The organism is Streptomyces sp. NPDC005303, assembly GCF_040607335.1.
GTDB lineage: Bacteria > Actinomycetota > Actinomycetes > Streptomycetales > Streptomycetaceae > Streptomyces.
In genome coordinates this window covers 228,378-286,048 of the sequence record NZ_JBEXGM010000007.1, presented here as the reverse complement: position 1 = coordinate 286,048, position 57,671 = coordinate 228,378, and the positions used below count along the sequence as shown (strand labels likewise).

Here is a 57,671-nt window from a genome sequence, read left to right as displayed (position 1 = left end):
CTGCCCACCCTGGGCCTGCGTCTCGGCACCTCCGACCAGGGCAACGACCCGAAGACCACGACCACCCGCCAGGCGTACGACCTCCTGGTGGACGGCTTCGGCCCCGGCGTCAACGGGCCCCTGACGCTGGTGACCCCTGTCGACGGCGCCGAGGACAAGCTCCTCCTCGACAACCTCGACGCCACCCTGCGCACCACCGAGGACATCGCGTCCACCACCCCGGTGACCTACGACACCGGCGGCGACCTCGCCTACTTCACGGTCGTCCCCGAGTCGGCACCGCAGTCCCAGCAGACCAGCGACCTCGTGGACCGGCTGCGCACCGAGGTGCTGCCGCGCGCCGAGACCGGAACCTCCCTCGACATCCACGTCGGAGGGATGACCGCCTCGTACGACGACTTCGCGGACGTCATCGTCGGCAAGCTGCCGCTGTTCGTCGGCGTCGTCATCGGCCTGGGCTGTCTGCTGCTCCTGCTCGCCTTCCGCTCCGTCGGCATCCCGCTGAAGGCCGCCGCAATGAACGTCGCCGCCGTCGCCGCCGCCTTCGGAGTGGTCGTGGCGATCTTCCAGTGGGGCTGGGGAAGCGAACTGCTCGGGCTGGGCCGCGCAGGGCCCATCGAACCCTTCCTGCCCGTGATCATGGTCTCGGTCCTCTTCGGGCTCTCCATGGACTACCAGGTCTTCCTCGTCAGCCGGATGTACGAGGAGTGGCTGGAGACCGGCGACAACCGGCGGGCCGTACGCGTCGGCCTCGCCGAGACCAGCCGGGTGATCAACTCCGCGGCGGTCATCATGATCTCCGTCTTCCTCGCCTTCGTCCTCAGCGGCGACCGGGTGATCGCCATGTTCGGCATCGCGCTCGCCGCCGCCGTGGCCCTCGACGCCTTCGTCCTGCGTACGCTCCTCGTCCCGGCCCTCATGCATCTGCTCGGCGGCGCCAACTGGTGGCTGCCGGGCTGGCTGGAGAGGCGGATGCCCCGCATCAGCATCGAGCCGCCCGAGTGCCGCGCCGCGCATGAAAGGCTGGACGAGGTCGTGGAGGAGCTGGAGAGGGAGCGAAACGGGGATGTACGCGATATCGCTGGGTGACGACGGGGCGGAACTGCGACCGCTTGAGCCGTGGCACGCGGAGGAGTTCCTGGCCAACCTGGAGCGTGGCCGTGAGTTCATCGGACAGTTCATCCCCTTCGGCTCCCGGGCCGTCGACGCGGCCTCCGCGCGCGAGACGCTCCAGCGGTACGCCCGGATGCGCGCTGACGACACCGGCGGCTATCACGGCATCTGGCTGGACGGAAAGCTCGTCGGCGGAGTGCTCACCCTGAACTTCGACGCCGAGCAGGGCAACTGCGAGGTCGGCTGCTGGCTGGAGCCCGCCGCCACCGGCCGCGGACTGATCACCCGCGCCATGCGGGTGCTGATCGACTGGGTGGTCGAAGAACGCGGCATCCACCGGATCGAATGGGTCGCCGCGTCCGGAAACACGGCCAGCATCAACGTCGCCCGGCGCCTCGGAATGACCCGCGACGGAGTCCGCCGTCAGGCCCACCCCTATCGTGGCGTACGGCACGACCTCGAGGTGTGGTCGATTCTCGCCCCCGAGTGGCGTGAGGCACGTGCGCGTGCAGCCCGGAACGATCATTAAGAACCCTCTCAGACAGGATCCGTACGGTGCCCGACATGGGAACGAAGACAGCTGACGAGACCGGCGCCGAGACGGGCGCCGAGGCCACGACCGACGAGAAGAAGGAGAGCGTCGCCACGACCGACGAGGTGACGGAGGCCGAGCACACCACGGCCGAGGACACCACGGCGGACGAGAACGCCGCCGACGACACGGACGACGAGTACGACCTGCCCGGAGCCGCCCAGGAGGAGGGCCCCACCGGCGTCGGCCAGGGCGCGGGCGCCGTCGTCTCCGCCGCGCTCGGCCTGGTCTCGCTCACCGGCAGCTGGATCGGCACCGTCGCGTCCGCACGGCAGTCGCTCATCGGGCAGCTGCACGCGCAGACCGCGACCTCCTCCGATGTGGCGAAGCTCCTCGACGAGGGCTACGGCGACGCCTGGAAGGCCACCGCACTCTGGGGCGGCGTCTTCGCGCTGCTCGCCCTGGTCGTCGGGGTGGGCGTGCTGGCCCGGCCCGCCTTCGGCGCCCCCGGAAAGCCGCAGGCCGTGTGGATCAAGTCCGTCGCCTGGGGCGGTGTCGCGCTCGGGGTCGTCGGTCTGCTCCTGGCCGTCCTCAAGTACACCGGCCTCCTGCTGGACCTGCCCTCCGCAGGCTGAACAAGCGCAGCTCACGAGGGGTCTTAGGGCATCCGTAGGTACCTTACGGACACCCTGAGGCCCCTCCCGCGCGTCTAAGGCCCCTCCGGCCCCAGAAGATGCGGAACTCTCCCGATGTGGCGGACCCGCCTCGGAGACGAAGGTGGAGGCATCGCAGAAAGCGAAGCCCGAAACCGACTCCGACAAGGACGACGCCATGTATCCCGCGTACGAGATCTCCCAGTACCGGTCCACCGAACTCATCCGCCAGGCCGACCACGAGCGGCTCGTCCGCGAGATCTTGCGCGGCCGCCGCGCCGCCCGTCGCGAAGCCGCCGAACGCACCGCGGAGACCGATTCGCATACCGGCCGCCCCCGGCGGCACCGGTTCCTCCGCACGGCGTGAGCGCCGGGGGGAGGGAGGACGGCCGTACGGCTCTGCTCGTCCCCGCGGCGACCACCGCGGCCGTCCTCCCGCCGACCGGGGCCGCTCCTGGACCCGGGGCCGCCCCGAAAACGGGTGCCGTCCTGTCGGACCCGCGTGCCATGCTCGGGCCTGTGGAGACCAGGTCCGTCAGTCCCGTGTTCGTCGGCCGTGCCGAAGAGCTGAACAGCCTGAACGAAACGCTCGCCCGCGCCGAAGCGGGCGAGCCGCAGGCGTTGTTGCTCGGTGGCGAGGCCGGTGTCGGAAAGACCCGCCTCGTCGAGGAGTTCGCCACCGCAGCCTGCCGGCAGGGCGCGGTCGTAGCCCTCGGCGGCTGCGTGGAGATCGGCGCCGACGGACTGCCCTTCGCGCCCTTCTCCACCGCCCTGCGTGCCCTGCGCCGCGCCCTGCCCGACGAAGTGGCCGCCGCGGCCGCCGGCCAGGAGGAGGAACTGGCCAGGCTGCTGCCCGAGGTCGGTGAGGCGATCCCCGCCCGGGGCACCGGCCGGCACGACGAGGAGAGCCTGGCCCGCCTCTTCGAGCTCACCGCGCGCCTCCTGGAACGCGTCGCGGCCGAGCACACCGTCGTCGTCGTCCTGGAGGACCTCCACTGGGCCGACGCCTCCACCCGCCACCTCCTGGCCTACCTCTTCCGCACCCTGCGCACCGGCCGCCTGGTCGTCCTCGCCACCTACCGCGCCGACGACATCCACCGCCGCCACCCGCTGCGCCCCCTGCTCGCCGAACTCGACCGGCTGCGCACGGTCCGCCGCATCGAACTCGGCCGCTTCAACCGGGACGAGGTGAGCCGCCAGATAGCCGGGATCCTCGCCACCGAACCGAACCCCGCCCAGGTGGACGAGATCTTCGAACGCTCCGACGGCAACGCCTTCTTCGTCGAGGAACTCGCCGTCTGCGCCACCGAGGGCTGCGGCACCGGGCTCACCGACTCGCTCCGAGACCTGCTCCTGGTCCGCGTCGAGGGGCTGCCCGAGAGCACCCAGCGGGTCGCCCGGGTCGTCGCCGAGGGCGGCTCCACCGTGGAGTACCGCCTGCTCGCCGCCGTCACCCGGCTCGCCGAGGACGACCTCATCGAAGCGCTGCGGGTAGCCGTGAACTCCAACATCCTCATCCCGGCACCCGACGGCGACGGCTACCGCTTCCGCCACTCCCTGGTCCGCGAGGCCGTCGCCGACGACCTGCTGCCCGGCGAACGCTCCCGCCTCAACCGCCGCTACGCCGAAGCCCTGGAGGCCGACCCCACGCTCGTCCCCGCCGACGAACGGGTCATGCGCCTGGCCAGCTACTGGTACCACGCCCACGACGCCGCCAAGGCGCTGCCGGCCGTCCTGGACGCCTCCGTCACCGCCCGCCGCCGGCACGCCTACTCCGAACAACTCCGGCTCCTGGAACGCGCGATGGAGCTGTGGGACACCGCCCCCGAGGACGTCCGCTCCGCCCTGCGCCCCGTCGACTACACCGAGGTCTACCCACCCTGCGGCTGCGACCCGGCCACCACCCCGCTGCGCTACCTCGACCTGATGGCGGAGGCCGCCGTGGCCGGCCGCCTGGGCGGCGAACGCGAACGCGCCCTGAAGATCACCAAACGGGCGCTGCACCTGCTGGAGGACGACGGGGACCCCCTGCGCGCGGCCTGGTTCTGGGTCCAGCGCTCCCATCTCGTCCAGGGACTGACCCGCGGCGACGGCTGGGCCGAGCTGGCCACCGCCGAAGACCTGGTCCGCGGCCAGCCGCCGTCCGAGGTGCACGCCGAGGTGCTGTCCACCGTCGCCCACTGGTCCATGGTCCACATCCCCGGCCCCGAGGCCCTCTCGGCCGCCGAGCGAGCCGTGGAGTACGCCCGCATGGTGGGCGCCCGCGAGATCGAGATGAACGCCCGCCTCACCCACGCGGGCCTCCTCGTCGAGTCCGGCGGAGTCGAGACCGGGCTGTCCGAGATGTTCGAGATCCTGCGGCAGACGCTCCAGGACGGCATCTCCGCAGTCGCCAGCCGTGTCTACGTGAATCTGCCGAGCGCCCTGGAAGCCATCGGGCGTTCCCGGGAAGCCGTGCCCGTCCTGGAAGAAGGGATCGGCTACGCCCGGAAGTTCGGCCTGTCCGACAAAGAGGCCTGGATCTGGGGCAACCTCGCCGAATCCCTCTACGCCCTGGGCCGCTGGGACCGGGCCGCCGAAGCCGCCACCAAGGCCGAACTCGTCGGCCAGAGCGCCAAACCCCGCGGCTTCCACGCCGCCAACCGCTCCCAACTCGCCCTCGCCCGCGGCGAGCTGCCGGAGGCGGCCCGCCAACTGGCGGCCGCACGCGCCTACTTCGGCACCCACGACAAGGCTCCGCAACACGAGATACCCCTCTCCGACCTCGCCATCGGAATCGCCGCCGGCGAAGGGCGCCTCCTGGACGCCCGCGCCGAACTCGAACGGGTCCTGGACGCCGGCTTCCCGCCCGGCACCCAGCGCTACGCCTGGCCCCTGCTGCTCACCGCCGCCACCATGGAGGCCGACAACCTCGGTCTGCCCGTCGCCGAACAGGGCCGCACGAAGGTCCTCGACCGCATCCGGGAGGCGGCCAGGCCCCTCGCCACCAACGCGCCCGTCTGGCTGGCCCACGAACGCTGGCTGCGCGCCGAACTGCTGCGCGCCGAGAGCGCCGACACCCCGGACCAATGGTGCGAGGCCCTCATCGCCTTCGAGCCCCTGGAACGCCCCTACGCCCTCGCCCGCGTCCGCCACCGGCTCGCCGAGGCCCTGCTGTCCGCACCCGGCGGCGCCGAGCAGCCCGAACGTGACCGGGCCACCGAACTCCTGCGCCTCGCTCACGCCGCCGCCGACCACCTCGGCGCCCGGCCCCTCGCCGACGCGGTCACGCTGCTGGCCCAGCGAGCCCGCCTCGCCCTGACCGCGGCCCCGGCGCCCGACCGGGCCGACCCGGTCCGCTCCCTCGGCCTCACCGGTCGCGAACGCGACGTCCTGCGCCTGGTCGCCCTCGGCCGCACCAACCGCCAGATCGCCGAGGAACTCTTCATCTCCCCGAAGACGGCCAGCGTCCACGTGTCCAACATCCTCGGCAAGCTCGGCGTCTCCGGACGGGGAGAGGCGGCGGCGGTCGCGCACCGGCTGGGGCTGTTCCCGGCCGCGGCTCTCCACGCGCCGATCACGGAGTGAGGCGTACGGTGTAGGAGACCGGCAGGGGAGGCCGCATGTTCAACATGTTCGAGGAACTGTTCGCACCCGGCCGTAAGCACACCCACGACGAGCAGAAGCGGCTGGAGCTGACCCGCGAGGACGTCGGCGACGGCGACCCCGGCCGCGGACCGATAGATCTCACGTCCGGGAAGGTCGTCGTCCGCCGCCCCCAGCGGGACGAGGGCGACGGCGAGGACAAGGACCTGGACGAGCGTCCGGCTAGCTGACCTGTATCTCCAGGATCCTGTCGTCCCCGGCCTTGGGGCTGCCGCGGCCGTCGGTGTTGCTGGTGACCAGCCACAGCTTGTCCCCGCCCGCGGAGACCACCGTGCGCAGCCGGCCGTACTCACCCTTCAGGAACGCCTGCGGGTCGGCGGAGGCCGCGGTGCCCTTCAACGGGATGCGCCACAGGCGCTGACCCTTCAGACCGGCCATCCAGATGGAGCCCTCGGCGTAGGCGATGCCGCTGGGAGAGGCGTCGTCGGTGTGCCACTGGGTGATCGGGTCGTGGAACTTCTTGTCGTCGGACTTGCCCTCGGCCGTGGGCCAGCCGTAGTTGTCGCCCGGCTTGATCGCGTTCAGCTCGTCCCAGGTGTCCTGGCCGAACTCCGAGGCGAACAGCCGCTGTTTGGAGTCCCAGGCAAGACCCTGCACATTGCGGTGGCCGTACGAATACACAGGAGAGTTCGGGAACGGGTTGCCCGGGGCGGGATCGCCCTCCGGGGTCAGGCGCAGGATCTTGCCGCCCAGGGACTTGAGGTCCTGGGACAGGCCGGTGTTGCCGCTCTCACCCGTGCCCGCGTACAGCATGCCGTCCGGTCCGAAGGCGATCCGGCCGCCGTTGTGGATGAAGCCCTTCGGGATGCCCTTGAAGACGGTGTCGGGGGCGCCGAGCTGCTCGCCGGACGGCTTCTGTTCGTCGTAGACCATCCGGACGATGCGGTTGTCCGAGTCGGAGGTGAAGTAGGCGTAGACCATGTGGTCCGAGGCGTAGTCCGGGGACAGGGCGATGCCCAGGAGGCCGCCCTCGCCGGCCGCGGAGGCCCCGGATACCTGGCCCAGCTCCGTCTTCTTTCCCGACTGTCCGTCGACCCGGGTGATCGTGCCCTCGTCCCGTGACGAGACGAGCAGGTCGCCGTCCGGGAGGGGGGCGAGGCCCCATGGGGTCTTGAGGCCCTCGGCGACCGTGCGCACGACTTTCACCGTGCCCTTCGCCGGTGGGGTCGCCTCCGCGGCCTGCTGGGTGGGCGAGGACCCCGATGCCGTACTGCTCGACGAGGCGGTGTCCCCGCTGCCCGGGGAGCCTCCGCCCCCTCCTCCGCCGTCGGAGGAGCAGCCGGCCGTCAGCAGGAGCGTGGTCGCGGCCAGCACGGCCGTCACAGCTCGACGATGCACGATCGTGGTCCCTTCGAAGCGGCGGGTTCTACCTGTCATACACCGCTCGCGCCCCACAGGTTCCCGATCTCCCGGACCCGATGCGCACCCCCGCCCCCGCGAGGATCGTCAGTCCCACGATCCCTGTGCCGGTGGCAGTGTCGCCACCTCCGTGAGGTCCTGCGCGGTCAGGCGCAGTGCGGCCGCCGTCGCGTTCTCCGTCACCCAGCGTTCCTGCTTGGTGCCCGGCACCGGGACCACGTGGCCACCCTGTGCCAGTACCCACGCCAGTGCCACCTGGGCCGGGGTCACCTGTTCCCCGTGCCGGGCCGCGACGCGGCGCAGGCCGGAGACGATCGGCTGGTTCGCGGCCATCATCTCGGCGGTGAAGCGGGGATGGCGGGCACGGACGTCGTCCGGTTCGAAGCCCTCGCCCGGGGTCAGGGTGCCGGTCAGGAAGCCGTTGCCGAGGGGCATCGCCGCGAGGAAGCCGATGCCGCGCGCCGCACACCACGGCACCAGCGTCTCCAGGGCCTCCGGCGACCACACCGACAGCTCCGCCTCCACCGCGCTCACCGGGAAGACCTGCTGGACCCTCCGCAACTGCCGGATCGTCGCGTCGTACAACCGTGTTCCCGAGCGGCGCCCACCCCGCGCCCCCATCGCGCACAGCCCCAACGACCGTACTTTCCCGGCCTGTACGAGCTCCGCCATCGCGCCCCAGGTCTCCTCGACCGGAACCTCGGGATCCTCGCGGTGCAGCTGGTAGAGGTCGATCACATCGGTCTGGAGCCGCCGCAGCGACGCGTCGCAGGCTCTTCTCACATAGCCGGGGCGGCCGTTGGCCACGATGTGCTGCTCACCCACCAGCAGACCCACCTTGGTGGACACGAAGGCGTCCTCGCGCCGCTCCTTCAACACCCGTCCCAACAGAAGCTCGTTGGTGAACGGGCCGTACATGTCGGCCGTGTCCAGCAGTGTCGAGCCCAGATCGAGCGCTCGGTGCACGGCCCTGACCGACTCGTCGCCGCGCTGCCGAGACCCGCTGTAGGCCCAACTCATCGGCATGCACCCGAGTCCGACGGCTCCCACCGCGAGCGCCGCCGCGCCGATCGTCCTGCGCTCCACCTGCTCGTGACCCTCCCTGTTCCGGCCCCCAACCTAACCTCTGGGCTCCCGGGCGCCTGACATAGCCTCCAGGGCATGAGTGCTGACGTGTGGCTTCCCATCCCGCCCGACGAGATCGAGGGGCTCCCCGAGGGCCCCGACTACCGCTTCTGGGACGGCCAGGAGGACTTCCCCGCGGACCCGGCCGACTGCGCGTACTACGTCGTCCCCTACATGAAGCCCCTGGACGTGGTCCTGCGGCCGATGCCCCGGCTGAGTTCCGTCGAGGTCGTGCAGACGCTGTCGGCGGGCGTCGACAATGTGACGCCGGGCCTGAAGCACCTGCGTCCCGGTGTGCGGTTGTGCAACGCACGCGGTGTGCACGAGGCGAGCACCGCCGAACTCACGCTCGCCCTGGTCCTCGCCTCGCTGCGCGGGATCCCCGACTTCGTGCGGGCCCAGGACAAGGGAGAGTGGCGCGGCGGGTTCCACCCCGCCCTCGCCGACAAGACCGTCCTCATCGTCGGCTACGGCTCGATCGGCTCCGCCATCGAGGACCGGCTCCTACCGTTCGAGGTCGCGCGGGTGGCGCGCGTCGCGCGCTCCGCGCGCACCACGGAGCGCGGCCCCGTGCGCCCGCTCGCCGAACTGCCCGCCCTGCTCCCCGAGGCGGACGTCGTCATCCTGTCCACGCCCCTCGACGAGACCACACGTCACCTGGCCGACGCCGAATTCCTTGCCCGTATGAAGGACGGCGCGCTCCTCGTGAACGTCGCCCGCGGCCCCGTCGTCGACACCAAGGCGCTGCTCGCCGAGCTGGAGACCGGCCGCATCACCGCCGCCCTCGACGTCACCGACCCCGAGCCGCTGCCCCAGGGGCACCCCTTGTGGCAGGCGCCGGGCGTACTCATCAGTCCGCATGTCGGAGGACCTACGTCCGCTTTCCTGCCGCGCGCCAAGCGCCTGTTGGTGGATCAGTTGAACCGGTATGTGAACCAGGAGCCGTTGCGCAACGTGATCCTTACGACGGGGCCAGGCAGCGCGTGACGCGTACGCAACGCGCTGTCGGGCGCGGGCGCGCAACAGGCACGTAATCCGTTTCCGGTACCCTCCGCAATCTTTCGGACGCGGTCCGTGCTCTCATCGCCCCTGGTCGTCACGGAGCGTAGAGGAACTATGTCCCTGAGTGACGAGACTGGTGTATCGTCCCGACAGGGGCTGCGCCGTGCACCATTCGGCGCCGGGGATGGACTTTGCAGACTGTGAGGGGGGCGACGGGCGATGCACGGCCTATGGACCAACGATCCGACGCGGCGGGGCTGCCGGCTCCGACCCTGGCACACGGCCGCGCGCAGACGCGGCCATCACGGCGGTCACCACAGCCATCACCACCGAAGGCACACCAGCCGCAGGAGGCATGCGCACCCGGCGCACCCGGACCCCCGGGACCCCGGAGCGGCGCGGACCGGGAGGACCCGGTGAGCTCGCCCCCGTCTCCCACGACCATTCTCGACGGAACGCTGCGGGCCCGGCCCGCCAGGGGGGCGCTGCCCTCCCGGCCACCGGCCTCCCGCGGCGGGTCGACGCTGGTCCACCAACTCCTTCTCGCCGTGGTCTGCGCGGGATACGCCATCGGTGCCGCATTCGACTGGGGCTCGCACGAAGTGGCCCTGGTCATGGGCGACTTCGGGCTGAGCGCCGCCGCGGGCACCGCCGCCGTGTCCTGCTTCGTCTACGCCCGCAACCGTCGTGTCCGCTTTCGACCCGCCTGGCTGCTCTTCGGGCTCTCCTCGACGATGGCGTCCCTCGGCAACCTGATCTGGGGGTGGTACGAGGTCGTCCTCGACCGGGACGTGCCGAACCCCAGCTACGCCGACCTGTTCTTCCTCTGCTTCGCGCCACCCGCCATCGTGGGTCTGCTGGTCCTCGCCAAGCGCCCGGTGACAAAGGCGGGCTGGGTCTGCCTCGGCCTCGACGCCTGGCTGATCGGCGGCTCGCTGCTCACGCTCTCGTGGAGCCTCGCCCTCGCCCAGGCGGCGAAGTCCGAGGGGCCGAGCGTGGCGCACACCGCGCTGTCCCTGGCGTACCCGCTGCTGGACATCGCCCTGGTCAGCATGGTTCTCGCACTGCACTTCCGGCGCTCGGCGGTCAACCGCACCGCGGTGAACACCGCGATCGGCGCGCTCGCCCTGACCGTGATGTGCGACGCCCTGTTCACCTCGCCGCTGCTGCACAACAACTACCGCTCCGGCCAGTTGCTGGACGCGGGCTGGTTCGCCGGCTCCCTGCTCCTGGCCTACGCCCCCTGGGCCGCGCCAAGGCATTCGAACGGCAACCGGCAGCGGCGGACCGGGCACACACGCGTGGTGCGCGAACACCTGCCCAGGCAGCGGTTCGGGATCCAACACCATCCGTCCGCACCGGGAGCACAGGGAGCACAGGGAGCACACGGAGCACACGGAGCACAGGGCGGTGACCAAGGCCGGTATCCGGTCACCCGGCCCATCACCGGGTCGCTGGCCGCCCTCACCCCGTATCTGGCCGCCGCGGTCTGCACGCTGGGGATTCTCTACAACGTCCTCAACGGCCGCAGCGTGGACCGGGTGGTGCTGCTCACCGGTGGCACCGTCGTGCTCGCCCTCGTGGTGCGCCAGGGCATCATGCTGCTCGACAACATCACCCTCACCCAGGAGCTCGCGCAGAAGGAGAACCACTTCCGCTCCCTGGTGCAGGGCTCCAGCGACGTCATCATGATCGCCGCGCCCAACGGCATCCTCCGGTACGTCTCCCCGGCCGCCGCCGGTGTCTACGGACGCCCCGCCGAGGACCTCGTGGGCACGGAGCTGGCCGGTCTCATCCACCCGGAGGACCTGGGCTGCGTCGTGCACGAGGTGCGGCGCTTCCTCGCCGCCAACCCCCTCGAAGAACCCACCACCCGCATCGAGTGCCGCTTCCGGTCGGGCGACGGCGGCTGGCTCAACGTCGAGTCCACCGTCAACCGCCACCACGGCGGCCTCATCTTCAACAGCCGGGACGTGACCGAAAGAGTGCGCCTGCAGGCGCAGCTCCAGCACAACGCCGAGCACGACCCGCTGACCGACCTGCCCAACCGCGCCCTGTTCACCCGGCGCGTCCAGCAGGCCCTGTCCGGCCGCCGTTCCTCCGACCGCGGCACGGCCGTCCTCTTCATCGACCTGGACGGCTTCAAGGCCGTCAACGACACGATCGGGCACCAGGCCGGGGACGAACTGCTCGTCCAGGCCGCCCGCAGACTGCAGGACGCGGTCCGGTACGGGGACACCGCCTCCCGGCTCGGCGGGGACGAGTTCGCCGCGCTGATCGTCGGGGACGGCACCCGCGACCGCACCGCCCGCGAGGCCAACATCCTGGAGCTCGCCGACCGCCTCAGGGTCACGCTCTCCCAGCCGTACCTCATCGACGGCAACGATGTCCGGGTCGCCGCCTCCATCGGTGTCGCCTTCGCCGAGCCCGGCCTCGGAGCGGGCGAGATCCTGCGCAACGCGGACCTCGCGATGTACCGCGCCAAGGCGGGCGGAAAGGGCCGCGTCGAGCTGTACGCGCCCCAGATGCAGCAGGACGTCGTACGCAAGGCGGAGCTGGCCACGCGCCTGCGTGCCGCGCTGCACGACGGCGAGTTCGCCCTGCTGCACCAGCCTGTCGTCTGTCTGGAGGACGGCCGGATCACATCGGTCTCCGCCCAGGCACGCTGGCGCTCCTCCCAGGGAGTGCTGTTCACACCCGCCGAGTTCCTGCGGGTGGCCGAGGACAGCGACAAGACGCAGGAGCTGGGCCGCTGGATCCTGGAGGAGGCCGTGGAAAAGGCAGCCGAGCGGGCCGCGTCCGGGCTCACCATGCCCGTGGCGGTCCGTATGAGCGCCCAGCGGCTGCTGGACCGCTCCCTGCCTCTGGGGTCCGTCGAGGCGCTGCTGACCCGGCACGGACTGCCGTCCGGTTCCCTGGTCATCGAGCTCTCCGACACCGACCCGCGCGTCTCGCTGGACGAGCTGGAGCGCCGGCTGACCGCGATCCGGCGCCTCGGCGTCCGCATCGCCCTGGACGGCTTCGGCAGCGGCTACGCGGCGATCACCGCGCTGCGCAGACTCCCCGTGGACGTGCTGAAGCTCGACCGCAGCATGGTCGAGGGCGTCGTGGAGTCCGCCAGACTGCACAAGATCACCAGCGGGCTGCTCCGGATCGCCGGAGATCTCGGGCTGCAGTCCGTTGCCGAGGGGGTGGACCTTCCCGAACAGGTCGTCGCCCTGCGCGCGATGGGCTGCACACACGGGCAGGGCATGGCGTTCTCGGGGCCGCTGGACGAGTACCGGCTGCGCAGGGCGCTCGCCTCGGGGCACTACCCGGTGCCGCACGGCCCGGCGGAGCCCGCGTTCGCCGGAGGCGGGGCGGGGGTGTACACCGGAAGCATGTCTGCCGTACTCGGTGGTGGGACGACCCTCCGCTCACATAATGAGACCCCTGTCCCACCCACTTGACAGTGGGTGCGTGCCGGGGGGAGGGTCAGTCTCATGCGCACCCGAATTCTCGTACTTGGAAAGCGCGTCGGCTGACGCTGAGCCACAGACCGCTCAGCGATCCCCACCCGGCGCGCTCCCCTCGCTTGCCTTATGGCACGAGGGGTTTTTTGTTGCCCAGCCTCCCCACCTCAGCTTCACACCCTCAGCATCGAGAAGAGAATGACGATGACCGAGCAGGCCACCGGGGCCCATCCGCAGCCGCGGCCCCGATCCGGAGGACAGCAGTCCGCCCCCGAGCACGTCACGGGCGCGCAGTCCCTCATCCGCTCTCTCGAGGAGGTCGGCGCCGAGACGGTATTCGGTATCCCCGGCGGTGCCATCCTTCCGGCGTACGACCCGCTGATGGACTCCACCCGGGTGCGGCACGTCCTGGTCCGTCATGAGCAGGGCGCCGGCCACGCGGCCACTGGTTACGCGCAGGCCACCGGCAAGGTCGGCGTCTGCATGGCGACCTCGGGCCCCGGCGCCACCAACCTGGTCACCCCGATCGCGGACGCCCACATGGACTCGGTGCCGCTCGTGGCGATCACCGGCCAGGTGGCCTCCAAGGCGATCGGCACGGACGCCTTCCAGGAGGCGGACATCGTCGGCATCACCATGCCGATCACCAAGCACAACTTCCTGGTCACCAAGGCCGAGGACATCCCGCGGGTCATCGCGCAGGCCTTCCACATCGCCTCCACCGGCCGCCCCGGCCCGGTCCTGGTCGACATCGCCAAGGACGCGCTCCAGGCGAAGACGACGTTCTCCTGGCCGCCCGTCATGGACCTGCCCGGCTACCGCCCGGTGACCAAGCCGCACGCCAAGCAGATCCGCGAAGGCGCCAAGCTGATCACCCAGGCCAAGCGGCCCGTCCTCTACGTCGGAGGCGGGGTCATCAAGGCCGGCGCCACCGCCGAGCTGAAGGTCCTCGCAGAACTCACCGGAGCCCCCGTCACCACCACCCTGATGGGGCTCGGCGCATTCCCCGACAGCCACCCGCTGCACGTGGGAATGCCGGGCATGCACGGTTCGGTCACCGCCGTCACCGCGCTGCAGAAGGCCGACCTGATCGTCGCCCTCGGTACCCGTTTCGACGACCGCGTCACCGGCAAGCTGGACAGCTTCGCCCCGCACGCCAAGATCGTCCACGCCGACATCGACCCGGCCGAGATCGGCAAGAACCGCGCCGCCGACGTGCCGATCGTCGGTGACGCCCGCGAGGTCATCGCCGACCTGGTCCAGGCCGTCCAGAAGGAGCACAGCGAGGGCCACAAGGGCGACTACAGCGCCTGGTGGAAGGACCTGTCCCGCTGGCGCGAGACCTACCCGCTCGGTTACGACCTGCCCGCCGACGGCTCGCTCTCCCCGCAGCAGGTCATCGAGCGGATCGGACAGCTCGCCCCCGAGGGCACGATCTTCGCGGCGGGCGTCGGCCAGCACCAGATGTGGTCCGCCCACTTCATCCAGTACGAGAAGCCGGCGACCTGGCTGAACTCCGGCGGCGCCGGAACCATGGGCTACGCGGTCCCGGCCGCGATGGGTGCCAAGGCCGGCATGCCGGGCAACACGGTCTGGGCGGTCGACGGCGACGGCTGCTTCCAGATGACCAACCAGGAACTGACCACCTGCGCCCTGAACAACATCCCGATCAAGGTCGCCATCATCAACAACGGCGCCCTCGGGATGGTCCGCCAGTGGCAGACCCTCTTCTACAACCAGCGCTACTCCAACACCGTGCTGCACAGCGGCCCGGAGGACATCAACCCGGACGCCAAGGGCACGCGCGTGCCGGACTTCGTGAAGCTGTCCGAGGCGATGGGCTGCGTGGGTCTGCGCTGCGAGCGCCCGGAGGACCTGGACAAGGTCATCGCGGAGGCGAACTCCATCAACGACCGTCCCGTCGTCGTGGACTTCATCGTCCACGAGGACGCGATGGTGTGGCCGATGGTCGCCGCCGGCACCTCCAACGACGAGATCATGGCCGCCCGGGACGTCCGCCCCGACTTCGGCGACAACGAAGACGACTGAGCGAGAGAGACGTAAAAGATCATGTCCAAGCACACGCTCTCCGTCCTGGTGGAGAACACCCCGGGCATCCTCGCCCGGATCGCCGCCCTGTTCTCCCGCCGCGGGTTCAACATCGACTCGCTCGCGGTCGGTGTCACCGAGCACCCCGAGATCTCCCGGATCACCATCGTGGTGACGGTGGTCGAGGAACTGCCGCTGGAGCAGGTGACCAAGCAGCTCAACAAGCTCGTCAACGTGCTGAAGATCGTCGAGCTGGAACCCGGCTCGGCCGTTCAGCGCGAACTCGTTCTGGTGAAGGTGCGCGCCGACAACGAGACGCGCTCCCAGATCGTCGAGATCGTCCAGCTGTTCCGCGCCAAGACCGTCGACGTCTCCCCGGAGGCCGTCACCATCGAGGCCACCGGCAGTGGCGAGAAGCTGTCCGCGATGCTGAAGATGCTGGAGCCCTTCGGTATCAAGGAGCTCGTCCAGTCCGGCACCATCGCGATCGGCCGCGGCGCCCGCTCGATCACGGACCGCTCGCTGCGCGCACTCGACCGCAGCGCGTGACGTCGGTTACGGGCGGCCCCGGCCGCCCGTATACCGAGACCCCGAAACTTCATCCCAGTCCGCCGTCATACGGTGGGGCGCAACACCTGCACACCAAGGAGAGAACCCAAAGTGGCCGAGCTGTTCTACGACGCCGACGCCGACCTGTCCATCATCCAGGGCCGCAAGGTCGCGGTCATCGGTTACGGCAGCCAGGGCCACGCCCACGCGCTGTCGCTCCGTGACTCGGGTGTCGACGTGCGTGTCGGTCTGCACGAGGGCTCCAAGTCCAAGGCCAAGGCCGAGGAGCAGGGCCTGCGCGTGGTGACGCCCTCCGAGGCCGCTGCCGAGGCCGACGTCATCATGATCCTGGTCCCGGACCCGATCCAGGCCCAGGTCTACGAGGAGTCCATCAAGGACAACCTGAACGACGGTGACGCGCTGTTCTTCGGCCACGGCCTGAACATCCGCTTCGACTTCATCAAGCCGCCGGCCGGCGTCGACGTCTGCATGGTCGCCCCGAAGGGCCCGGGCCACCTGGTCCGCCGCCAGTACGAGGAGGGCCGCGGCGTTCCGTGTATCGCGGCCGTCGAGCAGGACGCGTCGGGCAACGCCTTCGCGCTCGCGCTGTCGTACGCCAAGGGCATCGGCGGCACCCGCGCCGGCGTCATCAAGACGACCTTCACCGAGGAGACCGAGACCGACCTGTTCGGTGAGCAGGCCGTTCTCTGCGGTGGTACGGCCGCGCTGGTCAAGGCCGGTTTCGAGACGCTGACCGAGGCCGGCTACCAGCCGGAGATCGCGTACTTCGAGTGCCTGCACGAGCTGAAGCTCATCGTCGACCTCATGTACGAGGGCGGCCTGGAGAAGATGCGCTGGTCGATCTCCGAGACCGCCGAGTGGGGCGACTACGTCACCGGCCCGCGGATCATCACGGACGCCACCAAGGCCGAGATGAAGAAGATCCTCGCCGAGATCCAGGACGGCACCTTCGCCCGTGAGTGGATGGCCGAGTACCACGGCGGTCTGAAGAAGTACAACGAGTACAAGCAGCAGGACTCCGAGCACCTGCTGGAGACCACCGGCAAGCAGCTGCGCAAGCTGATGAGCTGGGTCGACGAGGAGGCGTAAGCCTCAGGCCACGGGGCCGGAGCAGACCGCTCCGGCCCCGTTGTCCAACCCGTCGCATCACGGACGGGTGATCCTTCCGTGGAGGCGCAAGACGACCTCCGCCGCGCCACTACACTGGCGCACAACATACGCGTCAGGCCCACAACGTCGTGCGTCTTCCACGCGGCTAGCCCCTCCACCGCCTGCGGCCGTCGGGACGGCCGTCCGCAATGGACTTGTGAGGACTCACGTGAGCTCGAAACCTGTCGTACTCATCGCTGAAGAGCTGTCGCCCGCGACTGTGGACGCGCTTGGCCCCGACTTCGAGATCCGGCACTGCAACGGAGCGGACCGAGCCGAACTGCTCCCGGCCATCGCCGAGGTCGACGCGATCCTGATCCGCTCCGCCACCAAGGTGGACGCCGAGGCCATCGCGGCCGCGCACAAGCTGAAGGTCGTCGCACGAGCCGGCGTCGGCCTGGACAACGTCGACGTCTCCGCCGCCACCAAGGCCGGCGTGATGGTCGTCAACGCCCCCACCTCGAACATCGTGACCGCCGCCGAGCTGGCCTGCGGTCTCCTCGTCGCCACCGCCCGCCACATCCCGCAGGCCAACGCCGCGCTGAAGAACGGCGAGTGGAAGCGCAGCAAGTACACGGGCGTGGAGCTGGCCGAGAAGACCCTCGGTGTCGTGGGTCTGGGCCGGATCGGCGCGCTGGTCGCCCAGCGCATGTCCGGGTTCGGCATGAAGGTCGTCGCCTACGACCCCTACATCCAGCCCGCCCGCGCCGCCCAGATGGGCGTCAAGGTGCTGTCGCTGGACGAGCTGCTCGAGGTCTCCGACTTCATCACCGTCCACCTGCCCAAGACCCCCGAGACCGTCGGCCTCATCGGCGACGAGGCGCTGCGCAAGGTCAAGCCGAGCGTGCGGATCGTCAACGCCGCGCGCGGCGGGATCGTCGACGAGGAGGCGCTGTACTCCGCCCTCAAGGAGGGCCGGGTCGCCGGTGCCGGTCTCGACGTGTACGCGAAGGAGCCCTGCACGGACTCCCCGCTGTTCGAGTTCGACCAGGTCGTCGCCACCCCGCACCTCGGCGCCTCCACCGACGAGGCCCAGGAGAAGGCCGGTATCGCCGTCGCCCGCTCGGTGCGCCTCGCCCTCGCCGGTGAGCTCGTGCCCGACGCGGTGAACGTCCAGGGCGGTGTCATCGCCGAGGACGTCAAGCCGGGTCTGCCGCTCGCCGAGCGCCTCGGCCGCATCTTCACCGCGCTCGCCGGTGAGGTCGCGGTCCGCCTCGACGTCGAGGTGTACGGCGAGATCACCCAGCACGACGTGAAGGTGCTGGAGCTCAGCGCCCTCAAGGGTGTCTTCGAGGACGTCGTCGCCGAGACCGTGTCGTACGTCAACGCCCCGCTGTTCGCGCAGGAGCGCGGTGTCGAGGTACGGCTGACGACCAGCTCCGAGTCGGCCGACCACCGCAACGTCGTCACCGTTCGGGGCACGCTCGGCAGCGGCGAGGAGGTGTCGGTCTCCGGCACGCTGGCCGGGCCGAAGCACCTCCAGAAGATCGTCGCCGTCGGCGAGTACGACGTCGACCTGGCCCTCGCCGACCACATGGTCGTCCTCAAGTACGAGGACCGTCCCGGTGTCGTCGGCACGGTCGGCCGTATCTTCGGCGAGGCCGGTATCAACATCGCCGGTATGCAGGTCTCGCGGGCGGTCGCCGGCGGAGAGGCGCTGGCGGTCCTGACCGTGGACGACACGGTTCCGGCCGGGGTGCTGACCGAGGTCGCCGAGGAGATCGGCGCGACGTCCGCGCGTGCGGTGAACCTGGTCTGACCTTTCACGACAGGAGGCTGGGCGGACCGAGAACCCTCGGTCCGCCCAGCCTTTTCTCATGCCTCAGGCGAGTGACTTCTCCGGGGCCGGTTCCGGAGCTTCCGTCCGAACCTCGACTCCCCGCAGCGTCACCGCCGCCAGCACCGCCGCTCCCACCAGCAGCACCGCCCCCGCGATCGCCGCCCCCTGCATCCCGTGGGTGAAGGCCTCCCGGGCCGCCGTGGCCAGGCCCGGTACCCGGTCCGCGATCACCAGCGCCCCGCCCAGCGTCTCGCGAGCCGCCACCGGCGCCGACCCCGGCATGTCGTGGCGGTAGACCGCCGTACCGATCGAGCCGAGGACCGCCATGCCGAGCGCGCCGCCGAACTCCGCGCCGGTCTCCATCAGCGAGGACGCCGAGCCGGCCCGCTCCACCGGAGCACTGCCCATCGCGAGGTCCGTGATCTGGGAGATGACGGTGACGATGCCGACGGCGAGGACCCCGCACGCGGTCAGGACCAGCCACATCGAGTCCGTGCCGGTGAAGACCAACAGTGCGTAGCCGACCGCGCCGATCGCGAAGCCCGCGGTGACGACGTGGGCGCGGTCGACGCCCTTCTGGACCAGGGAGGTCGCGAGCGGGGCCGCGGCGCCGATCGGCACCGAGGGCAGGAGCGCCCACAGGGCCGCCTCCAGCGCGCTCTTGTCGAGCACCGACTGCAGGTACTGGGTCGTGAAGTAGGCCGAGCCCATCAAGGCGAACGAGGAGATGAGGTTCAGGGCGACGGAGGGCCCGAAACCGCGGCCGCGGAACAGTGCCGGGGAGATCATCGGGTGCGCGGTCGTGCGCTGGCGGTGCACGAAGAGGACCGCGAAGAGCAGACCCACGGTGATCGAGACGCCGTACCGGACGTTCCAGCCCTCGGACGGGATCTCCTTGAGGCCGTAGACGACCGGCAGTACCGCGGCCATCGACAGGGGGACGCTCAGCCAGTCGAAGCGGCCGGGTGCGGAGGCCTTCGACTCGGGCAGCAGGATCGGGCCGAGGACCAGCAGGAGCACCATCGCGGGCAGGTTGACCAGGAAGACCGAGCCCCACCAGAAGTACTCGACCAGGACGCCGCTCATCACCGAGCCGAGGGCGATGCCGGCGGTCATCACGCCGGACCAGATGCCGATCGCCTTCGCGCGCTGGCCGGAATCGGTGAACATCGTGCGGATCAGGGCCATCGTCGACGGCATCAGGGTCGCGCCGCCGATGCCGAGCACCGCGCGGGCGGCGATGAGCATCTCGGCGCTGTTCGCGTACGCCGCCACCAGGGAGGCCGCGCTGAACGCGGCCGCGCCGACCAGCAGCAGCCTGCGGCGGCCGATGCGGTCGCCCAGCGAGCCCATCGTCATCAGCAGGCCGGCCAGGACGAAGGCGTAGATGTCGAAGATCCACAGCTGCTGGGTGCCGCTGGGCTTCAGGTCGGCGCTGATCGCGGGGATCGCGAAGTAGAGGACGGAGACGTCCATCGAGACCAGGAGCAGCGGAAGCATCAGGACGCCGAGTGCGGTCCATTCGCGGCGGCCGGCCAAGGCGTTGGCGGGAGTCGGGTTCGTCATGCCGGTGACTATACGAGCGTCTTAAACGCTTGTCTATGACGCTTGTATAAATCGCTTGTCTAGATAGGCTGAGGGCATGGGACATCGCGAGGATCTGCTCGAAGGCGCCAAGCGCTGCCTGCTGGAGAAGGGGTTCCTGCGCACGACCGCGCGGGACATCGTCAAGGAGTCCGGGACGAACCTGGCCTCCATCGGCTACCACTACGGGTCGAAGGACGCGCTCCTGGTGCAGGCCTACGTCTCGCTCATCGAGGCGATGGGGGACCGCTTCGACCCCGGCGCGGCGGGGGAGAAGGACCTCGCGACCGCCCCCGGGTCACTGGAGCGCTTCCAGGAGGTGTGGACGCGCATCGTCAGCGCGGCCGGGGAGTCACGTGCGATCTGGATGCTCAGCTTCGAAGTGATCGTCCAGGGGGACCGGATGCCCGAGGTGCGCCGGATGCTCGTCGAGGCGGAGGAGCAGGGCCGCTCGGGACTGCTGCCCCTGTTCAACGGCGTCCCGGAGGAGGAGCAGGGCAAGGAGGTCATCGACTCCGAAGGCCGCTTCTACCAGACCCTGCTCCAGGGGCTCATGGTCCAAATGCTGTTCAACCCTGAGACGGCGACGGATGCCACCCAGCTCACGGAAGGGCTGCGCCGGGTGATCGAGGGCGCCACGAAGGGCTGACTTTGACGGGCTGACGTTCCGACGGCCCCGCTGCTCGCTCGCCGGGGCGAACGACTCGTACGCCCGGGCGGTCAGGCGCTGATCACCCGGCGATCACCCGGCGCACGGCGGTCGCGGTGTCCAGGGTGGTGAGCGTGGGCCGGTAGTCCCGCTCCGTCCACGGGCGGCCGCCCGAGACCCACACGCTCCGCGCGCCGACCCCCCGCGCGCCACGGATGTCGGCGGGGGCCGAGTCGCCGATCATCCAGGAGCCGTCGAGCGGGGTGCCGGCGACGGCGGCCGCCGCGTGGAAGATCTCCGGTTCGGGCTTCCGGTGGCCGAGCGCCTCGGGGATCACTCAGCCGCTCACGAGCCGGTCGAGACCGGTGTGGCGGATCTTCCTCTCCTGCTGGACGGTCCGTCCGTTGGTCACGATCACACAGGACCAGCTGTCGGCCGCCGCCACGAGCGCCTCGCGGACCGGGTCGGACAGGGGGACCCGGTCGGCCGCGCGTCGGTCGAGGAAGTCCTGGCCGTCGATGCCGCCGTACCGTACGGACAGCGCGGTCGCGACCTCCCGCCGCGGTGTGGGACCACTCGCGTCGACGGTCAACAGCCAGTCCAAGTCCCCTGCGGGCAGCCGGTGTTCGGCGAAAAAGGCGCCCGCGGCCACGCGGAAGGCGGCGTCCCGGTCGCCAGGGGTGTTGTCGAGGTCGATCATCAGCAGGGGCATGGGGGCAGTCTCCCCGCACCGGCCGCACCGGCCGCACGCCGAACGCCGCACGCGGCGATCACGCCGGCGCGACCCGGAACCGGTCGACGGGAGCTCCGCTCGACGGGAGCCTGCCACCGGGACCATCCGCGACGAGTGCCGCGAGGACGCTGCGGACGGAGAGAGGGCAAGGGCCCGAAGCCCGGCGGCGAAGACCGCGAGCCCCGGTCGGCCGGGTTCCCGCCGGTGACCACGCTCGCCCCGCAGGCGTCGGCTGCGACCGGGTGCTACCTGCCGGGTAGGACATGCCCCGGCCCGCCGTCCCCTACAGCCGCGCCCCCTTGAGCGCCATGTGCAGCAACAGCCGGTCCTCGCCGTCGTCCAGGTCCAGGCCGGTGAGCTGTTCGACGCGGGAGAGGCGGTAGTAGAGGGTCTGTCGGTGGATGCCCAGTTCCCCGGCGGTGCGGCCGGCCTGGCCCGCGCAGTCCAGGTAGACCTCGGCGGTGCGGGCGAGTTCGCGGTGGGCGGGGGAGAGGAGGGGGCGTACGGCGGGATCGTGGGCCGTCTCCGGGGGCAGTGCCGTCAGCAGGCGGTACGGGCCGATGCGGGACCACTCCGCGACCGGCCCGAACCCGGGTTCCGCGAGCGCGGCCCGCGCCGCGGCCGACGCCTCCTGCCAGGCGGGGGCCAGCTCGGCGAGGCCCACGCGGGCGGCGGCGACACCGGCGGCCACGGCGACTCGGGCCGCCGTGTCCCGCGCTCTGCCCGAGCCCGCCGCCCCGCGTGCCGCGCTCGGGGTGCCCTGCGCCGACCCGGTGCCGCTTCCGCCCCCCGGCCGGTCACCGCTGCTCCGAGCGCCGTCCGGCCCGCTGTCCCCGCGCCAGTTCGCCCTGCCGTCGTCCGGTCCGCCGCCCGAGCTCCCGACCGACCGGCCACCGTCACTCCCGCCCGACGCGCCCGACCTGCCCGCACTCGACTCACCGCCGCTGCGACCGCCCGTGCCCCCCGTCTCGCCGTACGCCCCCTCGCTGCGACCGCCTCCGCTCCCCGCCCCTCCATACGCACCCCCGCCGCCCCCCTCCACACCCCGCGCCCGCTCCAGCAGCCGCCCCGCCGCCGTGCTCGCCGGGGTCAGGGTGTCCGTCGCGCGCAGGCGCACCAGTACTGCCAGTGACTGGGCCGAGGTGCCCCACGGCACCGTGCACAAGGCCGTCGCGTGCGGAACCGTACGGGCCGACGGGGCGTCGTCGGGGTCGGCGGATGGCCACGGGGCGACGCACACCACGGTGTACGGGCCGTCGCCGCGGGAGCCCAGCGCCGTGCGCAGGGCCGCCACCGCCATGTCGGCCTGCCAGCCGCGCTCGGCGGTCAGCACCGCCCGCAGCTCCCGGCTCAGGTCGGCCCCGTGCTGTGCCTCGTCCGCGAGCAGCGCGCCGATACGGGCCGTCACCCGCATCGCCGCGTCCAGCTGCCGGTCGGTCGGGCCGGGATCGGAGTCCAGGAGCCAGACGTAACCGAGGACGACCCCCCGATGACGTACGGGCAGGCAGATCCGCCCGCGATACACCCCCGCCTCCGGAGTGGGCGGAATCCGCACCGGACCGGAAGCCCGTGTGATGCCGAAGCCCTCGAACCATGTCCGGACCGCGGCCGTGGAGCGCCGGGTCAGGATCGAGCGGGTGCGCACGGGGTCCAGCGCCGACGGATCGAGGTCGCCCTCACTGTCGTACACACCGAAGGCGATCAGCTCGAAGTCGCGGTTCTCCAGGGTCGCCGGTACGCCCAGGAGTTCCGAGATCTCGTCGACCAGCTCCTGGTAGTCACCCGCGCGGTTGAAGGGTGTGGATTCGGACGTCACCCGGGCATTCTCGCGCAATTCCGCGCCCCTTCATACATCTGTCTGAGATCTGCGGCACGGATGCGTGACAGCTGTCGATGGTCGACCATCGGAGGGATCCTTAGGTTTCACGGTGGTCCTGTCTGCTGGTTTGTGGAGGTGCCCCGTGCTGGGTCCCGTGATTCTCGCCGCGTCGCGCAGCGACCGGATGCGACGCCTGATCTCGGCGGCCCCGGTCACCAAGCAGGTCGTCGACCGATTCATCCCGGGCGAGACGGTCGACGACATCGTGCCGATCATCCAGGAGCTCACCTCCAGGGGCCTGGAGCTGACCATGGACGTGGTCGGCGAGGACATCACCACGCCCGAGCAGGCGGAGGCCGCCCGGGACGCCTACCTCGCGCTCGTCGACCGGCTCAGCGCACTCGAACTGGGTACCAGGGCCGAGATGTCCGTGAAGCTGTCGATGTTCGGCCAGGCGCTCCCCGGGGGCCACGAGCTCGCGCTCGCCAACGTCCGGCCCGTCGTCGAGGCCGCCGCCGCCATCGGCACGACCGTCACGCTCGACGCCGAGGACCACACCACCCTCGACTCGATGTTCGCCATCCACGAGGAGTTGCGGAAGGACTTCCCGCAGACCGGCTGCGTCATCCAGGCCTACCTCTTCCGCACCGAGGCCGACGCCCGCAGGCTCGCCGCGGCGGGCAGCCGGGTGCGGCTCGTGAAGGGCGCGTACAAGGAGCCCGCAGACGTCGCCTACCAGCAGAAACACGAGATCGACAAGGCGTACGTCCGGGTCCTGCGCATCCTCATGGAGGGCGAGGGATACCCGATGGTCGGCTCCCACGACCCGCGTCTGATCTCCATCGCCCAGGAACTCGCCCGGCAGGCGGGCCGCAAGCCCGACGAGTACGAGTTCCAGATGCTGTACGGCATCAGGGGCGACGAGCACCTGCGACTCGCGGCCGAAGGCCACCGCATGCGCGTCTACACGGCCTACGGCACCGACTGGTACGGCTACTTCATGAGGCGGCTGGCCGAGAAGCCGGCGAACCTGCGTTTCTTCGTCCGCAGCATGATCAGCAAGGGCTGAGCCCAACACCCGCTCAAGCACAAGGAGTTACGGAACCCATGGACGCTGTGACCCAGGTCCCCACCCCCGTCAACGAGCCGGTGCACGGCTATGCCCCCGGTTCGCCCGAGCGGGCCCGGCTCGAGGTGAAGCTCAAGGAGCTGGCCGAGAACCCGGTCGACCTGCCGATGACCATCGGCGGTGAGAAGCGGCTGGGCGGCGGAGAGCCCTTCCAGGTCGTACAGCCGCACAACCACAAGGCCGTCCTCGGCACCCTCCGCAACGCCACCCAGCAGGACGCCCGGGACGCCATCGACGCGGCCCTCGCCGCCGCCCCCGCCTGGCGCGCGATGTCCTTCGACGACCGTGCCGCGATCATCCTGCGCGCCGCCGAACTGCTCGCAGGACCCTGGCGCGAGACGCTGGCCGCCTCCACGATGCTCGGCCAGTCCAAGACCGCCCAGCAGGCCGAGATCGACACGCCCTGCGAGCTCGTCGACTTCTGGCGCTTCAACGTCAAGTACGCCCGTGACCTGCTCGCCGAGCAGCCCCCGGCCAACGCCCCCGGCGTCTGGAACCGCCTCGACCACCGCCCGCTCGAAGGCTTCGTCTACGCGATCACGCCGTTCAACTTCACGGCGATCGCGGGCAACCTGCCCACCGCGCCCGCGCTCATGGGCAACGTGGTGGTCTGGAAGCCGTCCCCGACGCAGACCCACGCCGCCGTGCTGCTGATGCAGCTCCTGGAGGAGGCGGGACTGCCCAAGGGCGTCATCAACCTCGTCACCGGCGACGGCATCGCGGTCTCCGAGGTCGCCCTGGAGCACCGGGACCTCGCGGGCATCCACTTCACCGGGTCCACCAAGACCTTCCAGCACCTGTGGAAGACGGTCGGCGCCAACATCGAGAAGTACCGCACCTACCCGCGCCTGGTCGGCGAGACCGGCGGCAAGGACTTCGTCGTCGCCCACCCGAGTGCCGACCGCGCCATCCTCAAGACGGCCTTGACGCGTGGTGCTTTTGAGTACCAGGGCCAGAAGTGCAGCGCCACCTCCCGGGCCTACATCCCGGCGTCGATCTGGAACAGCGGTTTCCGCGAGGAGTTCGCCGCCGAGGTCGACGGTATCCGCATGGGTGACGTCACAGACCTGTCCAACTTCATCGGCGCGGTCATCGACGAGCGGGCCTTCGCCAAGAACAAGGCGGCCATCGACCGCGCGAAGTCGGACCCCACCTGCACGATCGTCGCGGGCGGTTCCTACGACGACTCGGTCGGCTATTTCGTCCGCCCGACCGTCGTCGAGTGCACGGACCCGGAGAACGAGGTCTTCACGACCGAGTACTTCGGCCCCTTCCTCGCGGTGTACGTCTACGAGGACGACACGTACGAGGAGATGCTGACCCAGATGGAGTCGGCGTCCGACTACGCGCTCACGGGCTCGGTGATCTCGTCCGACCGCGCGGCGGCGGCGTACACGATGGAGAAGCTGCGCTACGCGGCCGGCAACTTCTACATCAACGACAAGTCGACCGGTGCCGTCGTCGGCCAGCAGCCCTTCGGCGGCGGCCGGGCCTCCGGCACCAACGACAAGGCCGGCGCCCCGCAGAACCTCCAGCGCTGGACCCTGACCCGCGCCATCAAGGAGACGCTGGTCCCGCCGACCGACTACGGCTACCCGCACATGGGCTGACACCCAGTCAGTCGTCAGAAGGGGCCGGGCTGTTGCCCGGCCCCTTCGCGCGTGCACAATGCGGACATGACCGTGATCACCGAGGACGGCGTACGACTGTGGGCCGCGCGGTCGGGGGCGGGGGCCCCGTTGGTCCTGTGCCACGGCGGGCCGGGACTGTGGGACATGTTCGGGGACCTGGCCGCGTTGCTCGACGACCGGGCCACGGTGATCCGCTGGGACCAGCGCGGCTGCGGCCGCTCGGACCGGTGCGACGGGCCGTGGACGACGGACCGGTTCGTGGCCGACACGGACGCCGTACGACGCCACTTCGGCCTGGACCGGATGACGCTGCTCGGCCACTCCTGGGGCGCGCAAATGGCGTTGAGCTACACCCTCGCCCACCCGGAGCGGGTGAGCACGCTGGTCTACGTCAGCGGGACGGGCATCGGGCCGGTGTCGGACTGGCATGCCTCCTACCTGGAGAACCTCCACGCACGCCTCGGTGAGGACCCCGAACGGCTCGCCCGCTGGCGGGAGTTGCCCCGCCAGGACCCGGAGCGGGCCGTCCTCCAGTGGACGGCCGACTTCGCGGACCGCGAGCACGCCCTGGAGCGCGCCCGCCGGATGGCCGACCCCTGGTTCGAGATCAACCACGAGTGCAACACGGCCCTGAACGCCGAGACCGGGCGTAGCTGGGGCACCCCGGACCTGCGGAGCGCCTGCGCCGCCCTGGAGGTGCCCGTCCTGATCATCGACGGATCCGAGGACATCCGCCCGAGGTCGGCCGTGGACTCACTGGAGGAGGCGTTGCCCCGGGTACGGCGGGTGGTGCTGCCCGGGACCGGTCATCTGCCGTGGATGGAGGACCCGGGGGGCTTCCGCAGGGCTCTGGGAGACGTGTCGGGGCCCACCCGCCCGGGACCACCCCCCGCTCGATGAAGAAACCGCAGGTCAGCGCAGTGTGATCCACTCCACCGTCTCAGATAGTAGGAAGTCCGAGTAATTGTGGAGACAGACAGGGCGTCCTCCCTTAGCTTTGTAGGAGCCGAACGTCTCGCTCGATCAAGCGAATGGCGGTCGTGAGCCGGGCCCCGTGCAGGCAACCCCTGCGGCCCGACGCTCCCCGCCCCTTCCGGCGTCTCGTAGTCCCCTTTCCTGGATTTCCCTGGAATGCGAAGGAGTCGATTTCTCATGGCCGAGACGACCGCCCGCCGTCGAGTCCGTCACACCTCCCGTACGAGCGAGTCCGACCGCAAGAACGCCGCCGCAGCCCTGCAGCGCGCCCTCGACCGCCGTGACAACGGCGGCTCGACCGGTCACTGACCGGTCCCCACAGCCGGGAGCCGCACCCGTACGAGGTGTGGCGCGGGCCCGTCAGTCCCCGCGCCGCACCTCGAAATGGTCGATGCGCTCCCCGCTCTGCGCGAGCGCCGACACCGTCAGCCGCGGCCGCACCCCGCTCTCCACCGCCACCGAGAGCAGCGAGAACCCGCGGTAGCGCACCCGTGACCACTCCACGGTCTCCCGGTCGGGCTGCTTCGACTTCGTCCACCGGAAGGTCTCGACGGACTCGTGGTCGTGCACCCGCCCTTCGTAGCTCTCCTTCACGCCCGCGGGGAAGCCGTACAGGTCGCGGCCGCCCCCGCCTGCCGTGACGTACACGATCCCGTCCCGCGTCGGATCGGTGGCGCCGCCGACCGGCACCGACCGGCCGACCTCGCCGCCGCGGATCGCGTCCGTGCGCTCGTACACGTGGTTGTGCCCGTTGATCACCAGGTCCACCTGGTGCTTCTCGAACAGCGGCAGCCACTCGGCGCGCACCCCGCCGTCGGAGGCGTGCGAGGACGTCGAGTACGCGCAGTGGTGGAAGTAGACGACGACGAAGTCGACGCCTACGGCGGCCCGCAGCTCACCCAGCCGCTTGTCCAGCCAGGTCGTCTGCTTCCCGTCCGTGTAGCCGAAGTTGGCGGGGATCTCGTACGACACGTCGTTCGCGTCCAGGGCCACGACGCCGACGTTGCCGTACGTGAACGAGTACACACCCGGCGCCGAGCGAGGGTCGAAGCCGCTCTCCGGGAGGGACCAGCGGGCGAACTGGCCGCCGTAGCCGTCGGGGGAGTACCAGGCCTCCATGTCGTGGTTGCCGGTGGTGACCATCCAGGGCACGCTCCGCGCGACCTCCTCGTTCTGCTTGAGGAACAGGTCCCAGAAGCCCGGGTCGTAGCCGTCCGACTTCAGGCCCTGGCCGTTTCCGTCGGCGTAGCAGATGTCACCGGCGTGCAGGTGGAAGGCGGGCTTCTGGCGCAGCAGGAGGTTGTCGTTGGCGGCCGCGGCGGTGCCGACGCCCTGGTCGCCGAAGGCGGTGAAGACGAACTTCTCCGGGCTCGCCGGGGCCGTACGGAAGCTGCTGATGGTCGAGCGGCGACTCGGGTCCGCCGGGTCGAAGCCGTCGTGGCCGACGCCGTAGTAGTACGTCGTGCCGGGGCGCAGTCCGTCCAGGGCCGTGTGCAGGTAGTACTGGTCGAGGGCGAGGCGTACGCCGGTCTGCCCCGGGGTGTGCAGGTCGCGGAGCTCGGCCCCGATCCTGCGGCTCAGGTCGTGGGGCTCGAGGCCGACGCGGACGTAGGGCCTCTTCACCGCGAGCGGGACCTGCCAGGAGATCCGCATCTGGGTCTTCGGATCGGCGCCGAAGGCGAGGTGGCGGCCGAAGGGGGAGACGGCGGAACCGTGCACCACGGCCGTGGGGGAGACCGAGGAGGCCGGTCCGGCGGTGGACGTCCCCTCGGCGGAGCAGCCCGTCAGCAGTCCGCCGGCGACCGCGCCCGCCGTCACCAGCGTGCGGCGCCGGGACAGCTTGGTCCGCAGGTACTCGTGCTGCTCGGCCATGCTCAACCGGCGCGCGAGCCCGGGCGGAATGCCGAAGTCGGGGAGGTCCATGCCGGTGAAGTTCCCAGCGGATCCCAACGGCCGCCATACCTGTGGGTGAACGGCAGTCGAAGGGCTGACGCCCACCTGGCCGACATGTCCGTATCCCGGACAGTCGGTGTCATCCCATGGGACGAGGAGTAGGGTTCCCGCATGTCTCGCAGCATCAATCTCGCAGTGATTCCCGGTGACGGCATCGGCCAGGAGGTCGTGGCCGAAGGTCTGAAGGTCCTCTCCGCCGTCCTTCCGCAGGATGTGAAGCTGGAGACCAAGGACTTCGACTTCGGCGCCCGGCGCTACCACGCCACCGGTGAGACCCTCACCGACGCCGACCTCGACGCGCTGAAGCAGCACGACGCGATCCTGCTCGGCGCCATCGGCGACCCGTCGGTCCCCTCCGGCGTGCTGGAACGCGGCTTCCTGCTCAAGCTCCGCTTCGCCTTCGACCACCACGTGAACCTGCGTCCGTCGAAGCTGCTCCCGGGCGTCGACACGCCCCTCAAGGGCGAGCCGGCCATCGACTTCGTGGTCGTCCGCGAGGGCACCGAGGGCCCGTACACCGGCAACGGCGGCACCATCCGCAAGGGCACCGAGCACGAGGTCGCCACCGAGGTCTCCGTGAACACGGCCTTCGGTGTCGAGCGCGTGGTCCGCGACGCCTTCGCACGCGCTCAGGCCCGTCCGCGCAAGAAGCTCACGCTGGTCCACAAGAACAACGTGCTGACCTTCGCCGGGCACCTGTGGACGAACATCTTCAACAAGGTGGCCGCGGAGTTCCCCGAGGTCACCACCGACTACATCCACGTGGACGCGGCGACCATCTTCCTGGTCACCGACCCGGCCCGGTTCGACGTGATCGTCACCGACAACCTCTTCGGCGACATCATCACCGACCTCGCCGCTGCTGTCTCCGGCGGCATCGGCGTGGCCGCGAGCGGCAACATCAACCCGGCCGGCGAGTTCCCGTCGATGTTCGAGCCGGTCCACGGCTCAGCGCCCGACATCGCGGGTCAGGGCAAGGCCGACCCCACCGCCACGGTCCTGTCCGTCGCCCTGCTCCTGCGCCACCTCGGCTACGAGACCGAGGCCGCCCGCATCGAGGAGGCGGTCTCCGTCGACCTCGCCGAGCGCACCGGCAAGCCCGCCCGCAGCACGTCGGAGATCGGCGACGCGCTGGCCGTACGAGTAGCCGGCTGACCGGGCGGGCCACTCGAAAAAGCATTCGAAGCCGCCGGGTCACTCACACCCGGCGGCTTTCGCATGTCCCCCGCCGGGTGACACCATCATCCCCTGGGTCGCATTTCACGCCGTTTCTTCCCCGGCTCCCCGCTTGCGATAATCGAACGCGGAGCCGCGGAATGAGGGAATGCTCGGACGTCCTAGCACTGGTCACTGACAGTAAAGGGCGTGAGCGCGGCCCGTCACTACACAACCGGTGAAGGACAACCACTGATGACGACGCCCACGATCGAGCTCAAGCCCTCCGCCAGCCCGCTCTCCGCCGGCGAGCGGACGGCGATCCTGGCCAACCCCGGGTTCGGCCGCCACTTCACCGACCACATGGTGACGATCAAGTGGACCGAGGGGCGCGGCTGGCACGACGCGCAGCTCGTCCCGTACGGCCCGATCTCCCTCGACCCCTCCACCCATGTCCTGCACTACGGGCAGGAGATCTTCGAGGGTCTCAAGGCCTACCGCCAGTCCGACGGCTCGGTCGCCGTGTTCCGTCCGGAGGCCAACGCGCGCCGCTTCCGCAACTCCGCGCGCCGGATGGCGATGGCCGAGCTGCCCGAGGAGCTGTTCATCGAGGCCCTCGACGCGCTGATCGGCCAGGACGCCGACTGGGTTCCGCCGCACGGTGGTGAGGAGTCCCTCTACCTCCGTCCGTTCATGTTCGCCACGGAGGCCGCGCTCGGCGTCCACCCGGCCAACGAGTACCTCTTCATGCTGATCGCCTCCCCGTCCGGCGCCTACTTCGCCGGGGGCGTCAAGCCGGTCACCATCTGGGTCTCCGAGGACCATGTCCGCGCGGTCCCCGGCGGCACGGGTGACGCCAAGACCGGCGGCAACTACGCGGCCTCCCTCCTCCCGCAGGCCGAGGCCGCCGCGAACGGCTGCGACCAGGTCGTCTACCTCGACGCGGTGACCCGCACCAAGGTCGAGGAGTCCGGCTCCATGAACATCGCCTTCGTCTACGGCGACCGGATCGTCACGCCGGCGCTGACCGGCTCCATCCTCGAGGGCATCACCCGCGACTCCCTCCTCCAGGTCGCCCGCGACCTCGGCTACACCGCCGAGGAGGGCGTGATCACCCTCGACCAGTGGCGCGCCGACGCGGCCTCCGGCGCCCTCACCGAGGTCTTCGCCTGCGGCACCGCTGCGGTCGTCACGCCGATCGGCCACGTCAAGACCAAGGCGGACGCCTGGACCCACGGCGACGGCACGCCCGGCGAGGTCACCCTGAAGCTGCGGGAGGCGCTGCTCGGCATCCAGCGCGGTGTCAGCGAGGACAAGCACGGCTGGATGCACAAGCTGGGCTGAGTCCCGCATCCGCTCCACCGGCCCGCTCGGACACGTTCCGGGCGGGCCCGTCTTTTGTTTGAGCGCTGCTCGATGTGATCGGGTCGACCAACTCCGACCTTTTGCTGACTCGGCTCCCTCGTTTAGAGTGCTGCTCTAAAGAAGGGAACGACATGCGGCTGACCCCCACCGAACGCGACCGGCTGCTGCTCTTCGGGGCCGCCGAGCTGGCCCGGGCGCGCAGAGCCCGTGGACTGAGGCTGAACGTCCCGGAGGCGACCGCAATCGTCGCTGACACCGTGTGCGAGGCCGCCCGGGACGGGGCGCGGCTGGCCGAAGCCGTCGAACGGGCCCGGTCGGTGCTCGGGCCCGACGACGTCCTGCCCGGTGTCGCGGACGTCGTCACCGAGGTGCACGTCGAGGCGGTCTTCGACGACGGCTCGCGGCTCGCGGTCGTCAGCGATCCGATCGGCGGGGGGCTCGGCGAGCGGGCGCCGGGCGCGCTGCTGCCGGGGCCCGAACACGCCGAGCCGGAGGCGGTCGTACGGCTGACGGTCACCAACACCGCGACCGTACCGGTCTCCGTCACCTCCCATTTCCACTTCTTCGAGGCCAACCCGCGCCTGGACTTCCCGAGGGCCGAGTCGTACGGCATGCGGCTCGCGGTGGCCGCCGGCTCGTCGGTGCGGTTCGGGCCGGGGGAGTCGGCCGAGGTCGGCCTGGTGCCGATCGGCGGCGCCCGCGTGGCCATCGGCTTCGCCGGCCTGGTCGACGGACCGCTGGACGCGCCCGGCGCCCACGAGGAGGCACTGCGCCGAGCCGCGGCCTGCGGGTACCTGGGTGTGCCCGGCGAGGGGGCCGCCCGATGAGCCGCCCTGCGGGCCACCGGGTCGAGGGTCGCCGGCTCAGCCCCCATGGGTTCGGTGCCTGTGCGGAGGCGCCTTGCCGGGTGTGCGGCGGCCTGCGGATACGTGGGTGTGCTCGTCAAGGGGGCCGTCCGATGAGTCGCCCTGCGGGCCACCGGGTCGAGGGTCGCCGGCTCGGCCTCGGCGAGGTCTGTGCCCGTGAGGAGGCTCTCTGTCGGGCCGCGGCCCGTGGCCACCTGGGTGTGTCGGACGAGGGGGGCGTCCGATGAGCCGTCCCGCGGGGCCGCCGGCGGAGGCTCGTCGGCTCTCGCCTCACGAGTACGCCGCCACCCACGGCCCCCGCGCCGGTGACCGCGTGCGCCTCGGTGACTCCGGGCTGGTGGTCCGGGTCGAGGCGGACTCGCAGCGGTACGGAGACGAATTCCTCGCGGGGTTCGGCAAGACCGCACGTGACGGGCTGCACCTCAAGGCCGCCGCCGTGCGGGAGACCTGTGACGTCGTCGTCAGCAATGTCGTCGTGATCGACGCCGTGCAGGGCATCCGGAAGGTCTCGATCGGCATCCGTGAGGGGCGGATCTGCTCGATCGGGCGCGCCGGGAACCCCGACACCCTCGACGGGGTCGATGTCGTCGTCGGCACCGGGACCTCCATCGTGTCCGGCGAGGGGCTCATCGCCACCGCGGGGGCCGTCGACACCCATGTCCATCTGCTGTCGCCGCGGATCATGGAGGCCTCCCTGGCGTCCGGGGTGACCACGGTCATCGGACAGGAGTTCGGGCCGGTGTGGGGCGTCGGGGTCAACTCGCCCTGGGCACTGCGGCACGCGTTCGGCGCCTTCGACGCCTGGCCGGTCAACATCGGCTTCCTGGGCCGGGGTTCGTCGTCCACACCCGCCCCCCTGATCGAGGCGCTGGCCGAAGGCGGGGCGAGCGGATTCAAGGTTCACGAGGACATGGGCGCCCACACCCGGGCGCTGGACACCGCGCTCCGGGTGGCCGAGGAGCACGACGTCCAAGTCGCCCTGCACAGCGACGGGTTGAACGAGTGTCTGTCCGTGGAGGACACCCTGAGCGTGCTGGAGGGCCGCACCATCCACGCCTTCCACATCGAGGGCTGCGGCGGCGGACACGTCCCGAACGTGCTGAAGATGGCCGGAGTCCCGAACGTCATCGGCTCCTCCACCAACCCCACCCTGCCCTTCGGCCGGGACGCCGTCGCCGAGCACTACGGCATGATCGTCTCCGTCCACGACCTCAAGACCGACCTGCCCGGCGACGCCGCCATGGCCCGCGACCGCATCCGAGCCGGGACCATGGGCGCCGAGGACGTGCTGCACGACCTGGGCGCGATCGGCATCACCTCTTCCGACGCGCAGGGCATGGGGCGTGCCGGTGAGACGGTCCGCCGTACCTTCGCGATGGCCGGGAAGATGAAGGCCGAGTTCGGAGCGCCCGAGGAGCACGACAACGAACGCGTGCTGCGCTACATCGCCAAGCTGACCATCAACCCGGCCATCGCACACGGCCTTTCGCACGAGGTCGGCTCCATCGAGGTCGGCAAGCTGGCCGACCTCGTGCTGTGGCGGCCGGAGTACTTCGGCGCCAAGCCGCAACTCGTCCTGAAGTCCGGCTTCCCGGCCTACGGCGTGGTCGGCGACCCCGGCGCGGCCACCGACACCTGTGAACCCCTCGTCCTGGGACCGCAGTTCGGCGCGCACGGCGCCACCCCCGCCGAGATCTCCGTCGCCTTCGTCGCCCAGGCAGCCCTCGACCAGGGCGGCGACCGGCTGCCGAGCCGCAGGAGAAGAGTCGCCGTACGCGGCACCCGCGGCATCGGACCGGCCGACCTGCGTCTCAACTCCCGTACCGGAGCGGTGGACGTGGACCAGCGCACCGGCCTGGTGACGCTGGACGGAGAACCGCTGCGCTCCGAGCCGGCCGACTCCGTCTCCCTCAACCGTCTGTACTTCCTCTAGGACTCGTAGGACCCTTGATGACCTACCGCATGCCCCCCGAATGGGCCCCGCACGAACGCACCTGGATGGCCTGGCCCGGCCCCAACCCGACCTTCACCGACGACGGGGAACTGGCCGCGGCCCGAGCCGCCTGGGCGTCCGTGGCCCGCGCGGTGCGCCGCTTCGAGCCGGTGACGATGGTGCACGGCCCCGGCCACGCCGAGTCCGCGCGCGCACTGCTCGGCCCGGACGTCGACCTCGTGGAGCGCGAGCTGGACGACGCGTGGATGCGCGACATCGGCCCCACCTTCGTCAAGGACGAGGAAGGCCGACTGGCCGCCGTGGACTGGGTGTTCAACGGCTGGGGTGGCCAGGACTGGGCCCGCTGGGAGCACGACTCCAAGATCGCCCGCCAGGTCGCCGACCTCGCCGGGGTGCCGGTCGTCAGCAGCCCGCTGGTCAACGAGGGCGGCGCGATCCACGTCGACGGCGAGGGGACCGTCCTGCTCACCGACACCGTCCAGCTCGGTGCCGGCCGCAACCCCGGCTGGACCCGCGAGCAGGTCGAGGCGGAGATCCACGCCAGGCTCGGCACCTCCCGGGCCATCTGGCTCCCTCGCGGCCTCACCGGCGACTACGGCACGTACGGCACGCAGGGCCACGTCGACATCGTCGCCGCCTTCGCCCGCCCGGGCGTGGTCGTCGCGCACGTCCAGCCGGACCCGGCGCACCCGGACCACGAGGTGACCAAGGAGGTCGTAGGCCTGCTCAAGTCGGCGACCGACGCCCGTGGCCGCCGCCTGGAGGTCGTCGAGGTGCCCGCGCCGACCGTCCTGGAGGCCGACGGCCGCTGGGTCGACCACTCCTACATCAACCACTACCTCTGCAACGGCGCCGTCGTGCTCTGCGGCTTCGACGACCCGCGCGACGAGCTCGCCGCGGGCATCTTCCGGCGGCTGTTCCCGGAGCGCACGGTGACGCTGGTCGACGCCCGTACGATCTTTGCGGGCGGTGGCGGCATCCACTGCATCACCCAGCAGCAGCCGAGGATCTAGTTCGAGGAGTGGCACATGGCCGGTGGCCGCAGACAGGCCCCGCCCCGCGAGCAGGTCCTCGCCGCGGCCATGGAGATGATCGCCGAGCGAGGCCTGGAGAAGCTCACCATGGCCGCGCTCGGCCGCGAGGTCGGCATGAGCAGCGGCCACCTCCTCTACTACTTCCGATCCAAGGACGAACTGCTGCTCCAGACCCTGGAGTGGAGCGAGGGACGGCTCGGCGCCGAGCGCGCCCGGCTGCTCACACGCACGGCGACCGCCCGCGAACGCCTCGACGCGTACGTCGACCTGTACGTCCCGAGCGGCCACCGCGATCCGCACTGGACCCTCTGGCTGGAGGTCTGGAACCGCTCGCAGAGCGCTGCCGTCGACGCGTCCGCCCGCGACCGGCAGGCCGCGATCGAGGGCGCCTGGCACCGCGATCTGGTCGCGCTGCTCGCGGAGGGCGCCTCGCGGGGCGAGTTCCGCGCGGTCGACGCGGACCGTTTCGCGTCCCGGCTGCGTGCCCTCCTGGACGGTTTCTCCATCCATGTGGCGATCGGGCTGCGCGGGACGGACCGGGGGATGATTCTCGGCCACGTGAAGGAGTTCCTCGACGAGAGCCTCCTCGCGGACGCGTGACCTTCCGCCCGGGTTGTACGTAATAAGGCCGATTGACCCTGTGGTCGCTGGTGCGTTTGCCTCGAAAGGACCACAAGTGTTCTTGGACACCACAGGGGGGAACATGTCCAGAGCCGCCGTGTGCCTTTCGGGCGCGGCCCTGCTTGTCGCGTTAGCAGGCACCCACGCTTCCGCCGCACCGCACCTCGACCGTGTCGGCACCAAGTCCCATACCGCGCGCGTGAGCACCGCCGCCGACGGCGGCCAGGCCGACGGATCCTCGGACGACGCCGCGATCAGCGCCGACGGCCGCCATGTCGCGTTCGTGTCCACCGCACCGAACTTCGGCTGCGCGGACTTCACCCCGTGCCTGTTCGTGAAGGACGTGGCCGACGGCGGGCTCACGAAGATCGATGTCGGCAGCGGCTACCTCTACGGCTCACCGGCGCCGAGCGCCGACGGGAGCCGTGTCGCCTTCTCGGCGGGCACCCGTTTCCTGGCCCCGTACCTGTACGACCGCGCCACCGGCCGTACCGAGAAGCTGTGGCCCGAGGACCCGCCCGGCTTCGACGAGTTGGGCCGGGCGGAGTCCATCAGCCCGGACGGCACGCACGTCGCGTACACCGTCGGCAACCGCAACGGCCCGGAGAACACCCGCCTCCTGTACGTCCGCGACACAGCCACCGGCACGGACGAACTGGTCTCACCGGCCGAGGAGGGCCAGAAGGCCGGAGCCTCGCTCAGCGGCGACGGCAACCGGGTCGTGTACGGTCTCCGCGTCGAGAGCGAGGAGGACCCGGCCGACGTCTACGTCAGGGACCGCAGGACCGGCGAGCGCACCCAGGTGGACGCGGGCCTCGGCGCCGCCTCCCTGATCCGCATCACCGCCGACGGCCGCCGCGTCCTCCTCGACGCCCAGAGCGGCCTGTACGTCCATGACCTGCGCACGGGCCGGTCGCGGCGGGTGGCCGAGGGGCGGCCGCTCTCGGCCACGGCGGACGGCCGGTACGCCGTCGTCGCCGGGGAGGACGGCACCCGGGTGCGTGACCTGCGCACCGGGCTACGGGGGGCGGCTCTGCCGTCGCACGCCCAGGTGATGGACGGCGCGCTGGCCGCCAAGGGCCGTGCGGTGGCGTTCAGTTCGCCGGCCTCCCATCTGGTGCCGGGCGACACCAACGCGGAGGACGACGTGTTCGTCTTCTCCGGCGAGCTGCGCAGAAATCCCGCGCCGATGCCGTCCGTCACCGAGCGGATCAGCACGACCCGGGACGGGCAGCAGCGCTCCGGGGCGTCGTACGACCCGGCGATGGGGCAGGACAAGGTCGTCTCCTTCGCATCGGAGGGCGATGTCTTCGTGAACACCCCCAGCGGCGTCTCGCAGGTCAACTCGACCGGCCAGAAACCGTCGTCCGAGGGCACCCCCTGTTACAGCGGACGCGAGGTCGGCTATGTGGCCCCCTACGCCCCCGACGGCGGCCCGGGCGTCCACATCCTCAACCGCGCGGTCGGCAAGCTGACCCGGGTGGGCACCTACCAGGGCGTCCGCTTCACCTGGATGGGGCAGCCCGTGGTGAACCCCACCTGCCAGTGGCTCACCTACGCGGCGACACTGCCCGCCTCCGGCGCCGACCCCGACCCGCAACCGCGCGTCTACCGCTTCAAGTTCAACGGCGGTACCACCGACGTGGTGAGCGCGCCCACGGGTGAGCCGGCGGGCAATCCGTCCTTCGACTACAGCGGCCGGTACATCGCCTTCGAGCAGGGCGGCTCTGTGTACGTCCGTGACCTGGACACCGGAGCCCTGGAGAAGGCCGCGGCGCACGGGACGGCACCCTCCCTCAGTGCGGACGGCCGCAAGGTCGCCTACCAGCGGGGCCACGGCTCCTACGTGCGCGACCTCGACACCGGCGCCATGACCCGGGTCGGCGGCACCCAGCCCTCGCTCTCGGGAGACGGCACCCGGGTGGCGTACACCTCCGGCCACTCCGTCCACCTGCTCGAACTGACCACGGGCAGGCACCAGTTGATCAGCGTCGACCGCTGGGGCGGCCGCAACGACCTCCCGGCCGGACACCCCTCGGTGAACGCCGACGGCACGGTCGTCGCGTTCGAGTCGGCGTCACCCGATCTGGTGGAGGGGGACACCAACGGGGTGTCGGACGTGTTCCTGAGGACAGTGCAATGACGACGACCGAACACGGGGGAACCACCATGCACAGCAGGAAACGACTCGCGGCCGCGCTCCTGGCGGCCCTCGCCACCGCTGCACTCACGGGACCCACGGCGAGCGCCGCACCCAGGGCCCCGTACACCGAGCCGGTCAGCGTCACCCCGGAGGGGAAGGCGGGCAACGGCGTCACACGCACCGCCGTCATCAGCCGCAACGGCCGCCACATCGCCCTGACTTCGGACGCCGATGACCTCGACCCCCAGGTGGCACACGCCGGGATGTACCTGCGCGACCCGCACACCGGCAAGCTCCGCTTCGCGGGCTTCGGCGGCCTGGTGGCGGTCCTGAACGACGGCCGCTACGTCTACGCCGAGTACGGCCCGGACTCCTCGGAGGTGTGGATCGCCGACATCGACGCGGGCAAGCGGGTCGGGTTCGGGATCGACGTTCCCCAGGGCTTCACCGGGCGCCCCGGCGAGATCTCCGTCAGCCCCAACGGCCGCTACGCCGTCTACACGCTCCAGGAGACCCCCGGGAACACCAGCGTGGTCTTCCTGCGCGACCGCATCAAGGGCACCACCGAGCGCATCAGCCACCCCCGGCCCACCTGGGAGCCGCGCAACGCCTTCCAGCCGACGGTCAGCGACGACGGGCGCCGGATCGTCTACCAGTACAACTACGCCAACGGCCCGCGCGGCGACGACTGGGGCGACGTCTGGATGTACGACCGCCGCACGGGCGAGCACACCCAGATCGACCGCTCCTACGACGGCTCGCAGACCGAGAAGGAGTCGCTGAACCCGTCCATCAGCGGCGACGGCCGCACGGTCGTCTTCGAGTCCCGGGACACCCACCTGGTCCCCGGCGACACCGACGCGAGTTGGAACGTGTTCGTGCACACCCTGCGCACCGGCACCAACCAGCGCATCCACGGCACCCAGGGCGGCCCCGGCGAGGTCTACACCCGGGGCGCGGCGATCAGCGCCGACGGCCGCTACCTCACCTTCACGTCGGAGGTGACCGAGCCCGGCAGCCGGTACGGCAAGGAGTATCCCGTCTATCTGCGGGACCTGAGGAAGGGCACCACCACTCTCGTCACCCCCGACACCACCGGCGGCACCGCGACGGCCGACGTCCTGCCGGGCCGGATCTCCGACGGGGCCCGCCGGATCCTCTTCCGGTCCTCCGACCCGACGCTGATCCCGGCCGGCGACACCAACGACGGCGCCGACGTTTTCGTACGGCACCTGCGATGACCACCAGAGTGCTCGCATCCTGAGACGGAGGGTGAGCACGGGGGCGGTCTGTGCCAGACTGCCCCCGTGCTCTCGTTCGCCATGATTATTGGCAGCAGGCGCGCCGGTCCGCAGTGACCGTCACGTACGACCAGGTACGGGCGGACACCGTCGTCTTCGACCCGCGCGCAGACCTCTCGCACCCGCGAGGGGTTTTTCGCTTTTTCTGGCCCACCCTCAGCCAGAAGCGAGAGCGCGAGGGAGTATGTGGAGGCGGTGGAGCCGGTCATTCCGGTACGACCGAGATCCAATCCTCAGGAGCCTTGAGACCATGACCGCAACCAGCGAGCTCGACGATCAGTTCCACGTCTTCGACACCACCCTGCGCGACGGCGCTCAGCGGGAGGGCATCAACCTCACCGTCGCGGACAAGCTGGCCATCGCACGGCACCTGGACGACTTCGGCGTGGGCTTCATCGAGGGCGGCTGGCCCGGCGCCAACCCGCGGGACACCGAGTTCTTCGCCCGCGCCCGCCAGGAGATCGACTTCAAGCACGCCCAGCTCGTCGCCTTCGGCGCGACCCGCCGGGCGGGTGCGAAGGCCTCGGAGGACCCGCAGGTCAAGGCCCTCCTGGACTCCGGCGCCGAGGTGATCACCCTGGTCGCCAAGTCGCACGACCGGCACGTCGAGCTGGCGCTCAGGACCACCCTGGACGAGAACCTGGAGATGGTCCGCGACACGGTGTCCTTCCTGAAGGAGCAGGGCCGCCGCGTCTTCGTCGACTGCGAGCACTTCTTCGACGGCTACCGCGCGAACCCGGAGTACGCGAAGGCCGTCGTACGGGCCGCGTCCGAGGCCGGCGCCTCCGTCGTCATCCTCTGCGACACCAACGGCGGCATGCTCCCGGCCCAGATCCAGGCCGTCGTCGCCACCGTCCTCGCCGACACCGGCGCCCGGCTCGGCATCCACACCCAGGACGACACGGGCTGCGCGGTCGCCAACACCCTCGCCGCCGTCGACGCGGGCGCGACCCACGTCCAGTGCACGGCGAACGGCTACGGCGAGCGCGTCGGCAACGCGAACCTCTTCCCGGTCGTCGCCGCCCTGGAGCTGAAGTACGGCAAGAAGGTCCTCCCGGAGGGCAGGCTGCGCGAGATGACCCGCATCTCGCACGCCATCGCCGAGGTCGTCAACCTCACCCCCTCCACCCACCAGCCCTACGTCGGCGTCTCGGCCTTCGCCCACAAGGCAGGGCTGCACGCCTCCGCGATCAAGGTCGACCCCGACCTCTACCAGCACATCGACCCCGAGCAGGTCGGCAACACCATGCGGATGCTGGTCTCCGACATGGCGGGCCGCGCCTCGATCGAGCTCAAGGGCAAGGAGCTCGGCATCGACCTCGGCGGCGACCGCGAACTGGTCGGCCGGGTCGTCGAGCGCGTCAAGGAACGCGAACTCAAGGGCTACACGTACGAGGCCGCCGACGCCTCCTTCGAACTCCTCCTGCGCGCCGAGGTCCAGGGCAAGCCCCTGAAGTACTTCGGGGTCGAGTCCTGGCGCGCGATCGTGGAGGACCGCCCCGACGGCACCCACGCCAACGAGGCCACGGTCAAGCTCTTCGCCAAGGGCGAGCGCATCGTCGCCACGGCGGAGGGCAACGGCCCGGTCAACGCCCTCGACCGCACCCTGCGCGTGGCCCTGGAGAAGATCTACCCCCAGCTCGCCAAGCTCGACCTCGTCGACTACAAGGTCCGCATCCTGGAGGGCGTCCACGGCACCCAGTCCACCACCCGCGTCCTGATCTCCACGTCGGACGGCACGGGCGAATGGTCGACGGTGGGCGTCGCGGAGAACGTGATCGCGGCGTCCTGGCAGGCCCTGGAGGACGCGTACACCTACGGTCTGCTCCGGGCCGGGGTCGAGCCCGCCGAGTAGGCCGAGGCGGTCGTAGCTCCCACCGAACGGGCCGTGCACATCGGCCCGTTCGGCGTCGAGGGTCCGACGCGGGGGCGGCAGGTCGGCGGTGCTAGACGTGCCCGTCCTGCCGGGCGAGCCCGAGGAATGCGCTCCAAGTGCCGGGTGCGACGGTGAGGTTGGGGCCGGTGTTCTTGGAGTCGCGGATGTGGACGGCGAGGGGGTGGGCGGAAACCTCGACGCAGTCGCCGCCCTGGCTGCCGCTGTAGCTGGACTTGAACCACTGGAGTGCGGTGCTCATCAGTCTCCTAGCAATCCGTGCAAGAGGCGCGCGCTCTCGCCAGTTGAGAGTGCCTGTGACCGCAGCATTCCATACTGGAGGTGATAGTCGCTGACCTCATCTGGAGCATCGACGAGGAAGCTGGCGCGCTGGACCTCCAGGTAGACGAGCGGCTCGTGTTCGGGTGTCTCCAGCAGCACCATGGGGCCGTCAAGGCAGGCGTGCGGTGCCCGATCCATAGGCATGATCTGAAAGCTCATGTGGACGGGCTCGGTGATCTCCAGAATCCGGCGGTACTGCTCCCGCATCACCTCCGGACCGCCGACCTGCCGTCGAAGAATGCTCTCCTCGATGATGAAGTGACATACGGGAGGCCGCTCGCGCTCGAAGACCAACTGCCGTTCCATACGGGCACTCACCCACTGCTCGGCCGTCTCGCTGCCGATGGCCGGGTACCGGTAGTCGAAGACGGCCCGGCAGTAGTCACGGGTCTGAAGCAGTCCGGGAATCGCCTGGCTCTGGTACGAGAGGATGCTGACCGCCTCCTGCTCATGATCCACCAACGACTGCGCGAACTGCACCACCCTCTCCCGCACCGGAATCTCGGCAACGAACACGGCCAACACCCCGCCCGTACCCAGCAGCTCATCGAACTGCTCAGCCCGGTCCGGCTGCAGTGTGAGCCGCCCCTGCTCGATGGACCTCACCAGGTCCACGCTGATCGCCGCCATCTCGGCGAACTGCTCCTGAGTCAGCCGGGCCTGCTTCCGGTAGTGCGCGAGCACCGCCCCCACCGCACGCCACGAACTGCCTTTCCCGGGCTTCTTCTTGGCCGTTTGCATGGCTGTCCCTTTCCCCCGCGCGCACGCGAATTCCTCGTAGCGAGGTCGTAGCAATCAGAACTACGACCTCACTCACTGCTCCAAGATAAACACTCCCTGTGACAGTCGCCCCGTGAACACCCAACCCCAACTCCTCCACGCCCGCACCGCCCTGTACCCCCGCGACCGCAGGTCAGTGGCCGTGGCCCGCGATCTCACGCGCATCACGCTCGCCGACTGGGGCCTGACCCGACGCGGCGACGACGTACTGCTCTGTGTGAGCGAACTCGCCGCCAACGCCCTCCTGCACGGCGTCCCGCCGGGCCGCTGCTTCCGGCTGGACCTGAGTCTCGACACCGGTGCTGTCCTCCGCGTCGAGGTCCAGGACAGCGGTCCTGGTGAGATCCGCACCCCGGACGTCGCGCCGGAGTCCGAGCGCGGCCGTGGGCTTCTGCTGGTCGCCGCGCTGTCCGACGACTGGGGCGTGCGGAACCGCGAGCCGGGCAAAGTCGTGTGGTGTGAGTTCCGTGGCTGTCGGACGTCTTGACGGTCCCTCGGGTCACCAGTTGGCTCACGAGGTGAACTAAGCCATTTGTGAGACAAGAGAGTTGAGGGAAGGTCATGCGAAGAACTGCCCTGCTCGTCTCCACCGCCCTGCTCACCGCCCTGTTGCCCCTCGCCGTCGCCCGAGCGGCCGACGACCCGGCCCCCGTCCCCGTCGACCGCTTCGAGGGCGAGGTCCCCTTCGCCGCCCAGCCCGCGGAGGGCATCTTCACCTGGGGCGGCGACAGCGACGACCCGCCCGCGCTGCAGCTGACCGCCGGACCCGACGCGCCCGAGGGCGCGAAGGTACTCACCGGCACCTACGACATCAGCGGCTACGGCGGCTTCACCCACGACTTCGCCGCGAACGCCCCCGCCCACGACTGGTCCGCCCACAAGGGCATCCGCTTCTGGTGGGACGGTCAGGACAACGGCAAGAAGGTCGCCTTCGAGCTCAAGGACGGCGGCGCGAACGGCGAGGCCTCCGAGCTGTGGACCACGTCCTTCACCGACGACTTCACCGGCTGGAAGCAGATCGAGATCCCCTTCACGGACTTCGTGTACCGGACCGACTACCAGCCCGTCGGAGGGATCGACCACGTCCTCGGGCTCACCGGCATGTGGGGCTACGCGGTCACCCTCCCCGTCGGCACGCCCGGCCGATTCGCCATGGACGGCGTCGAGTTGTACGGCAGGGCCGACCAGTCACTGCGCGCCTCGGTGCTCACCGACTCCGCCGTGTACCCGGTCGACGAGGGCGGCACCGCCACCGTGAAGGTCACCGTCGCCACCACCGGCTCCGCGCCGATCGACGAGCCCGTGACCGTCGCCTACGAAACGGCCGGCGGCACCGCCTCCGACTCCGACTACACCTCCCTCAAGGGCGAGTTCACCTTCCCCGCGGGCACCACCTCCGGCACCACCCGGACCATCCGGGTCCACACCCTCAAGGACAAGGCCGCCGCCGAGACCGCCGAGACCGTCCCCCTCAAGCTCACCGTCACCGGCGCCAAGGCCCCCGCCGAGACCCCGCAGGTCGTCATCGACGCGCACGGGCTGCCGTATCTGAACGACAAGTTGCCGGTGAAGAAGCGCGTCGCCGACCTCCTCTCCCGGATGTCCCTGGAGGAGAAGACCGGCCAGATGACCCAGGCCGAGCGCGGAGCCGTCGGGGCCGGGGCCGACATCACCGCCGAAGACCTCGGCTCGCTGCTCTCCGGCGGCGGCTCGACACCCACGCCCAACACCCCCGAGGCGTGGGCGAGGATGATCGACTCCTTCCAACTCCGGTCGCGGGCAACCCGGTTCCAGATCCCGCTCATCTACGGCGTAGACGCCGTCCACGGCCACAACAACCTGGTCGGCGCCACCGTCATGCCCCACAACATCGGCATCGGTGCCACCCGCGACCCCCAACTCGCCCAGCGCACCGGAGCGGTGACCGCCGCCGAGGTCCGGGCCACCGGCATCCCCTGGGACTTCGCGCCCTGCCTCTGTGTGACCCGCGACGAACGCTGGGGCCGTTCCTACGAGTCCTTCGGTGAGGACCCGGCCCTCGTGGAGTCCATGGAGACTGTCATCCAGGGCCTCCAAGGAGCCCGCGACGGAAGGGACTTGAAGGACGACGACAAGGTCCTCGCCACCGCCAAGCACTTCGTCGGAGACGGCGGCACCGCGTACGGCTCCTCCACCACCGGCACCTACACCATCGACCAGGGCGTCACCACGGTCACCCGGAAGCAGCTGGAGGCGATCCACCTCGCCCCGTACAAGAGCGCGGTGGACCGTGGCGTCGGCACGGTCATGCCGTCGTACTCCTCGCTCGACGTCGTCGGCGACGGCCTGGGCCCGGTGAAGATGCACGCCCGCGCCGACATGATCAACGGTGTCCTGAAGAACAGGCTCGGCTTCGACGGCTTCGTGATCAGCGACTGGAACGGCATCGACCAGATCCCCGGGGACTACGCCTCGGACGTCCGGACCTCCGTCAACGCCGGTGTCGACATGGTCATGGCCCCGTACGCCTACAAGGACTTCCGCACCGCGCTCATGGCGGAGGTGCGGGCCGGGCGGGTCAGTGAGCGGCGGATCGACGACGCGGTGTCCCGCATCCTCACGCAGAAGTTCAGGCTGGGGCTCTTCGAGAAGCCGTACGCCGACACGAGCGGCGCCTCGAAGATCGGTTCCGCCGGGCACCGGGCCGTGGCGCGTCAAGCGGTCGCAGAATCGCAGGTGTTGCTGAAGAACGACCAGGGCCTGCTGCCGCTCAAGAAGTCGCAGAAGGTGTACGTCGCCGGGTCCGACGCCGACGACATCGGCAACCAGTCCGGCGGCTGGACCGTCACCTGGCAGGGCTCCTCCGGCGACATCACTCCCGGTACGACGATCCTGGAGGCCATGCGCGAGAACGCGACCGCGCTGACGTACTCCAAGGACGCCTCCGCCCCGACGACCGGCTACGACGTCGGCGTGGTCGTCGTGGGGGAGACCCCGTACGCCGAGGGTGTCGGCGATGTCGGCAACGGCCATGACCTGGCGCTCTCCGCCGCCGACCGGGCCGCCGTCGACAAGGTGTGCGCGGCCATGAGGTGCGCGGTGCTGATCGTCTCCGGGCGGCCCCAGCTCATCGGCGACCAACTGGGCGAGATCGACGCCCTGGTCGCCTCCTGGCTGCCGGGCACCGAGGGCGACGGCGTCGCGGACGTCCTGTACGGCAGGCGGCCCTTCACCGGGCAGCTCCCCGTCACCTGGCCCAGGTCGCAGGGCCAGCTGCCGATCAACGTCGGCGACCCGTCGTACGACCCGCAGTTCCCGTACGGCTGGGGCCTGACCACGCTCACCAAGGTCCCGGAGGGCGGGGCGGCCACGCTCGAGGCGCTGGGGGCCGCGGCCAGGGCCGCCGAACGGGCGGGCGCCGACGCGACGGGCCGCGCCCTCGTCACGAAGGCCCGGCTGATCGTCCAGCGCAAGGGGATCACCGCGGGCTTCGCCAAGCCCTTCGCCGACGCCGATCACCTGCTGCTGACCGGCCACTACGGAGAGGCGGTGGCGAAGCTGGCTCTGGCGTACAGGTCCGCCTGAGAGGTGCCGAAGAGGCAGGTTTCGGGAGGCTTCGGGTAGCGTCGAGGTATGAAGGCCAGCGCGCAGGCCGCCGTACGGACCCGAAGCCTTCCGGGGCTGCTTCTCGCCCTGGCGGTCGCGGCTTTGGTCGTCCTGTCGCAGGGTGCCCCGACCGCCACCGCCTCGACGTCCGACACGAGCGTCTCGGCCATCGGCCAGGCCCTCCGCAAGAATCCCGTGTACGTCGATCCGGCCGCCGCGGCCCAGCTGTCCGCCAAGGACGCGGACGCCCTGGCGGACCGGATCACCAAGGCGGACAGGCCGCTGTTCGTCGCGGTGCTGCCCGTCGACTACCCGAAGCAGGACCTGTTCACCAAGTTGCGCACGGCGACCGGGATCACGGGCGTCTACGCGGTCCGCCTCGGCGACGCCTTCGACGCCCGGGCCGACTCCTCGGTCCTGCCGAAGGCGGCCGTACGGAACCTGGTCACGACCGTCCAGGGCGAGGACACCCGCGCCCAGCTGAACGACTTCACCGCCGCCGCGGTCACCAACATGGGCGGCTCGGCCCCCTCGACCTGGCACTCGGCGGACGACGGCGGCGGGGTGTCGGGCACGGCACTGATCACGGTCGGCGCGGTGCTCGTGGTGGGCGGCGCGGGCGCCTACACGCTGGTGCGGCGCAACCGGCGCCGGCACGCGGAGGAGCAGCGGGCCGCGCTGGAGAAGCTGCGCGTGGTGGTGGACGAGGACATCACGGCGTTCGGCGAGGAACTGGACCGACTGGACTTCCACCCCGCCGAGGCGGGCGCCGACGACGCGATGCGCGCGGACTACGAGCGGGCGCTGGACGCGTACGAGCAGGCGAAGTCCTTCATGGGGGCGGCCACCAGACCCGAGGACGTGCGGGCGGTCACCCAGGCCCTGGAGGACGGCCGCTTCTCGCTGGCCCAGCTCGCGGCGCGCCGCGAACGCCGGCCGCTGCCCGAGCGCCGGGTCCCCTGCTTCTTCGACCCCCGCCACGGTCCCTCCGTCACCGACGCCACCTGGACGCCACCGGGCGGTGCCCCGCGCGAGGTCCCGGTCTGCGCCGCGGACGCCACCCGCCTGGCCGACGGCCGCGACCCGGTGATGCGCGAGGTCGACACCGACCAGGGCCGCCGTCCCTACTGGGACGCGGGCCCGGCCTACGGCCCCTGGGCCGGCGGCTACTTCGGCGGCGGTCTCCTCCCCGGGCTGCTGGTCGGCACGGTCCTCGGCAGCATGATGGCCACGCCCGCCTACGCGGCCGACTACGGCTCCGGTTACGGCGACTTCGGCGGCGGTTACGAGGGCGGCGACCTGTCCGGCTCGGACTTCGACTCCGGGGACTTCGGAGACTTCGGTGGGGGCGGGGACTTCGGAGGCGGTGGCGATTTCGGCGGCGGGGGAGGGGACTTCGGGGGCGGCGGCTTCTGAGCGAAGGTCCACGGGCGAAACCGCGGGTCCGATGCACAGACGCACCGGACCCGCGGAAGACTGTATGAGACCCGCCGCACCTCACGGCAGCTGATCACCGAGGTCCGCGGCGACGGGGTCAGGCGTTCCGAATCGCGGAGATGTCGAAGTTCAGCTTGATCTTGTCGGAGATCAGGACGCCACCGGTCTCCAGGGCCGCGTTCCAGGTCAGGCCCCACTCGGAGCGCTTGATCTCGGCCTTGCCCTCGAAGCCCACGCGCTCGTTGCCGAAGGGGTCCTTCGCGGCGCCGTTGAACTCCAGGTCGATGGTGAGCGGCTTGGTGGTGCCGAGGATCGTCAGGTCGCCGGTGATGCGGTAGTCCTCGTCGCCGAGCGCCTCCGCCTTGGTGGAGCGGAAGGTCATCGTCGGGAACTCGTCGATCTTGAAGAAGTCCGCGCTCTTGAGGTGCCCGTCACGGTCCTCGGACCCGGTATCGATGCTGTCCATCTTGACGTCGATGGAGGCCGTCGACGCGGACGGGTTGCTGCCGTCCAGGTGCAGCGAGCCGCTGAACTCGTCGAACTTGCCCTTGACGTTGGTGACCATGGCGTGACGCACGGTGAAGCCGATTGTGGAGTGGGCGGCGTCGATCGTGTAGTCGCCGGTCAGCGCGGTCAGGTCGGTGTTCGTCATGACGTGGCTCCTTGAAGTGAGGATGTTGAACGTTGAACCACTCAACGCGAACGACCGTAGACCTATTCCATACAGGTTTCAACATCATCCGCGCAGTGTTGGCGTGATTGCCCCGCGGTGGTACATGCCCCGGTATGAACCCGCAGCGCAGAGCCCCCGTACGCCCCACTCGCAGAGCCGTCTTACTCGCGGCGGCGCTCCTCGCCACCGCCGCCCCGCCCGCCCGCGCCGACGCGCCCGACCCCTACGAAACTCTCCGCCGGCGCTGGCTCGACCTCGCCCTCGGCACCGGATACGACCCGGCGGCGGAGCCGTACGCCTCCCGTCTCGCCGAGACCGGCGAACTCGCCCGCGGCTTCCGCGCCACCATGGCCCCGACGCCCACCTCCCTCTGGACCGGCCTCCCCTACGACCCCCCGAGCGGTATCACCCAGAGCTACAGCCGCCTGTGGACCATGACCCAGGCCTACGTCCAGCAGGGCACCGGCTCGACCGGGGACGAGACCCTGCTCGCGGACGTCCTCCGCGGCCTCGACCACCTCTGCGCCACCGTCTACAACACCACCACCACCCGGTACGGCAACTGGTGGGAATGGCAGATCGGCAGCCCCCGCCTCCTCATGGACACCACGGCCGCCCTCCACGACCACCTCACGGACGCCCAGAGGGCCGCGACCTGCGCCGCCGTCGACCACTTCATCCCCGACACCATGCTCACCGACTACTCCGGCACCTCCACCGGCGCCAACCGCGTCGACCTGTGCCGCTCCGTGGCCCTGCGCGGCATCCTCGGCAGGGCCCCCGACCGGATCGCCCTCGCCCGGGACGCCCTCTCGCCGGTCTTCCCGTACGTCACGAAGGGAGACGGCCTCTACGCCGACGGCTCCTTCGTCCAGCACACCTGGGTCGCCTACTCCGGCACCTACGGCCAGGTCATGCTCGACGGTCTCGGCCGCCTCTTCGCCCTGCTCGCCGGCTCCGAGTGGGAGGTGACCGACCCGCACCGGCAGACCGTCCTGGACAGTGTCGAGCACGCCTACGCCCCGCTGATCCACGACGGGCTGGTGATGGACAGTGTCAACGGCCGTGCGATCAGCCGCGGTCACCTCAGGAGCGACGACCGCCACGTCATGCGCGGCGACCACTTCCACGGCCAGGGGATCATCGCCGCCATCGCGCTGCTCGCGGGCGGGGCGAGCGAGGAGGAGCGGACCCGCTGGCACGGCCTGGTGAAGGGCTGGATCGAACGGGACACGGTCACACCGATCCTGACGGCACGCCAGTTCGGCGTGGCCGACCTCGCCCGGCTGCACGCGGTGGCCGCCTCCCCCGTCCCGGCCGCCCCCGAACCCGTCGGGCACACGCTCTTCGCCGCCATGGACAGAGCCGTCCACCGCCGCCCCGGCTTCGTCGCGAACATCGCCATGGCCAGCGACCGGATCGCCGCCTACGAATGCGGCAACGGCGAGAACCCGCGCGGCTGGCACACCGGCGCGGGAATGCTCTCCTGGTGGGCAAAGGGCCGCAGCGACCAGTACACGGACTGGTACTGGCCCACCGTCGACTGGTACCGCCTCCCCGGTACGACCGTCTCCACCAGGCGCCTGGCCGACCGGGCCGGCGGCGAGTGGGGCGAGCCCAAGCCGGACGTCCGCTGGGTCGGCGGCACGACCGACGGCGAGTACGCGGCGATCGGCCAGCACCTGAAGGGAGTGGGATCGACGCTGCAGGCCCGCAAGTCGTGGTTCTGCGTGGCGGACGCGGTGATCTGCCTCGGCGCGGGCATCACCTGTACCGACGGCGTGCCGGTCGAGACGGTCGTCGACAACCGCAACCTGGGGGAGAGCGGCACGCAGTCCTTCGTACGGGGGCGGGGCTGGGCCCATCTGGAGGGGCACGGGGGCTGGCTCGTCCCCGAGGGCCTGCGCACCCTGCGCGAGGACCGCACCGGCGCCTGGTCCGACATCAACACCTCCAGTACGACCGAACGGCGCACCCGGCGCTGGCAGACCCTCTGGCTCGACCACGGCACCGACCCCGTGGACGCCTCGTACGCCTATGTCCTCATGCCCGGCGCCTCCCGCAGCACTGTCGCCGCCCGCGCCGCCGACCGGCACTGGCTGTCGGTCCTGGCCGACGACAGCGGGTGCCAGGCGGTCCGTGTCGGCAGCCTGGGCCTGACCGCCGCGAACTTCTGGCGGGCCGGCACCGCGGGCCCGCTCACCGCGTCGGCGGGAGCGAGCGTGCTGGTCCGCCGCAGCGGTCGTACCGCTACTCTCTGCGTGGCCGAGCCACCCCGTTCGGGCGAACCGCTGGAGATCGTCTGGAACCGGCCCGTGCGCTCGGTCGTGCGGGCCGACGACACGGTCGAGGTGCTTGCCACCGGCCGCCTGCTGCACCTGCGCATCACCCCGGGGACGGCATGCGCCACCCACCGATGTGAGGTGGCTCTCACACTCTGACTTTGTACGACCCCTACAAGGGGCAGGCCCCCTGAGCAGTCAGAACGCCTGCATGCTTCCAGGGTTCTGTTCGGTCGCACCAGGAAAACGGGCCGGAGACTGTGAGGAGTCGACGGCTCGCTTTTCTCGCGGGTGTTCGTATGGTCGCTACATGACCGTTTTGGATGAGGCGCCGAGTGAGTCGACGGGTGAGCCGACGGACGCGCGCGGGCGGGTGGCCGAGCTGCACGAGATCCGTGCGACGGCCCTGGCCGGCCCCAGCGAGAAGGCGACCGAGGCGCAGCACGCCAAGGGCAAGCTGACCGCACGGGAGCGCATCGAGCTGCTCCTCGACCCGGGGTCCTTCCAGGAGGTCGAGCAGCTGCGCCGGCACCGGGCGACGGGGTTCGGCCTGGAGGCCAAGAAGCCGTACACCGACGGTGTCATCACCGGCTGGGGCACGGTGGAGGGCCGTACGGTCTTCGTCTACGCCCACGACTTCCGCATCTTCGGCGGCGCACTGGGCGAGGCCCACGCCACGAAGATCCACAAGATCATGGACATGGCCATCGCGGCCGGGGCGCCGCTGGTGTCGCTGAACGACGGCGCGGGCGCCCGTATCCAGGAGGGTGTGAGCGCCCTCGCGGGCTACGGCGGCATCTTCCAGCGCAACACCAAGGCGTCGGGCGTCATCCCGCAGATCTCGGTGATGCTCGGCCCGTGCGCGGGCGGTGCGGCCTACAGCCCCGCCCTCACCGACTTCGTCTTCATGGTCCGCGAGACCTCCCAGATGTTCATCACGGGGCCGGACGTGGTGAAGGCCGTGACGGGCGAGGAGATCACCCAGAACGGCCTCGGCGGCGCCGATGTGCACGCCGAGACGTCCGGTGTCTGCCACTTCGCCTACGACGACGAGGAGACGTGCCTCGCCGAGGTGCGCTACCTGCTGTCGATGCTCCCGCAGAACAACCGGGAGAACCCGCCGCGGGTGGAGTCCACCGACGCGGCCGACCGGCGCGGTGACGTACTGCTCGACCTGGTCCCGGCGGACGGCAACCGGCCGTACGACATGACCAAGGTCATCGAGGAGATCGTCGACGACGGCGACTACCTGGAGGTCCACGAGCGCTGGGCCCGCAACATCATCTGTGCGCTGGCCCGCCTGGACGGCCAGGTCGTCGGCATCGTGGCCAACCAGCCCTCGACGCTCGCCGGCGTCCTGGACATCGAGGCATCGGAAAAAGCTGCACGCTTTGTCCAGATGTGTGACGCTTTTAACATCCCGATCGTCACTTTCCTGGACGTCCCCGGGTTCCTCCCGGGTGTCGACCAGGAGCACGGCGGAATCATCCGCCACGGCGCCAAGCTGCTGTACGCCTACTGCAACGCCACCGTGCCGCGGATCTCCCTGATCCTGCGCAAGGCGTACGGAGGGGCCTACATCGTCATGGACAGCCAGTCCATCGGCGCCGACCTCACCTACGCCTGGCCGACGAACGAGATCGCGGTGATGGGCGCCGAAGGTGCCGCCAACGTCATCTTCCGGCGCCAGATCGCCGAGGCCGAGGACCCCGAGGCCATGCGGGCCCGCATGGTCAAGGAGTACAAGTCCGAGCTCATGCACCCGTACTACGCGGCGGAGCGTGGCCTGGTGGACGACGTGATCGACCCGGCGGAAACCCGCGAGGTCCTGATCCGGTCCCTGGCGATGCTCCAGTCGAAGCACGCCGATCTGCCCTCCCGCAAGCACGGCAACCCTCCGCAGTAACCCCGCGGACCCTCCGCGACACCCTCGCGGAAACCTCTCTCACGGAGACTGTGACCTATGAGCACCCCTGACATCCGCGTCGAGAAGGGCCACGCCGAGCCCGAGGAAGTCGCCGCCATCACGGCGATCCTGCTGGCTCGCGCCGCGGCCCAGCCCTCCGAGGCCCCGGCCCACCGAGGCCGCCCCAAGGCCGGCTGGCGCCGCCTGGAGCGCGAGGGCGGCTTCCGAGCCCCGCACAGCTGGCACTGAGCCCGGACACGACGCCTAGGGCCCCCTCTCGCAAGAGAGGGGGCCCTAGGCGTTGTTCAGGGGCGCGGGGAACTGCGCGACAAGCCAAAGGGCTGCCGCAGACGGCATACAACCGTCCGTGGCAGCCCGGTAGCCGCAAGAACCACCTACCGCAGTCGAGCCATCAAAGCGTGCTCGACCAGCGTGATAAGAGCAGACTTCGCATCGGCCCGGTGCCGCGCGTCCGTCGTGATGATCGGCGTGTCCGGCCCGATCTGCAGAGCCTCCCGGACCTCGTCCGGGTTGTACGGCTGCTGGCCGTCGAAGCCGTTCAGGGCGATCACAAAGGGAAGCCCCGAGTTCTCGAAGTAGTCGACAGCCGGGAAGCAGTCGGCAAGGCGCCTCGTGTCGACGAGGACGATCGCGCCGATGGCGCCGCGGACCAGGTCGTCCCACATGAACCAGAAGCGGTCCTGGCCGGGTGTACCGAAGAGGTACAGGATCAGGTCCTGGTCCAGGGTGATGCGGCCGAAGTCCATGGCGACCGTGGTGGTCGTCTTGTCCCCGGTGTGGGTGAGGTCGTCGATGCCCGCTGACGCGGACGTCATCACGGCCTCGGTACGCAGCGGGTTGATCTCCGAGACGGCCCCGACGAACGTGGTCTTGCCCACGCCGAAGCCACCCGCCACCACGATCTTCGCCGAGGTGGTGGAGCGGGAAGGACCGCCGCTAGAGCTTGCGAAGTCCACTGAGCACCCTTTCGAGCAGTGTCACGTCTGGCTGGCCGCCGGCGCTCTCGTCGCCGCCGGGCTGATGGATGGCGACCAGGCCCGCCTCCGCCAAGTCGGCGACGAGGATCCTGGCCACGCCGAGGGGAATGGTCAGCAACGCCGAGATCTCGGCTACCGACTTGATCTCTCGGCAGAGATTGCAGATCCGCTGATGCTCGGGCAACTGGCCCTGCATCTGGTGCGGCTGTGCGGTGGTGTGCACCAGCGCCTCGATGGCGAGCTGGTAGCGCGGGCGAGTCCGGCCGCCGGTCATGGCGTACGGACGCACCAAGGGGTTGTTCGACGCCCCGGCGGGCGCCGGCTCGGAGCGCCGCTGCGGCTGCACGGGCTGGATGCGCGGGGCCGGCGGCTGGTCGTACGGCGACGGCCCGGGCCCCTGGGGGGCGTACGGCTGCTGGCGCCGCTGGCTGGGTGCGGAGGGGAAGTTGTAGCGGTTCGGGTTCTGAGAACCGTCGTTCTGACCCTGGCCAGGGCCGTACGACCAATTGCCAGATGAACCACCTGGGGGTGTTGCCACTTTCTCTCCTCCTCCGACTGTGCCGGGGCACCCATCACGCTGTGTGGAGCCGCGTCCCGAAACCTTACGGCCCCGGGACGCCAAAACGCACCGTCTGTCTGTCAGTTGAGCAGGCTGCCCTGGAGCTCGGCACGCAGATCCGGCGTCAGGACCGAACCTGCACGGTCCACCAGCAGAGCCATCTCGTACCCGATGAGACCGATGTCGGCCTCCGGATGTGCGAGAACCGCGAGGGAAGAACCGTCGGACACGGACATGATGAAGAGGAATCCCCGCTCCATCTCCACAACCGTCTGGTTCACCGCGCCGCCCTCGAAGATGCGCGAGGCACCCGCGGTCAGCGAGGTCAGACCGGAGGCGACGGCCGCAAGCTGGTCGGCTCGGTCGCGAGGAAAGCCTTCGGACATCGCCAGAAGGAGTCCGTCGGCGGAGACCACCACCGTGTGGGACACCCCCGGGGTGTTGTCCACGAAGTTGGTGATCAACCAGTTCAGGTTCTGCGCCGCCTGGCTCATCGGGCTCACACTAACGCTCCTGGTTGTAGGTGCTGTCAGAACCGAAGCCCTGACCGTTCGTTTCACTGCCTGCGTTGCGGCCCCGCTGGACACCGCGACGCAGGTTGCTCAGCCTGCCCCGGACGTCCTCCGGAGCACGGGAGACCGAGGGGCCTCCCTGGTGGGTGGCTTCGGCGGCTCCCTCGACCAGGTTGGCCTTGGGTACCCGCCGCGGCAGACCGGAGGAGGTGACCCCGCCCGCCTTGGGCTTCCGGAGCTGGGAGGCCTGCTGCCACCGCGCGTCGTTGGCCGAGCGCCAGCTGTCGCCGCCGCCGTTGCTCTCCGGCGCTGAGGGCGACGGCTCCTGGTTCGCGTTCCGCGTGCCGTTCGAGCCGTTCGCGCCGCTTCCGGTGAGGCCACGGCGGGGGAGCCCGGCGTCGGTCAGCTCGTGACCCACGGAGGCGGGGGCCGGCCCCGGACGGTCGAAGCCTACGCGGTCGCGCTCACTCACGTCAGCGGCCTGCGCAGATTCCGCTTCCGGAGCGTACTGGTCCGGGTAGCCGTTGCGGTAACCGTCCGACTGCGGCCAGTCATCCTGGTAGCGGCGCTCCTCGAAGCCCGAGAAGGTCTCCGGGGCGGCGGCGTGCACCGCCGCGGGCTCCTCCTGGACCGGCTCCGCATAGGAGGGCTCCGGGTAGCCGCCGGCGGGGGAGAAGGTGTCGTTCTGCGGCAGGCCGCCGTTCTGCGCGAAGTACGGCTCCTCGTACGCCGGACGGTTCGGCTCCTCGTACGCCGTCTGCCGCTGCTCCTCGTACGGCGCCTGCCGCGCCTCCTCGTACGACGTCTGCTGGTCGTACGAGGCGGGCTGCTGCTCGGGGTAGCCGTTGCGGCTGTTGTCGTAGCCGGTCTGCGGGGCGGCGCGGGAGGCGTCGAACGCCTCGGTGTACGACGGGTCCGGACCCTGCAGGGCCGGCGGCTCGTCCTGGCTCTGCGCCTCCAGGGCCGCGCGACGCTCCTCGCGCATCAGGGAACGGCCGACCGGGTCCAGCTCGCGTATGTCGTCCGGGACCTCGGAGTAGCGGCTGTCGTCGAAGCCGAGCTCCGCCGCCGTACGCATGGGCAGACCGTTGTTGAAGTCCTCGCCCTGGTACTGCTGCTGCTCCGGCATGATCTGCGAGACGGTGAACTCGTCGCCGGCCGGCTGGTGCTCGCCGCCACCACCATGGGTGATCGCGTCGGGCAGCATGACCAGCGAGGTGGTACCGGCCTGCTCGCCCGAGGGGCGCAGCTGGACGCGGATGCCGTGCCGGTCGGACAGGCGCCCGACCACGAACAGGCCCATGCGCTGCGAGATCGCCGCGTCCACGGTCGGCGGGTTGGCCAGCTTGTGGTTGATGTCCGCGAAGTCCTCGGCGGTGAGGCCGATGCCCTTGTCGTGGATCTCGATCATGATGCGGCCGTCGGGCAGCCGGGTCGCGGTGACGCGGACCTTGGTCTGCGGCGAGGAGAACGTGGTGGCGTTCTCGAGGAGCTCGGCGAGCAGGTGCACGAGGTCGGTGACCGCGCGGCCGTGGATCTCGGCCTCCGGGACGCCGGACAGCTCGACACGCTCGTACTGCTCCACCTCGGAGGAGGCGGCGCGCAGCACGTCGACCAGCGGGACCGGCTGGTCCCAGCGGCGGCCGGGCTCCTCGCCGGCGAGGACCAGGAGGTTCTCGCCGTTGCGGCGCATACGGGTCGCGAGGTGGTCCAGGCGGAACAGGTTCTCCAGCTGGTCCGGGTCGGCCTCGTTGTTCTCCAGGTCGGTGATCAGGGTCAGCTGGCCCTCGATCAGCGACTGGTTGCGCCGGGACAGGTTGGTGAAGATCGCGTTGATGTTGCCCCGCAGCAGGGCCTGCTCGGAGGCGAGTCGTACGGCCTCGCGGTGGACCTGGTCGAAGGCGCGGGCGACCTCGCCGATCTCGTCCTTGGTGGTGATCGGGATCGGGGCGACCCGGGTGTCGACCCGGCCGGGGTCGGTGCGCGAGAGCTGGTCGACCAGCATCGGCAGACGCTGCTCGGCGATACCGAAGGCGGCGTTGCGCAGCTGGCGCATCGCGCGGGACATCTGCCGGGCGACCGCGCCGGCCAGGATGAACGCGAGGAGCAGGGCGACCACGACGGCGGCACCCACGATGAAGGCGTCGCGCTTGGCGGTGTCGGCGATGCTCGCGGCCTCGTTCACCGCGGTGTCGGCCAGGTCGGTCTCGATCTGCCGGTACGCGTTGTACTTGAGGGTGTTGACCGCCCACCAGTTCTCGGCGGTGATGCCGCCCTTGGCGAGGGCCGCACGGGCGCTTTCGTCCATCGACGGCAGCTGGGCGATGCTGGAGACCATTTGCGTCGAGCTGGACGGCGGCGGGACGTAGTCCGGGTCCTTGGCGGCGGCCTCCTTGGCCAGCGCCGCTCCGTCCGTCTGGATCTGCTTCTTGGCCGCGTCGAGCTTCGCCGCGTCGGCCTCGGTGCCACCGCCGATGTACTCCTCGACGGCGATGCCCTCCAGGTACGCGTACGAGGAGAGGGCGACCTTCTGGCTGGCGAAGCTGCTCAGACCCGGGCCGGGCTTGATCAGCAGATGCATGCCGATGGAGCGCTGCAGCGACAGGGCCGCCTTGGTGAGCTCGATGGCGTAGACGGTACGGCCGTAGCTGGTGATGTTGCCGGTGCCGAGGCCGAGCTCGTTGGCGAACTCCGTCAGCGGGTGCGCGACCTGGGTGTAGCCCTCCTCGGTCTTCACACCGGTGAACTTGGAGGAGGTGTAGGCGCCCGCGCGCAGCGTCTGGAGGCCGCCCTCGCCGTCCCGGAACAGCTTCAGGCGGCGCTCGAGGCCCGCCTTCTGCGGCATGTTCTTGGCGGCCTCGTTGAAGGCGTCCGCGGCCTCGTCGGTCTTCTTGCGGGTGGCGACGACCGTGGCGTTGTCCTGGCCCTCGCCGCTCAGCAAGGGGGCGGCGGTGTTGTCGCGCTCGTTGTAGAGGGCGTCGGCGTAGGTGAGAGCGGCCCGCACCAGACGCGCGGTGTTCTCCGCGTCCTCGGCCTCCCGCCAGGTGTCGATCGAGCTCTTGACCTGGAAGCCGCCCATGACAAGGCCGACGATCACGGGTATGAGCAGGATCGCGTTCAGCCGGGTGGGCACCCGCCAGTTGCGCGGGGAGAACCGGCCGCCACCCGACGGCGGCGCGGCCGTCGGCTCCGGACCGGGCACAGGGGCGGACGCCGCTCCGCGCGGCGGCGGGGTGAAGTTGCCCCGGGCCGACGGCTCGGGACCGTTCTTGCTTCGCCTCACTCGACCAACAACCTCTCGGAGGGGTCGGCACCTAGGTTGTGCCGCAGTCTCTCAGAGCCCAGTACGTCATCGACTAGTGAGTACGTCATTGACTATTGGG

46 protein-coding genes (1 of these 46 only partly in view) are annotated in these 57,671 nt (G+C 70.5%); 32 read left to right on the top strand and 14 right to left on the bottom strand.

From position 1 onward, the window contains the following. The 6 genes from ABZT93_RS14110 to ABZT93_RS14085 all read left to right on the top strand — a co-directional run. Positions 1 to 1,089: the end of an MMPL family transporter gene (locus ABZT93_RS14110; protein WP_356103509.1), read on the top strand. Its footprint begins 1,140 nt before the window's first position; 1,089 of the gene's 2,229 nt are visible here — the last part of the coding sequence; its start codon lies off the left edge, out of view; its stop codon occupies positions 1,087 to 1,089. Continuing rightward, positions 1,067 to 1,642 carry a GNAT family protein gene (locus ABZT93_RS14105; protein ID WP_356103507.1) on the top strand — a complete coding sequence of 192 codons (576 nt, stop codon included), beginning with the start codon at positions 1,067 to 1,069 and terminating at the stop codon, positions 1,640 to 1,642. The genes ABZT93_RS14110 and ABZT93_RS14105 overlap by 23 nt, the downstream gene beginning before the upstream one ends. A 35-nt stretch (positions 1,643 to 1,677) precedes the next feature. Continuing rightward, on the top strand, positions 1,678 to 2,280 hold the full coding sequence (locus ABZT93_RS14100; protein ID WP_356103505.1) for a hypothetical protein: 603 nt from the start codon (positions 1,678 to 1,680) through the stop codon (positions 2,278 to 2,280). A gap of 196 nt (positions 2,281 to 2,476) precedes the next feature. Further along, a complete protein-coding gene (locus tag ABZT93_RS14095; RefSeq protein ID WP_356103588.1) occupies positions 2,477 to 2,665 on the top strand; it encodes a hypothetical protein in 189 nt (62 codons plus the stop codon). Positions 2,666 to 2,805: 140 nt separating this feature from the next. Beyond that, positions 2,806 to 5,865, top strand: coding sequence for an AAA family ATPase (locus tag ABZT93_RS14090; RefSeq protein ID WP_356103585.1), 3,060 nt, complete (start codon positions 2,806 to 2,808; stop codon positions 5,863 to 5,865). 35 nt (positions 5,866 to 5,900) lie between these two features. Then, entirely contained in the window at positions 5,901 to 6,113 is a 213-nt protein-coding gene (locus ABZT93_RS14085) for a DUF6191 domain-containing protein (RefSeq protein WP_356103503.1), read from the top strand. Here ABZT93_RS14085 and ABZT93_RS14080 read toward each other — a convergent pair. Beyond that, positions 6,106 to 7,320, bottom strand: coding sequence for a PQQ-dependent sugar dehydrogenase (locus tag ABZT93_RS14080; RefSeq protein WP_356103501.1), 1,215 nt, complete (start codon positions 7,318 to 7,320; stop codon positions 6,106 to 6,108). The genes ABZT93_RS14085 and ABZT93_RS14080 overlap by 8 nt on opposite strands. Before the next feature lie 69 nt (positions 7,321 to 7,389). Continuing rightward, entirely contained in the window at positions 7,390 to 8,388 is a 999-nt protein-coding gene (locus tag ABZT93_RS14075) for an aldo/keto reductase (RefSeq protein ID WP_356103499.1), read from the bottom strand. Between the two features lie 75 nt (positions 8,389 to 8,463). On the opposite strand from ABZT93_RS14075, the gene ABZT93_RS14070 reads away from it, so the two are divergent. The 6 genes from ABZT93_RS14070 to serA all read left to right on the top strand — a co-directional run bounded on the left by ABZT93_RS14070 (position 8,464) and on the right by serA (position 18,408). Beyond that, the gene (locus ABZT93_RS14070) at positions 8,464 to 9,414 is read left to right on the top strand and encodes a 2-hydroxyacid dehydrogenase (protein WP_356103497.1); all 951 of its coding nucleotides are present in this window, start codon (positions 8,464 to 8,466) and stop codon (positions 9,412 to 9,414) included. A gap of 431 nt (positions 9,415 to 9,845) precedes the next feature. After that, a complete protein-coding gene (locus ABZT93_RS14065; RefSeq protein ID WP_356103495.1) occupies positions 9,846 to 12,878 on the top strand; it encodes an EAL domain-containing protein in 3,033 nt (1,010 codons plus the stop codon). 207 nt (positions 12,879 to 13,085) lie between these two features. Next, positions 13,086 to 14,930 (top strand): acetolactate synthase large subunit, encoded by a 1,845-nt coding sequence (locus tag ABZT93_RS14060; RefSeq protein WP_356103493.1) that lies wholly within the window; start codon positions 13,086 to 13,088, stop codon positions 14,928 to 14,930. A 21-nt stretch (positions 14,931 to 14,951) separates the two neighbouring features. Continuing rightward, positions 14,952 to 15,479, top strand: a complete 528-nt coding sequence (ilvN, locus tag ABZT93_RS14055) for an acetolactate synthase small subunit (RefSeq protein ID WP_069766166.1) — start codon at positions 14,952 to 14,954, stop codon at positions 15,477 to 15,479. Positions 15,480 to 15,590: 111 nt separating this feature from the next. Beyond that, positions 15,591 to 16,589 carry a ketol-acid reductoisomerase gene (ilvC, locus tag ABZT93_RS14050; RefSeq protein ID WP_007384880.1) on the top strand — a complete coding sequence of 333 codons (999 nt, stop codon included), beginning with the start codon at positions 15,591 to 15,593 and terminating at the stop codon, positions 16,587 to 16,589. A 229-nt stretch (positions 16,590 to 16,818) separates the two neighbouring features. Then, on the top strand, positions 16,819 to 18,408 hold the full coding sequence (gene serA, locus ABZT93_RS14045) for a phosphoglycerate dehydrogenase (RefSeq protein ID WP_356103491.1): 1,590 nt from the start codon (positions 16,819 to 16,821) through the stop codon (positions 18,406 to 18,408). A gap of 63 nt (positions 18,409 to 18,471) precedes the next feature. Here serA and ABZT93_RS14040 read toward each other — a convergent pair whose 3' ends face one another. Then, positions 18,472 to 19,995: an MFS transporter gene (locus tag ABZT93_RS14040; protein ID WP_356103489.1), complete on the bottom strand. Its 1,524-nt coding sequence runs from the start codon at positions 19,993 to 19,995 to the stop codon at positions 18,472 to 18,474. A 76-nt stretch (positions 19,996 to 20,071) separates the two neighbouring features. On the opposite strand from ABZT93_RS14040, the gene ABZT93_RS14035 reads away from it, so the two are divergent. Further along, positions 20,072 to 20,662 carry a TetR/AcrR family transcriptional regulator gene (locus ABZT93_RS14035; RefSeq protein ID WP_356103487.1) on the top strand — a complete coding sequence of 197 codons (591 nt, stop codon included), beginning with the start codon at positions 20,072 to 20,074 and terminating at the stop codon, positions 20,660 to 20,662. An 82-nt stretch (positions 20,663 to 20,744) separates the two neighbouring features. On the opposite strand, the gene ABZT93_RS14030 is transcribed toward ABZT93_RS14035, so the two are convergent. From ABZT93_RS14030 to ABZT93_RS14020, 3 genes are all read right to left on the bottom strand, one after another. Then, positions 20,745 to 20,999, bottom strand: a complete 255-nt coding sequence (locus tag ABZT93_RS14030; protein ID WP_356103484.1) for an HAD hydrolase-like protein — start codon at positions 20,997 to 20,999, stop codon at positions 20,745 to 20,747. Next, positions 21,000 to 21,374, bottom strand: a complete 375-nt coding sequence (locus ABZT93_RS14025) for a hypothetical protein (protein WP_356103481.1) — start codon at positions 21,372 to 21,374, stop codon at positions 21,000 to 21,002. Between the two features lie 304 nt (positions 21,375 to 21,678). Then, positions 21,679 to 23,211 (bottom strand): helix-turn-helix domain-containing protein, encoded by a 1,533-nt coding sequence (locus tag ABZT93_RS14020; RefSeq protein WP_356103478.1) that lies wholly within the window; start codon positions 23,209 to 23,211, stop codon positions 21,679 to 21,681. Between the two features lie 145 nt (positions 23,212 to 23,356). On the opposite strand from ABZT93_RS14020, the gene ABZT93_RS14015 reads away from it, so the two are divergent. The 4 genes from ABZT93_RS14015 (at position 23,357) to ABZT93_RS14000 (ending at position 27,258) form a co-directional block, all read left to right on the top strand. Further along, the gene (locus ABZT93_RS14015) at positions 23,357 to 24,283 is read left to right on the top strand and encodes a proline dehydrogenase family protein (RefSeq protein WP_356103475.1); all 927 of its coding nucleotides are present in this window, start codon (positions 23,357 to 23,359) and stop codon (positions 24,281 to 24,283) included. Between the two features lie 38 nt (positions 24,284 to 24,321). Continuing rightward, entirely contained in the window at positions 24,322 to 25,953 is a 1,632-nt protein-coding gene (pruA, locus tag ABZT93_RS14010; RefSeq protein WP_356103473.1) for an L-glutamate gamma-semialdehyde dehydrogenase, read from the top strand. A gap of 66 nt (positions 25,954 to 26,019) precedes the next feature. Further along, entirely contained in the window at positions 26,020 to 26,874 is an 855-nt protein-coding gene (locus ABZT93_RS14005) for an alpha/beta fold hydrolase (RefSeq protein WP_356103470.1), read from the top strand. Positions 26,875 to 27,126: 252 nt separating this feature from the next. Beyond that, positions 27,127 to 27,258, top strand: a complete 132-nt coding sequence (locus ABZT93_RS14000) for a hypothetical protein (RefSeq protein ID WP_020121043.1) — start codon at positions 27,127 to 27,129, stop codon at positions 27,256 to 27,258. Between the two features lie 51 nt (positions 27,259 to 27,309). Here the strand turns inward: ABZT93_RS14000 and ABZT93_RS13995 are convergent, their stop codons facing one another. Continuing rightward, positions 27,310 to 28,872 carry a metallophosphoesterase family protein gene (locus ABZT93_RS13995; RefSeq protein ID WP_356103467.1) on the bottom strand — a complete coding sequence of 521 codons (1,563 nt, stop codon included), beginning with the start codon at positions 28,870 to 28,872 and terminating at the stop codon, positions 27,310 to 27,312. Between the two features lie 141 nt (positions 28,873 to 29,013). On the opposite strand from ABZT93_RS13995, the gene ABZT93_RS13990 reads away from it, so the two are divergent. The 9 genes from ABZT93_RS13990 to cimA all read left to right on the top strand — a co-directional run bounded on the left by ABZT93_RS13990 (position 29,014) and on the right by cimA (position 41,196). Beyond that, positions 29,014 to 30,057, top strand: coding sequence for a 3-isopropylmalate dehydrogenase (locus ABZT93_RS13990; protein ID WP_356103465.1), 1,044 nt, complete (start codon positions 29,014 to 29,016; stop codon positions 30,055 to 30,057). A 255-nt stretch (positions 30,058 to 30,312) separates the two neighbouring features. Then, entirely contained in the window at positions 30,313 to 31,401 is a 1,089-nt protein-coding gene (locus tag ABZT93_RS13985; RefSeq protein ID WP_356103463.1) for a branched-chain amino acid aminotransferase, read from the top strand. A 152-nt stretch (positions 31,402 to 31,553) separates the two neighbouring features. After that, the gene (gene ureA, locus ABZT93_RS13980; protein ID WP_356103462.1) at positions 31,554 to 32,249 is read left to right on the top strand and encodes an urease subunit gamma; all 696 of its coding nucleotides are present in this window, start codon (positions 31,554 to 31,556) and stop codon (positions 32,247 to 32,249) included. A 262-nt stretch (positions 32,250 to 32,511) separates the two neighbouring features. Continuing rightward, on the top strand, positions 32,512 to 34,221 hold the full coding sequence (locus ABZT93_RS13975; protein WP_356103460.1) for an urease subunit alpha: 1,710 nt from the start codon (positions 32,512 to 32,514) through the stop codon (positions 34,219 to 34,221). Between the two features lie 17 nt (positions 34,222 to 34,238). Then, the gene (locus ABZT93_RS13970; RefSeq protein ID WP_356103457.1) at positions 34,239 to 35,255 is read left to right on the top strand and encodes an agmatine deiminase family protein; all 1,017 of its coding nucleotides are present in this window, start codon (positions 34,239 to 34,241) and stop codon (positions 35,253 to 35,255) included. Positions 35,256 to 35,270: 15 nt separating this feature from the next. Continuing rightward, positions 35,271 to 35,876, top strand: a complete 606-nt coding sequence (locus ABZT93_RS13965; protein ID WP_356103455.1) for a TetR/AcrR family transcriptional regulator — start codon at positions 35,271 to 35,273, stop codon at positions 35,874 to 35,876. A 220-nt stretch (positions 35,877 to 36,096) separates the two neighbouring features. Then, positions 36,097 to 38,040, top strand: a complete 1,944-nt coding sequence (locus ABZT93_RS13960; protein ID WP_356103451.1) for a hypothetical protein — start codon at positions 36,097 to 36,099, stop codon at positions 38,038 to 38,040. Further along, complete coding sequence (locus tag ABZT93_RS13955) at positions 38,037 to 39,281, top strand: hypothetical protein (protein ID WP_356103448.1); 1,245 nt, start codon at positions 38,037 to 38,039, stop codon at positions 39,279 to 39,281. The genes ABZT93_RS13960 and ABZT93_RS13955 overlap by 4 nt, the downstream gene beginning before the upstream one ends. Positions 39,282 to 39,591: 310 nt before the next feature. After that, positions 39,592 to 41,196, top strand: coding sequence for a citramalate synthase (cimA, locus tag ABZT93_RS13950; protein ID WP_356103445.1), 1,605 nt, complete (start codon positions 39,592 to 39,594; stop codon positions 41,194 to 41,196). Positions 41,197 to 41,287: 91 nt separating this feature from the next. On the opposite strand, the gene ABZT93_RS13945 is transcribed toward cimA, so the two are convergent. Next, positions 41,288 to 41,476 carry a DUF397 domain-containing protein gene (locus ABZT93_RS13945; RefSeq protein ID WP_356103442.1) on the bottom strand — a complete coding sequence of 63 codons (189 nt, stop codon included), beginning with the start codon at positions 41,474 to 41,476 and terminating at the stop codon, positions 41,288 to 41,290. Beyond that, complete coding sequence (locus ABZT93_RS13940; RefSeq protein ID WP_356103439.1) at positions 41,476 to 42,297, bottom strand: helix-turn-helix transcriptional regulator; 822 nt, start codon at positions 42,295 to 42,297, stop codon at positions 41,476 to 41,478. The genes ABZT93_RS13945 and ABZT93_RS13940 overlap by 1 nt, the downstream gene beginning before the upstream one ends. A 112-nt stretch (positions 42,298 to 42,409) precedes the next feature. On the opposite strand from ABZT93_RS13940, the gene ABZT93_RS13935 reads away from it, so the two are divergent. The 3 genes from ABZT93_RS13935 (at position 42,410) to ABZT93_RS13925 (ending at position 47,337) form a co-directional block, all read left to right on the top strand. Further along, positions 42,410 to 42,823: an ATP-binding protein gene (locus ABZT93_RS13935; RefSeq protein ID WP_356103436.1), complete on the top strand. Its 414-nt coding sequence runs from the start codon at positions 42,410 to 42,412 to the stop codon at positions 42,821 to 42,823. Between the two features lie 74 nt (positions 42,824 to 42,897). Beyond that, complete coding sequence (locus ABZT93_RS13930) at positions 42,898 to 45,900, top strand: glycoside hydrolase family 3 N-terminal domain-containing protein (RefSeq protein WP_356103433.1); 3,003 nt, start codon at positions 42,898 to 42,900, stop codon at positions 45,898 to 45,900. A gap of 48 nt (positions 45,901 to 45,948) precedes the next feature. Continuing rightward, positions 45,949 to 47,337, top strand: coding sequence for a hypothetical protein (locus tag ABZT93_RS13925; RefSeq protein ID WP_356103430.1), 1,389 nt, complete (start codon positions 45,949 to 45,951; stop codon positions 47,335 to 47,337). A gap of 118 nt (positions 47,338 to 47,455) precedes the next feature. Here ABZT93_RS13925 and ABZT93_RS13920 read toward each other — a convergent pair whose 3' ends face one another. Then, positions 47,456 to 48,010, bottom strand: a complete 555-nt coding sequence (locus tag ABZT93_RS13920) for a YceI family protein (RefSeq protein ID WP_356103428.1) — start codon at positions 48,008 to 48,010, stop codon at positions 47,456 to 47,458. A 134-nt stretch (positions 48,011 to 48,144) separates the two neighbouring features. Here ABZT93_RS13920 and ABZT93_RS13915 point away from each other — a divergent pair, with 134 nt between their 5' ends. The 3 genes from ABZT93_RS13915 to ABZT93_RS13905 all read left to right on the top strand — a co-directional run bounded on the left by ABZT93_RS13915 (position 48,145) and on the right by ABZT93_RS13905 (position 52,468). After that, positions 48,145 to 50,472, top strand: a complete 2,328-nt coding sequence (locus ABZT93_RS13915; RefSeq protein ID WP_356103425.1) for a polysaccharide lyase 8 family protein — start codon at positions 48,145 to 48,147, stop codon at positions 50,470 to 50,472. A gap of 151 nt (positions 50,473 to 50,623) precedes the next feature. Then, on the top strand, positions 50,624 to 52,219 hold the full coding sequence (locus ABZT93_RS13910) for an acyl-CoA carboxylase subunit beta (RefSeq protein ID WP_356103422.1): 1,596 nt from the start codon (positions 50,624 to 50,626) through the stop codon (positions 52,217 to 52,219). 57 nt (positions 52,220 to 52,276) lie between these two features. Further along, complete coding sequence (locus ABZT93_RS13905; RefSeq protein WP_355741219.1) at positions 52,277 to 52,468, top strand: acyl-CoA carboxylase subunit epsilon; 192 nt, start codon at positions 52,277 to 52,279, stop codon at positions 52,466 to 52,468. Between the two features lie 146 nt (positions 52,469 to 52,614). Here ABZT93_RS13905 and ABZT93_RS13900 read toward each other — a convergent pair whose 3' ends face one another. The 4 genes from ABZT93_RS13900 to ABZT93_RS13885 form a co-directional block, all read right to left on the bottom strand. Continuing rightward, positions 52,615 to 53,196, bottom strand: a complete 582-nt coding sequence (locus ABZT93_RS13900) for an ATP/GTP-binding protein (protein WP_009314218.1) — start codon at positions 53,194 to 53,196, stop codon at positions 52,615 to 52,617. Then, entirely contained in the window at positions 53,177 to 53,755 is a 579-nt protein-coding gene (locus ABZT93_RS13895) for a DUF742 domain-containing protein (protein ID WP_356103419.1), read from the bottom strand. The genes ABZT93_RS13900 and ABZT93_RS13895 overlap by 20 nt, the downstream gene beginning before the upstream one ends. Positions 53,756 to 53,856: 101 nt before the next feature. Then, positions 53,857 to 54,270, bottom strand: a complete 414-nt coding sequence (locus tag ABZT93_RS13890) for a roadblock/LC7 domain-containing protein (RefSeq protein WP_007384910.1) — start codon at positions 54,268 to 54,270, stop codon at positions 53,857 to 53,859. A gap of 10 nt (positions 54,271 to 54,280) precedes the next feature. After that, positions 54,281 to 57,571, bottom strand: coding sequence for a nitrate- and nitrite sensing domain-containing protein (locus ABZT93_RS13885; RefSeq protein WP_356103417.1), 3,291 nt, complete (start codon positions 57,569 to 57,571; stop codon positions 54,281 to 54,283). Between the last annotated feature and the right edge of the window lie 100 nt (positions 57,572 to 57,671).

What these genes read in the sequence shown, in the direction of transcription:
- ABZT93_RS14105 (WP_356103507.1), top strand. Translation starts at nt 1,067, where the DNA reads ATGTACGCGATATCGCTGGGTGACGACGGGGCGGAACTGCGACCGCTT.
- ABZT93_RS14100 (WP_356103505.1), top strand. Translation starts at nt 1,678, where the DNA reads ATGGGAACGAAGACAGCTGACGAGACCGGCGCCGAGACGGGCGCCGAG.
- ABZT93_RS14095 (WP_356103588.1), top strand. Translation starts at nt 2,477, where the DNA reads ATGTATCCCGCGTACGAGATCTCCCAGTACCGGTCCACCGAACTCATC.
- ABZT93_RS14090 (WP_356103585.1), top strand. Translation starts at nt 2,806, where the DNA reads ATGCTCGGGCCTGTGGAGACCAGGTCCGTCAGTCCCGTGTTCGTCGGC.
- ABZT93_RS14085 (WP_356103503.1), top strand. Translation starts at nt 5,901, where the DNA reads ATGTTCAACATGTTCGAGGAACTGTTCGCACCCGGCCGTAAGCACACC.
- ABZT93_RS14080 (WP_356103501.1), bottom strand. Translation starts at nt 7,320, where the DNA reads ATGACAGGTAGAACCCGCCGCTTCGAAGGGACCACGATCGTGCATCGT.
- ABZT93_RS14070 (WP_356103497.1), top strand. Translation starts at nt 8,464, where the DNA reads ATGAGTGCTGACGTGTGGCTTCCCATCCCGCCCGACGAGATCGAGGGG.
- ABZT93_RS14060 (WP_356103493.1), top strand. Translation starts at nt 13,086, where the DNA reads ATGACCGAGCAGGCCACCGGGGCCCATCCGCAGCCGCGGCCCCGATCC.
- ilvN (WP_069766166.1), top strand. Translation starts at nt 14,952, where the DNA reads ATGTCCAAGCACACGCTCTCCGTCCTGGTGGAGAACACCCCGGGCATC.
- ABZT93_RS14040 (WP_356103489.1), bottom strand. Translation starts at nt 19,995, where the DNA reads ATGACGAACCCGACTCCCGCCAACGCCTTGGCCGGCCGCCGCGAATGG.
- ABZT93_RS14035 (WP_356103487.1), top strand. Translation starts at nt 20,072, where the DNA reads ATGGGACATCGCGAGGATCTGCTCGAAGGCGCCAAGCGCTGCCTGCTG.
- ABZT93_RS14025 (WP_356103481.1), bottom strand. Translation starts at nt 21,374, where the DNA reads ATGCCCCTGCTGATGATCGACCTCGACAACACCCCTGGCGACCGGGAC.
- pruA (WP_356103473.1), top strand. Translation starts at nt 24,322, where the DNA reads ATGGACGCTGTGACCCAGGTCCCCACCCCCGTCAACGAGCCGGTGCAC.
- ABZT93_RS14005 (WP_356103470.1), top strand. Translation starts at nt 26,020, where the DNA reads ATGACCGTGATCACCGAGGACGGCGTACGACTGTGGGCCGCGCGGTCG.
- ABZT93_RS14000 (WP_020121043.1), top strand. Translation starts at nt 27,127, where the DNA reads ATGGCCGAGACGACCGCCCGCCGTCGAGTCCGTCACACCTCCCGTACG.
- ABZT93_RS13995 (WP_356103467.1), bottom strand. Translation starts at nt 28,872, where the DNA reads ATGGACCTCCCCGACTTCGGCATTCCGCCCGGGCTCGCGCGCCGGTTG.
- ABZT93_RS13990 (WP_356103465.1), top strand. Translation starts at nt 29,014, where the DNA reads ATGTCTCGCAGCATCAATCTCGCAGTGATTCCCGGTGACGGCATCGGC.
- ABZT93_RS13985 (WP_356103463.1), top strand. Translation starts at nt 30,313, where the DNA reads ATGACGACGCCCACGATCGAGCTCAAGCCCTCCGCCAGCCCGCTCTCC.
- ureA (WP_356103462.1), top strand. Translation starts at nt 31,554, where the DNA reads ATGCGGCTGACCCCCACCGAACGCGACCGGCTGCTGCTCTTCGGGGCC.
- ABZT93_RS13975 (WP_356103460.1), top strand. Translation starts at nt 32,512, where the DNA reads ATGAGCCGTCCCGCGGGGCCGCCGGCGGAGGCTCGTCGGCTCTCGCCT.
- ABZT93_RS13970 (WP_356103457.1), top strand. Translation starts at nt 34,239, where the DNA reads ATGACCTACCGCATGCCCCCCGAATGGGCCCCGCACGAACGCACCTGG.
- ABZT93_RS13965 (WP_356103455.1), top strand. Translation starts at nt 35,271, where the DNA reads ATGGCCGGTGGCCGCAGACAGGCCCCGCCCCGCGAGCAGGTCCTCGCC.
- ABZT93_RS13955 (WP_356103448.1), top strand. Translation starts at nt 38,037, where the DNA reads ATGACGACGACCGAACACGGGGGAACCACCATGCACAGCAGGAAACGA.
- cimA (WP_356103445.1), top strand. Translation starts at nt 39,592, where the DNA reads ATGACCGCAACCAGCGAGCTCGACGATCAGTTCCACGTCTTCGACACC.
- ABZT93_RS13945 (WP_356103442.1), bottom strand. Translation starts at nt 41,476, where the DNA reads ATGAGCACCGCACTCCAGTGGTTCAAGTCCAGCTACAGCGGCAGCCAG.
- ABZT93_RS13940 (WP_356103439.1), bottom strand. Translation starts at nt 42,297, where the DNA reads ATGCAAACGGCCAAGAAGAAGCCCGGGAAAGGCAGTTCGTGGCGTGCG.
- ABZT93_RS13930 (WP_356103433.1), top strand. Translation starts at nt 42,898, where the DNA reads ATGCGAAGAACTGCCCTGCTCGTCTCCACCGCCCTGCTCACCGCCCTG.
- ABZT93_RS13925 (WP_356103430.1), top strand. Translation starts at nt 45,949, where the DNA reads ATGAAGGCCAGCGCGCAGGCCGCCGTACGGACCCGAAGCCTTCCGGGG.
- ABZT93_RS13920 (WP_356103428.1), bottom strand. Translation starts at nt 48,010, where the DNA reads ATGACGAACACCGACCTGACCGCGCTGACCGGCGACTACACGATCGAC.
- ABZT93_RS13915 (WP_356103425.1), top strand. Translation starts at nt 48,145, where the DNA reads ATGAACCCGCAGCGCAGAGCCCCCGTACGCCCCACTCGCAGAGCCGTC.
- ABZT93_RS13910 (WP_356103422.1), top strand. Translation starts at nt 50,624, where the DNA reads ATGACCGTTTTGGATGAGGCGCCGAGTGAGTCGACGGGTGAGCCGACG.
- ABZT93_RS13905 (WP_355741219.1), top strand. Translation starts at nt 52,277, where the DNA reads ATGAGCACCCCTGACATCCGCGTCGAGAAGGGCCACGCCGAGCCCGAG.
- ABZT93_RS13890 (WP_007384910.1), bottom strand. Translation starts at nt 54,270, where the DNA reads ATGAGCCAGGCGGCGCAGAACCTGAACTGGTTGATCACCAACTTCGTG.